At 67.3% G+C, this 56,239-nt stretch carries 58 protein-coding genes (1 of these 58 only partly in view); 25 read left to right on the top strand and 33 right to left on the bottom strand.

The features are described from left to right. The 3 genes in view from alaS to F7R91_RS01865 are tightly spaced (at most 7 nt apart) and all read right to left on the bottom strand, a layout consistent with a single transcriptional unit that may run on beyond the window. Positions 1-1,208, bottom strand: partial view of an alanine--tRNA ligase gene (gene alaS, locus F7R91_RS01875; protein ID WP_150943696.1) — the start only. It extends 1,465 nt beyond the left edge of the window; 1,208 of the gene's 2,673 nt are visible here — the first part of the coding sequence; it begins with the start codon at positions 1,206-1,208; its stop codon lies off the left edge, out of view. Beyond that, positions 1,208-1,564: a hypothetical protein gene (locus F7R91_RS01870; protein WP_150943694.1), complete on the bottom strand. Its 357-nt coding sequence runs from the start codon at positions 1,562-1,564 to the stop codon at positions 1,208-1,210. Before F7R91_RS01870 ends, alaS begins: the two co-directional genes overlap by 1 nt. A 7-nt stretch (positions 1,565-1,571) precedes the next feature. Next, positions 1,572-2,039 (bottom strand): DUF948 domain-containing protein, encoded by a 468-nt coding sequence (locus F7R91_RS01865; RefSeq protein WP_150943692.1) that lies wholly within the window; start codon positions 2,037-2,039, stop codon positions 1,572-1,574. A 154-nt stretch (positions 2,040-2,193) separates the two neighbouring features. Here F7R91_RS01865 and F7R91_RS01860 point away from each other — a divergent pair, with 154 nt between their 5' ends. Beyond that, on the top strand, positions 2,194-4,338 hold the full coding sequence (locus tag F7R91_RS01860) for an ATP-binding protein (RefSeq protein ID WP_150943690.1): 2,145 nt from the start codon (positions 2,194-2,196) through the stop codon (positions 4,336-4,338). On the opposite strand, the gene rpsD is transcribed toward F7R91_RS01860, so the two are convergent. The 5 genes from rpsD to F7R91_RS01835 form a co-directional block, all read right to left on the bottom strand. Then, a complete protein-coding gene (gene rpsD / locus F7R91_RS01855) occupies positions 4,326-4,940 on the bottom strand; it encodes a 30S ribosomal protein S4 (protein ID WP_150943688.1) in 615 nt (204 codons plus the stop codon). The two genes, F7R91_RS01860 and rpsD, sit on opposite strands and share 13 nt — an antisense overlap. 303 nt (positions 4,941-5,243) lie before the next feature. Further along, positions 5,244-6,599: a replication-associated recombination protein A gene (locus F7R91_RS01850; protein WP_150943687.1), complete on the bottom strand. Its 1,356-nt coding sequence runs from the start codon at positions 6,597-6,599 to the stop codon at positions 5,244-5,246. Between the two features lie 43 nt (positions 6,600-6,642). Beyond that, on the bottom strand, positions 6,643-7,299 hold the full coding sequence (locus F7R91_RS01845; protein ID WP_150943684.1) for a vitamin K epoxide reductase family protein: 657 nt from the start codon (positions 7,297-7,299) through the stop codon (positions 6,643-6,645). A gap of 203 nt (positions 7,300-7,502) precedes the next feature. Beyond that, positions 7,503-8,765, bottom strand: a complete 1,263-nt coding sequence (gene hisS, locus F7R91_RS01840; RefSeq protein ID WP_150943682.1) for a histidine--tRNA ligase — start codon at positions 8,763-8,765, stop codon at positions 7,503-7,505. An 11-nt stretch (positions 8,766-8,776) separates the two neighbouring features. Continuing rightward, positions 8,777-9,487 carry an MBL fold metallo-hydrolase gene (locus tag F7R91_RS01835; RefSeq protein WP_150943681.1) on the bottom strand — a complete coding sequence of 237 codons (711 nt, stop codon included), beginning with the start codon at positions 9,485-9,487 and terminating at the stop codon, positions 8,777-8,779. A gap of 180 nt (positions 9,488-9,667) precedes the next feature. On the opposite strand from F7R91_RS01835, the gene F7R91_RS01830 reads away from it, so the two are divergent. Both F7R91_RS01830 and F7R91_RS01825 read left to right on the top strand, forming a co-directional pair. Then, positions 9,668-10,486 (top strand): peptidylprolyl isomerase, encoded by an 819-nt coding sequence (locus F7R91_RS01830; RefSeq protein WP_150943679.1) that lies wholly within the window; start codon positions 9,668-9,670, stop codon positions 10,484-10,486. Between the two features lie 132 nt (positions 10,487-10,618). Beyond that, positions 10,619-11,848 (top strand): DUF349 domain-containing protein, encoded by a 1,230-nt coding sequence (locus F7R91_RS01825; protein ID WP_150943677.1) that lies wholly within the window; start codon positions 10,619-10,621, stop codon positions 11,846-11,848. Positions 11,849-11,961: 113 nt separating this feature from the next. On the opposite strand, the gene F7R91_RS01820 is transcribed toward F7R91_RS01825, so the two are convergent. From F7R91_RS01820 to pgsA, 15 genes are all read right to left on the bottom strand, one after another. Next, positions 11,962-14,499 (bottom strand): RelA/SpoT family protein, encoded by a 2,538-nt coding sequence (locus F7R91_RS01820; protein WP_150943675.1) that lies wholly within the window; start codon positions 14,497-14,499, stop codon positions 11,962-11,964. 205 nt (positions 14,500-14,704) lie between these two features. Continuing rightward, the gene (locus F7R91_RS01810; protein ID WP_150943672.1) at positions 14,705-15,244 is read right to left on the bottom strand and encodes an adenine phosphoribosyltransferase; all 540 of its coding nucleotides are present in this window, start codon (positions 15,242-15,244) and stop codon (positions 14,705-14,707) included. Next, positions 15,241-16,359 carry a protein translocase subunit SecF gene (secF, locus tag F7R91_RS01805; protein WP_150943670.1) on the bottom strand — a complete coding sequence of 373 codons (1,119 nt, stop codon included), beginning with the start codon at positions 16,357-16,359 and terminating at the stop codon, positions 15,241-15,243. The genes F7R91_RS01810 and secF overlap by 4 nt, the downstream gene beginning before the upstream one ends. Position 16,360: 1 nt before the next feature. Further along, the gene (gene secD / locus F7R91_RS01800; RefSeq protein ID WP_150943668.1) at positions 16,361-18,130 is read right to left on the bottom strand and encodes a protein translocase subunit SecD; all 1,770 of its coding nucleotides are present in this window, start codon (positions 18,128-18,130) and stop codon (positions 16,361-16,363) included. 131 nt (positions 18,131-18,261) lie between these two features. Then, complete coding sequence (gene yajC, locus F7R91_RS01795; protein ID WP_150943666.1) at positions 18,262-18,735, bottom strand: preprotein translocase subunit YajC; 474 nt, start codon at positions 18,733-18,735, stop codon at positions 18,262-18,264. Between the two features lie 179 nt (positions 18,736-18,914). Next, complete coding sequence (gene ruvB / locus F7R91_RS01790; protein WP_150943664.1) at positions 18,915-19,985, bottom strand: Holliday junction branch migration DNA helicase RuvB; 1,071 nt, start codon at positions 19,983-19,985, stop codon at positions 18,915-18,917. Positions 19,986-20,006: 21 nt separating this feature from the next. Then, the gene (gene ruvA, locus F7R91_RS01785) at positions 20,007-20,612 is read right to left on the bottom strand and encodes a Holliday junction branch migration protein RuvA (RefSeq protein ID WP_150943662.1); all 606 of its coding nucleotides are present in this window, start codon (positions 20,610-20,612) and stop codon (positions 20,007-20,009) included. Next, on the bottom strand, positions 20,609-21,139 hold the full coding sequence (ruvC, locus tag F7R91_RS01780) for a crossover junction endodeoxyribonuclease RuvC (RefSeq protein WP_150943660.1): 531 nt from the start codon (positions 21,137-21,139) through the stop codon (positions 20,609-20,611). The genes ruvA and ruvC overlap by 4 nt, the downstream gene beginning before the upstream one ends. 138 nt (positions 21,140-21,277) lie before the next feature. After that, positions 21,278-22,030 carry a YebC/PmpR family DNA-binding transcriptional regulator gene (locus F7R91_RS01775; RefSeq protein WP_150943659.1) on the bottom strand — a complete coding sequence of 251 codons (753 nt, stop codon included), beginning with the start codon at positions 22,028-22,030 and terminating at the stop codon, positions 21,278-21,280. Between the two features lie 48 nt (positions 22,031-22,078). Next, a complete protein-coding gene (pdxT, locus tag F7R91_RS01770; protein WP_150943656.1) occupies positions 22,079-22,684 on the bottom strand; it encodes a pyridoxal 5'-phosphate synthase glutaminase subunit PdxT in 606 nt (201 codons plus the stop codon). Positions 22,685-22,704: 20 nt separating this feature from the next. Next, complete coding sequence (pdxS, locus tag F7R91_RS01765) at positions 22,705-23,616, bottom strand: pyridoxal 5'-phosphate synthase lyase subunit PdxS (RefSeq protein WP_150943654.1); 912 nt, start codon at positions 23,614-23,616, stop codon at positions 22,705-22,707. Between the two features lie 125 nt (positions 23,617-23,741). Next, positions 23,742-24,293: a LemA family protein gene (locus F7R91_RS01760; protein ID WP_150943653.1), complete on the bottom strand. Its 552-nt coding sequence runs from the start codon at positions 24,291-24,293 to the stop codon at positions 23,742-23,744. Between the two features lie 65 nt (positions 24,294-24,358). Then, complete coding sequence (locus tag F7R91_RS01755; protein WP_150943651.1) at positions 24,359-25,522, bottom strand: glycosyltransferase family 4 protein; 1,164 nt, start codon at positions 25,520-25,522, stop codon at positions 24,359-24,361. Then, positions 25,519-26,445 carry a phosphatidylinositol mannoside acyltransferase gene (locus tag F7R91_RS01750; RefSeq protein ID WP_150943649.1) on the bottom strand — a complete coding sequence of 309 codons (927 nt, stop codon included), beginning with the start codon at positions 26,443-26,445 and terminating at the stop codon, positions 25,519-25,521. The genes F7R91_RS01755 and F7R91_RS01750 overlap by 4 nt, the downstream gene beginning before the upstream one ends. Then, on the bottom strand, positions 26,442-27,188 hold the full coding sequence (gene pgsA, locus F7R91_RS01745) for a phosphatidylinositol phosphate synthase (RefSeq protein WP_150943953.1): 747 nt from the start codon (positions 27,186-27,188) through the stop codon (positions 26,442-26,444). Before pgsA ends, F7R91_RS01750 begins: the two co-directional genes overlap by 4 nt. A 217-nt stretch (positions 27,189-27,405) precedes the next feature. On the opposite strand from pgsA, the gene F7R91_RS01740 reads away from it, so the two are divergent. Then, positions 27,406-29,604: an elongation factor G-like protein EF-G2 gene (locus F7R91_RS01740; protein ID WP_150943647.1), complete on the top strand. Its 2,199-nt coding sequence runs from the start codon at positions 27,406-27,408 to the stop codon at positions 29,602-29,604. A 183-nt stretch (positions 29,605-29,787) separates the two neighbouring features. Continuing rightward, on the top strand, positions 29,788-31,443 hold the full coding sequence (locus tag F7R91_RS01735) for a cytochrome d ubiquinol oxidase subunit II (RefSeq protein ID WP_150943645.1): 1,656 nt from the start codon (positions 29,788-29,790) through the stop codon (positions 31,441-31,443). Positions 31,444-31,509: 66 nt separating this feature from the next. On the opposite strand, the gene F7R91_RS01730 is transcribed toward F7R91_RS01735, so the two are convergent. Continuing rightward, positions 31,510-32,067, bottom strand: a complete 558-nt coding sequence (locus F7R91_RS01730) for an HIT family protein (protein WP_150943643.1) — start codon at positions 32,065-32,067, stop codon at positions 31,510-31,512. A 66-nt stretch (positions 32,068-32,133) separates the two neighbouring features. Here F7R91_RS01730 and F7R91_RS01725 point away from each other — a divergent pair, with 66 nt between their 5' ends. Then, positions 32,134-32,796 carry a potassium channel family protein gene (locus F7R91_RS01725; RefSeq protein ID WP_150943641.1) on the top strand — a complete coding sequence of 221 codons (663 nt, stop codon included), beginning with the start codon at positions 32,134-32,136 and terminating at the stop codon, positions 32,794-32,796. A 30-nt stretch (positions 32,797-32,826) separates the two neighbouring features. Here F7R91_RS01725 and thrS read toward each other — a convergent pair whose 3' ends face one another. The 3 genes from thrS to F7R91_RS01710 all read right to left on the bottom strand — a co-directional run bounded on the left by thrS (position 32,827) and on the right by F7R91_RS01710 (position 36,690). Continuing rightward, positions 32,827-34,812, bottom strand: coding sequence for a threonine--tRNA ligase (gene thrS / locus F7R91_RS01720; protein ID WP_150943640.1), 1,986 nt, complete (start codon positions 34,810-34,812; stop codon positions 32,827-32,829). 91 nt (positions 34,813-34,903) lie between these two features. Beyond that, the gene (locus F7R91_RS01715; RefSeq protein ID WP_150943637.1) at positions 34,904-36,127 is read right to left on the bottom strand and encodes a hypothetical protein; all 1,224 of its coding nucleotides are present in this window, start codon (positions 36,125-36,127) and stop codon (positions 34,904-34,906) included. Beyond that, a complete protein-coding gene (locus F7R91_RS01710; RefSeq protein ID WP_150943635.1) occupies positions 36,124-36,690 on the bottom strand; it encodes a DUF4365 domain-containing protein in 567 nt (188 codons plus the stop codon). The genes F7R91_RS01715 and F7R91_RS01710 overlap by 4 nt, the downstream gene beginning before the upstream one ends. A 171-nt stretch (positions 36,691-36,861) precedes the next feature. On the opposite strand from F7R91_RS01710, the gene F7R91_RS01705 reads away from it, so the two are divergent. From F7R91_RS01705 to F7R91_RS01695, 3 genes are all read left to right on the top strand, one after another. Beyond that, on the top strand, positions 36,862-37,587 hold the full coding sequence (locus F7R91_RS01705; protein WP_150943633.1) for a 3'-5' exonuclease: 726 nt from the start codon (positions 36,862-36,864) through the stop codon (positions 37,585-37,587). Further along, complete coding sequence (locus tag F7R91_RS01700; protein WP_150943632.1) at positions 37,584-38,060, top strand: helix-turn-helix domain-containing protein; 477 nt, start codon at positions 37,584-37,586, stop codon at positions 38,058-38,060. Before F7R91_RS01705 ends, F7R91_RS01700 begins: the two co-directional genes overlap by 4 nt. Before the next feature lie 143 nt (positions 38,061-38,203). Continuing rightward, positions 38,204-38,569: a hypothetical protein gene (locus tag F7R91_RS01695; RefSeq protein WP_150943630.1), complete on the top strand. Its 366-nt coding sequence runs from the start codon at positions 38,204-38,206 to the stop codon at positions 38,567-38,569. A gap of 50 nt (positions 38,570-38,619) precedes the next feature. Here F7R91_RS01695 and F7R91_RS01690 read toward each other — a convergent pair whose 3' ends face one another. The 4 genes from F7R91_RS01690 to F7R91_RS01675 form a co-directional block, all read right to left on the bottom strand. After that, positions 38,620-39,729 carry a hypothetical protein gene (locus F7R91_RS01690; RefSeq protein WP_150943628.1) on the bottom strand — a complete coding sequence of 370 codons (1,110 nt, stop codon included), beginning with the start codon at positions 39,727-39,729 and terminating at the stop codon, positions 38,620-38,622. Between the two features lie 108 nt (positions 39,730-39,837). Continuing rightward, positions 39,838-40,482, bottom strand: coding sequence for a Cap15 family cyclic dinucleotide receptor domain-containing protein (locus F7R91_RS01685; protein WP_071659442.1), 645 nt, complete (start codon positions 40,480-40,482; stop codon positions 39,838-39,840). Continuing rightward, on the bottom strand, positions 40,482-41,387 hold the full coding sequence (locus F7R91_RS01680) for a nucleotidyltransferase family protein (RefSeq protein WP_150943626.1): 906 nt from the start codon (positions 41,385-41,387) through the stop codon (positions 40,482-40,484). The genes F7R91_RS01685 and F7R91_RS01680 overlap by 1 nt, the downstream gene beginning before the upstream one ends. Before the next feature lie 178 nt (positions 41,388-41,565). Continuing rightward, positions 41,566-42,684, bottom strand: a complete 1,119-nt coding sequence (locus F7R91_RS01675) for a hypothetical protein (RefSeq protein WP_150943624.1) — start codon at positions 42,682-42,684, stop codon at positions 41,566-41,568. Positions 42,685-43,011: 327 nt separating this feature from the next. Between F7R91_RS01675 and F7R91_RS01670 the strand changes: the two genes are divergently transcribed. The 3 genes from F7R91_RS01670 to F7R91_RS01660 all read left to right on the top strand — a co-directional run bounded on the left by F7R91_RS01670 (position 43,012) and on the right by F7R91_RS01660 (position 45,738). Beyond that, the gene (locus tag F7R91_RS01670; RefSeq protein WP_230989777.1) at positions 43,012-43,224 is read left to right on the top strand and encodes a helix-turn-helix domain-containing protein; all 213 of its coding nucleotides are present in this window, start codon (positions 43,012-43,014) and stop codon (positions 43,222-43,224) included. A 7-nt stretch (positions 43,225-43,231) separates the two neighbouring features. Further along, entirely contained in the window at positions 43,232-44,854 is a 1,623-nt protein-coding gene (locus F7R91_RS01665; RefSeq protein ID WP_150943620.1) for a hypothetical protein, read from the top strand. Positions 44,855-44,922: 68 nt separating this feature from the next. Further along, entirely contained in the window at positions 44,923-45,738 is an 816-nt protein-coding gene (locus F7R91_RS01660; protein ID WP_150943618.1) for an alpha/beta hydrolase, read from the top strand. On the opposite strand, the gene F7R91_RS01655 is transcribed toward F7R91_RS01660, so the two are convergent. Continuing rightward, positions 45,735-47,324: a helix-turn-helix domain-containing protein gene (locus tag F7R91_RS01655; protein ID WP_225320491.1), complete on the bottom strand. Its 1,590-nt coding sequence runs from the start codon at positions 47,322-47,324 to the stop codon at positions 45,735-45,737. The genes F7R91_RS01660 and F7R91_RS01655 overlap by 4 nt on opposite strands. Before the next feature lie 189 nt (positions 47,325-47,513). Between F7R91_RS01655 and F7R91_RS01650 the strand changes: the two genes are divergently transcribed. The 3 genes from F7R91_RS01650 to F7R91_RS01640 are packed head-to-tail and all read left to right on the top strand — an operon-like array spanning position 47,514 to position 48,617. Then, a complete protein-coding gene (locus tag F7R91_RS01650) occupies positions 47,514-47,870 on the top strand; it encodes a hypothetical protein (RefSeq protein WP_150943615.1) in 357 nt (118 codons plus the stop codon). Further along, positions 47,867-48,289, top strand: coding sequence for an ATP-binding protein (locus F7R91_RS01645; RefSeq protein ID WP_225320490.1), 423 nt, complete (start codon positions 47,867-47,869; stop codon positions 48,287-48,289). The genes F7R91_RS01650 and F7R91_RS01645 overlap by 4 nt, the downstream gene beginning before the upstream one ends. 4 nt (positions 48,290-48,293) lie before the next feature. Next, a complete protein-coding gene (locus F7R91_RS01640; protein WP_150943611.1) occupies positions 48,294-48,617 on the top strand; it encodes a hypothetical protein in 324 nt (107 codons plus the stop codon). A gap of 36 nt (positions 48,618-48,653) precedes the next feature. On the opposite strand, the gene F7R91_RS01635 is transcribed toward F7R91_RS01640, so the two are convergent. Further along, the gene (locus tag F7R91_RS01635; RefSeq protein WP_150943609.1) at positions 48,654-50,087 is read right to left on the bottom strand and encodes a hypothetical protein; all 1,434 of its coding nucleotides are present in this window, start codon (positions 50,085-50,087) and stop codon (positions 48,654-48,656) included. A 717-nt stretch (positions 50,088-50,804) separates the two neighbouring features. Here F7R91_RS01635 and F7R91_RS01630 point away from each other — a divergent pair. From F7R91_RS01630 to F7R91_RS01595, 10 genes are all read left to right on the top strand, one after another. Then, on the top strand, positions 50,805-51,098 hold the full coding sequence (locus tag F7R91_RS01630; protein WP_150943607.1) for a hypothetical protein: 294 nt from the start codon (positions 50,805-50,807) through the stop codon (positions 51,096-51,098). 10 nt (positions 51,099-51,108) lie between these two features. Beyond that, entirely contained in the window at positions 51,109-51,288 is a 180-nt protein-coding gene (locus F7R91_RS01625) for a hypothetical protein (RefSeq protein ID WP_150943605.1), read from the top strand. After that, a complete protein-coding gene (locus F7R91_RS41800; RefSeq protein WP_191971306.1) occupies positions 51,285-51,440 on the top strand; it encodes a hypothetical protein in 156 nt (51 codons plus the stop codon). Before F7R91_RS01625 ends, F7R91_RS41800 begins: the two co-directional genes overlap by 4 nt. Then, positions 51,437-51,655, top strand: coding sequence for a hypothetical protein (locus F7R91_RS01620; protein WP_150943604.1), 219 nt, complete (start codon positions 51,437-51,439; stop codon positions 51,653-51,655). Before F7R91_RS41800 ends, F7R91_RS01620 begins: the two co-directional genes overlap by 4 nt. Before the next feature lie 114 nt (positions 51,656-51,769). Further along, on the top strand, positions 51,770-52,081 hold the full coding sequence (locus F7R91_RS41795; RefSeq protein ID WP_191971305.1) for a hypothetical protein: 312 nt from the start codon (positions 51,770-51,772) through the stop codon (positions 52,079-52,081). Continuing rightward, a complete protein-coding gene (locus F7R91_RS01610) occupies positions 52,074-52,673 on the top strand; it encodes an MT-A70 family methyltransferase (RefSeq protein WP_150943599.1) in 600 nt (199 codons plus the stop codon). Before F7R91_RS41795 ends, F7R91_RS01610 begins: the two co-directional genes overlap by 8 nt. Beyond that, positions 52,674-52,847: a hypothetical protein gene (locus tag F7R91_RS41790; RefSeq protein ID WP_191971304.1), complete on the top strand. Its 174-nt coding sequence runs from the start codon at positions 52,674-52,676 to the stop codon at positions 52,845-52,847. Next, complete coding sequence (locus tag F7R91_RS01605; RefSeq protein ID WP_225320489.1) at positions 52,844-55,039, top strand: type IV secretory system conjugative DNA transfer family protein; 2,196 nt, start codon at positions 52,844-52,846, stop codon at positions 55,037-55,039. Before F7R91_RS41790 ends, F7R91_RS01605 begins: the two co-directional genes overlap by 4 nt. Before the next feature lie 66 nt (positions 55,040-55,105). Next, positions 55,106-55,342 (top strand): hypothetical protein, encoded by a 237-nt coding sequence (locus F7R91_RS01600; protein ID WP_150943597.1) that lies wholly within the window; start codon positions 55,106-55,108, stop codon positions 55,340-55,342. Then, entirely contained in the window at positions 55,339-56,190 is an 852-nt protein-coding gene (locus F7R91_RS01595; RefSeq protein WP_150943596.1) for a replication-relaxation family protein, read from the top strand. The genes F7R91_RS01600 and F7R91_RS01595 overlap by 4 nt, the downstream gene beginning before the upstream one ends. Positions 56,191-56,239: the final 49 nt, after the last annotated feature.

The raw sequence follows: 56,239 nt of genomic DNA, 5'->3' as shown, positions 1-56,239 counted from the left end.
CCCCAGGTGTCGTGGAGCAGGAAGGCCTTGTCGCCGGCGAGGACCGTGCCGCCGGCGGCCTTGGTGTCGGTGACGGCGGTGTCGAGGATGTTGGTGCCGGCCTTCAGCGTCTTGAGGAAGGCGTTCTCCTCGGCGAGGGCGACCTTCTCGATGCGCTCGCGGTCGATGACGAGTTCGGGGTACTGCTGCCCCATCATCGCGATGACGGTGTCGATCAGGTCCTTGACGACCGGACCGGTGGCGCCGAGCAGGCGCATGTTGCGGATGGCGCGGCGCATGATGCGGCGCAGGACGTATCCGCGGCCCTCGTTGCCGGGGGTCACGCCGTCGCCGATGAGCATCACCGAGGTGCGCATGTGGTCGGTGACCACGCGCAGGGAGACGTCCGAGTCGTGGGCGTCGCCGTAGGCCACGCCGGTCAGCTCGGTGGCCTTCTTGATGACGGCCATGGAGGTGTCGATCTCGTACATGTTCTGCACGCCCTGCAGAATCATGGCGAGCCGCTCCAGGCCGAGGCCCGTGTCGATGTTCTTGCTCGGGAGCTCACCGAGGATCTCGAAGTTGTCCTTGCCGGTGCCCTCGCCGCGCTCGTACTGCATGAAGACGAGGTTCCAGATCTCCACGTACCGCTCGTCGTTGACGGCGGGGCCGCCCTCGACGCCGAACTCGGGGCCGCGGTCGTAGTTGATCTCGGAGCAGGGGCCGCACGGGCCGGGGACGCCCATGGACCAGTAGTTGTCCTTCATGCCGAGGCGCTGGATGCGCTCCTTGGGCACCCCGACGACCTCGTGCCAGATGCGCTCGGCCTCGTCGTCGTCCTGGTAGACGGTGATCCAGAGCTTCTCCGGCTCCAGGCCGTAACCACCCTTGTCCTGGGGGCTGGTGAGCAGCTCCCAGGCGTACGTGATGGCGCCTTCCTTGAAGTAGTCGCCGAAGGAGAAGTTGCCGCACATCTGGAAGAACGTGCCGTGCCGCGTGGTCTTGCCGACCTCTTCGATGTCGGGTGTGCGCACACACTTCTGCACGCTGGTGGCGCGGGCGTAGGGCGCTTTGACCTCACCCAGGAAGTAGGGCTTGAAGGGCACCATGCCGGCCGGAACGAGCAGCAGAGTCGGGTCGTCCGCGATGAGCGACGCCGAAGGGACGACGGTGTGACCGCGCTCCTCGAAGAAGCTCAACCAGCGGCGGCGAATCTCGGCCGACTCCATCAGTGGTCCTCATTCCGGTTGTACGAGTGCGTCGTCCTGTCGGTGCCGACGGACTTCGGGTTGCTGCGGTTCTCGATGGCGGTGTACCGCCGGGGTGCGGGGAGTTCGGGGTCGACGGGGGCGTTGATGCCGAGCGCGTCGCCGAGTTCGGCCTCCCGCTGTGCCATGCCCGCGCGGACGTCGAGGGCGAAGCCCACCGCGCTGTCCTTGAGCCGGTGGCCCGCCTCGATCGCCTTGTTGGCCGCCTGCGCGGCGAGGTTCTCGGGGGTGAGCTGCTTCAGCTTCCGGTTGACCTTGGTGGTGGCCCAGACACCGGCGGCGACGCCCGTGGTGAACCAGAACGTACGGCGGAACATCGCTCGGTCAGTCCCTCTTTCCCGGGTTGTTCCCCCAGTTGTTCCGCTTCCCCCGCCGCTGGGCGGGGACGGTGCGGCCCACGATCACGGTACGCCGGGGCGTCTTGGCGGGCACGTCCTCCCGGCGACCGCCGAGGGCCCGGCGCACGCCGTAGCCGAAGGCGGCGACCTTGACCAGGGGGCCGCCGAAGGTGGAGGCCACGGTGGTGGAGAGCGCGGAGGCGTTCGACGTGACCTCCTGGACGTCCGACGCGATGGCGTCGACCCGGTCGATCTGGGTCTGCGCGGAGCGCACGGCCGCCGAGGCGTCGGCCAGCAGCGGGACGGCCTGGTCGGTCACGTCCGCGACGAGCTTGGTGGTCGCCTTGAGCGTCTGGGCCAGCCTCACCAGGGCGACGGCGAGGAAGGAGACCAGGATCGCCCAGAAGACGGCCACCAGGATCCCGGCCACCTCTCCACCGGACACTGTGTGCACCCGCTCCCTGAAACGTCCTTCAACATCGAAAAAGTCGTGGCACGAGCCTATCGCGCCGGGGATGCCGCTCCGAACCGGATTACCGCCCCGCGCGCAGCCGGTTTGAACGAAGCGATTGTACGGAGTGAATACGGTTGAGTACGCTCCGTGTTCCATGCAAGCTGATCAGTCCGGCGAGGGCCCCGGGGCCGGCAATCTGCCCCTGGAGACCGACGTGTTCGTAGGCCGCTGTGCCGAACTCGCCTCCCTGCGGCAGACGCTCGAGGTGTCCCGGCTGGTGACGGTGACGGGCGTCGGCGGCGTCGGCAAGTCACGGCTGGCGGCCCGGGTGGCCGCTCGGTGCGCTCCGCGGGACGGGGCGTGGCGGGTGGAGCTCTCGCCGGTGCGCGACCCAGCGTTCGTCGACTACGCCGTCGTGGAGGCCCTGGGACTGACGGACCACACCACGCGGCCGCCGCGCGAGACACTGCTCGCGCATCTCGCGGACCAGCGGCTGCTGATGGTCCTGGACGGGGTCGAGCACCTGGTGGACCCATGCGCCGCGCTGGTGAACGACCTGCTGACCCGGTTGCCGGACCTGAGGGTGCTGGCCGTGGGGCGCAGGCCGCTCGCCGTCACCGGGGAGCGCGTGTTCCCGCTCGCGCCCCTCGGCGAGGACGAGGCGGCGCGCCTGCTCGTGGACCGGGCGGCACAGCAGGGTCTGGTCGTGGAGGACGGCCGGGAGGTACGGGCGCTGTGCCGGCGCCTGGACGGAATCCCCCTGGCGGTCGAACTGGCCGCGGGCCGGCTGCGGGCTCTGTCCCCCGCCCAGCTGCTCGACCGGCTGGAGGACCGGTTCCGGCTGCTGACCGGCGGCGGACGGGACGTGCTGCCGCGCCACCGCACGCTGCGCACGGCGATCGGCTGGAGCCATGAGCTGTGCGCGCCCGAGGAGCGGCTGCTGTGGTCGCGGCTGTCGGTGTTCTGCGGGCAGTTCGACCTGGAGGCCGCGGAGTACGTGTGCAGCGGCGGCGGCCTCGACGCGGACGACGTCCTCGACGTCCTTTCCGAGCTGCTCGCCCAGTCCGTGCTGGCCCGCGAGGAGAGCGCTGCGGGCGTGCGCTACCGCATGCTCGACACGGTCCGGGCGTACGGCGCCGAGTGGCTGGAGGCCACCGGGGACGCGGTCCGGCTGCGGTGCCGGCACCGCGACTGGTACGTGGGCCTGGCCACCTGGTGCGAGCTGGAGTGGTTCTCGCCGCGGCAGCAGGAGGTGGCCGCGCGCATCGAGGCCGAACTGCCGAACCTGCGCCGCGCCCTGGACCATTGCCTGACCGAGCCGGACGGGGCGTCGCTGGGCCAGTACCTCGCGGGGTCGCTGTGGTTCTGCTGGGCGGGCTGCGGCCGGCTGTCGGAGGGACGGCACTGGCTGGAGCAGGCCGTGCGGCTGGAGCCCGGGCAGACGGCGGGCGAGCAGTTCCGGCTGAAGGCGCTGTGGGTGCTCGGCTACGTGGCGATCCTGCAGGGCGACACGGTCCCCGCGCTGGCGGCCCTTCAGGAGTGCCGGGAGGAGGCGGAACGGGTCGCGAACGCCACGGCGGTGGCGTACGCCGAACACCGCGCCGGCTGCCTCGCCCTGGTCACGGACGACATGGCCCGCGCGGAGACGCTGCTGCGCTCCGCACTGGAGCGCTACCAGGAGATCGGCGAGCTCAACAGCAATGTGCTGATGGGCCAGGTCGAGCTGGCGATGACCCGGGCGTTCCAGGGCGATCTCCCGGACGCCGTGCGGCTGTCCGAGGACGTCCGCCGGGTGTGCGAGGACCACGGCGAGCGATGGGCGCGCACCTACGCGCTGTATGTGCTGGCCTACGCGGCCTGGAGCGAGGGCGACCCGGTGCGCGCCCGCGAACTGCTGACCGAGTGCCTGAATGCCGCCCACGCCTTTCATGACCTGCTCGGCTCGGTGCTGACGATCGAACTGCTGGCCCTGGTCACGGTGACCGAGGGCGACGCCGCGGAGGCCGCGGTGCTGCAGGGTGCGGCGGCCGCGATGTGGCCCTCGGTGGGTCTGCCGCTGTTCGGGTCCGCGTACTTCCATGCCCCGCACCAGCGGTGCGAGGCCATGGCCCGCGAACAGCTGGGCGACGAGCGGTACGAGGAGTGCGTAGGGCAGGGGGCGCGGCTCGGCCGGGAGGCCGCGGTGTCCCGGGCACTGGGGCAGGCATGCGAAGGCCCGCCGCCCCGGCCGCCCGGAAGGGCGGGGAGACGGCGGGCCGATGCGCAGGTGGTGCTACGCCCCGGGAATCAGCGGGCGTAGTACTCGACGACGAGCTGCTCGTCGCAGATCACCGGGATCTCCTTGCGGTTCGGCTCACGGTCCAGGCGGAACGCCAGGGCCTTGAGGTTCACCTGGAGGTAGCGCGGGGTCTCGCCGTCGGGGGCGAAGCCACCCTCACGGGCGATCGCGAACAGCGTCTTCTCACGGCTGCGCTCGCGCACCGTGACGACGTCGTCGGGACGGACGCGGAAGGACGGCTTGTCGACCTTCTGGCCGTTGACCTCGATGTGGCCGTGGACGACCATCTGGCGGGCCTGGTAGATCGTGCGGGCGATGCCCGAACGCAGGACCAGCGCGTCGAGACGGCGCTCGAGCTCGATGATCAGGGCCTCACCGGTCTTGCCCTGGACCTTGGAGGCACGCTCGTAGGCGCGGACGAGCTGGCGCTCGGACACGTCGTACTGCGCGCGCAGACGCTGCTTCTCGAGCAGACGGACCTTGTAGTCCGAGTTCTGCTTGCGGCCGCGGCCGTGCTCACCCGGCGGGTAGGGACGGGCCTCGAAGTACTTGACGGCCTTCGGGGTCAGCGCGATGCCGAGGGCACGCGACTTCTTGACCTTGGGGCGGGACTGGTTCGCCACTGTCTTTTTCTCTTTCCTGGTTTCCGGCTTGTCAGAGTTGAGGGAGGTCGCATCCGCAGCCGGGGAAACCCGTCGGGTCCGCGTGGGACCTGCCGGGCAGCCGCTCCCCTGGTCTGGGCACATACGTGCAGCACGCGAGTGGCCCACCGACCGTCCCGGGACTCCGGGTGGTGGTGGGCTGCCCGCGACACCTTCGACGGTGCGCGACGCTCCTGGAGCCGATCCGAGGAGGATCGGAGCTCCGGCTGACTGTCCCGTTCTGACTGCACGGGACGCAGCACTTCGGGCAAGTCTACAAGGTGCTCAGGACCGCCTGCGACCGAGGTGCTTCCTGGTCCACTCGACGGCGTCCGCGTACCTCGCCTCGCCGCCGTGGCGGGTGGGTTCGTAGTACTCGCGGTCCTTGAGGGCATCCGGGGCGTACTGCTGGGCGGCGATGCCCTCGGGCAGATCGTGCGGGTACACGTACCCCTGCGCGTGACCGAGTTCGGCCGCGCCCTTGTAGTGGCCGTCGCGCAGATGCGGCGGCACGGGACCCGCCAGTCCCTTGCGTACGTCCTCCATAGCGGCGCCGATCGCCGTCGTCGCGGCGTTGGACTTCGGGGCCAGGGCGAGGGCGATGGTGGCGTGGCTCAGCGTGAGCGCGGCCTCGGGGAAGCCGATCAGGGCGACGGCCTGGGCGGCGGCGACGGCTATGGGCAGGGCGTTCGGATCGGCGAGACCGATGTCCTCGCTCGCGGAGATCATCAGCCGGCGGGCGATGAACCGGGGATCCTCGCCGGCCTCGATCATCCGGGCCAGGTAGTGCAGGGCCGCGTCGACGTCCGAGCCGCGGATGGACTTGATGAGGGCGCTGGCCACGTCGTAGTGCTGGTCGCCGTCGCGGTCGTACTTCACCGCGGCGCGGTCGACCGTCTCCTCCAGCGTCTTCAGCCCGATCTCCGGTTCGCCCTTGTCGAGCGCGGCACCGGCGGCGGCCTCCAGGGCGGTCAGTGCGCGGCGGGCGTCGCCGCCGGCGATCCGCAGCAGATGGCTCGCGGTGTCCTCGGGGAGGGCGACGGCGCTGTCGAGGCCCCGCTCGTCGGTGAGTGCGCGCTGGATGAGGCCGCGCACATCGTCGTCGGTGAGGGGTTCGAGGGTGAGGAGCAGGGAGCGGGACAGCAGGGGGGAGATCACCGAGAAATACGGGTTCTCGGTGGTCGCCGCGATCAGTGTCACCCAGCGGTTCTCGACGGCCGGAAGCAGGGAGTCCTGCTGGGCCTTGCTGAAGCGGTGGATCTCGTCGAGGAAGAGGACGGTCTCCTTGCCGAAGCCGCCCGTGGCGCGGCGGGCACCGTCGATGACCGCGCGGACCTCCTTGACGCCCGCGGTGATCGCCGAGAGCTCCACGAAGCGCTTGTTGGTGGCCTTGGAGACGACATAGGCCAGGGTCGTCTTGCCGGTGCCGGGCGGGCCCCAGAGGATCACCGAGGAAGGTCCGGCCGGGCCGCCCGCGCCCTCGCCGACCAGTCTGCGCAGCGGAGAGCCCGGCTTGAGCAGATGCTGCTGGCCCACGACCTCGTCGAGGGTGCGCGGGCGCATCCGGACCGCCAGGGGGCTGGCGGTCGGGTCCTTCTCCTGGCGTTCTTCTGCCGCGGCGGTGAACAGGTCGGGCTCCACGCTGAAACCCTAAATCACGGCACTGACAATCCCGTCCGGGCTGTCAGCTGGTCCAGAAGTCCCACCAGCGCGTCATGATCAGAACGCCGATCACGCCGATGTGCAGCACCGGCAGCACCCAGGTGAACTCGCCGAAGAAGCTCTTCAGCCAGCGCGGGGCGGGCAGGAAGTCATTGCGGACGTTGAACGACGTCACGTACCAGAACATGATGATCGTCGCGACCCAGGCCAGGGAGCACCACAGGCACAGGGCGCCGATCCGGTACAGGGACTGGTACATCAGCCAGGTGCAGAAGCCCACGCCGAAGAGCGTGCCGAAGTTGAAGGTGAGCCAGTACCAGCGCGGGTAGCGGGCGCGGGCGAGCAGGCTCATGGCGACGCAGATCACGATGCCGTAGGAGACGAGGCCCAGCATCGGGTTGGGGAAGCCGAAGGCGGCGGCCTGCTTGCTCTCCATGACGCTGCCGCAGGAGACGACGGGGTTGAGGCTGCAGCCGGGGGTGAACGTCTTGCCGTCGACCTTGGCTTCCAGCAGCTTGAACTTGTCGATCGTGATGACCCATGAGGCGAGCAGTCCTGCGGCGCCGGTGATCAGCAGCAGCAGGGCGAACGCCAGGCTGCCGCCCGCCGTGCGTGGCTCGGCGGCGGCGCGCTGCGGCTCGGGCTCGGTGGAGACGTCCTTGACTGTCGTCTTGCTCATCACGCCGATTCCGTCACTGGAGAGTTGGACCTTCTTCGGGCTGGGGCCATTGTGCCGCACCCCGGCACGTGTCCACCGTTCGCTGGACATAAGGAGGTACGCAGGACCGTCCCGGAACGTTCGGTTCAGGACAGGGTCTGTCAGCCCGTCCGGCCTGGTAGGGGCGGCGGGGGCGAAAACCCCCGCGCACACCCCGGCACCCCTCAGCCCAGCCTCGCCTCCAGTTCCGCCACGATCTCGTTCACGCCGACCGGCGTCTGCTCGCCCGACCCCATGTCCTTCAGCTGGACCACACCCTCCGCGAGATCCCGCTCACCGGCCACGATCGCAAAACGCGCACCACTGCGGTTGGCGTTCTTCATCGCGCCCTTGAGCCCCTTCGCCCCGTAGGAGAAGTCCGCCGCGATACCCACCTTCCGCAGCTCGGTGACCTTCGTGAACAGCACCCGCCGGGCCTCCTCGCCCAACGGAACCGCGAACACGCTGGTGGTGGCGGGGAGTTCGAGCTCCACACCCTCCGCCTCAAGGGCGAGCACCGTACGGTCGACGCCCAGCGCCCAGCCGACGGACGGCAGCGCGGGGCCGCCGATCATCTCGGACAGGCCGTCGTAGCGGCCGCCACCGCCCACCGCGGACTGGGAGCCCAGCCCGTCGTGGACGAACTCGAAGGTCGTACGGGTGTAGTAGTCGAGGCCGCGGACCAGCTTGGGGTCGTCCTCGAAGGCGACACCCGCCGCGGTGATCAGCTCACGGACCTCCTCGTGGTACGCCTTGCAGGCGTCGCAGAGGTAGTCGCGCAGCAGCGGGGCGTCCCCGAGCTGCTTCTGCACCGACTCGCGCTTGTCGTCCAGGACACGGAGCGGGTTGATCTCCGAGCGGCGCAGCGTGTCCTCGTCGAGGTCCAGGCCGCGCAGGAAGTCCTGAAGCGCGGCCCGGTACACGGGGCGGCACTCGTTGTCGCCCAGGGAGTTGAGCAGGATGCGGAAGGTGCGCAGCCCGAGCGAGTGGTACGCCTGGTCGGCCAGGATGATCAGCTCGGCGTCGAGCGCCGGGTCCTCGGCACCGATCGCCTCCGCGCCGACCTGCGAGAAGTGGCGGTACCGGCCCTTCTGGGGGCGCTCGTAGCGGTAGTACGAGCCCGAGTACCAGAGCTTGACGGGGAGGTTGCCGGCCTTGTGCAGGTTGGCCTCCAGCGCCGCGCGCAGGACGGACGCGGTGCCCTCGGGGCGCAGGGCGAGCTTGTCACCGCCCTTGGTCTCGAAGGCGTACATCTCCTTCGTCACGATGTCCGTCGACTCGCCGACCCCGCGTGCGAAGAGCTCGACGCTCTCGAAGCCGGGCGTCTCGATGTAGCCGTAGCCGGAGTTGCGCAGCGGGGCGGCGATCGCCTCGCGGACCGCGAGGTACTTGGCGCTCTCCGGCGGGATCAGGTCGTACGTGCCTTTGGGTGCCTTGAAGGTGCTCACGAAATGTCTCGTCACATTCCTCGTCGGGGAGCGTCGGCATGCGCTCCCAGGCCGGCGGCCACCTGCCGCAGATACGGGTTGGTGGCGCGTTCCTGGCCGATGGTCGTGTAGTCCTGGTGACCCGGGAGCACCACGGTGGAATCGTCGAGCGGCAGGACCACGCGGGCCAGGGACTCGAGCATGTCCTCCATGGAGCCACCGGGGAAGTCGGTGCGTCCGATGGAGCCGGCGAACAGCAGGTCGCCCGAGAAGAGGATCGGCGGGATGTCCGATCCTTCGGGCAGGCTGAAGGTCACCGACCCCTTGGTATGGCCCGGCGCGTGCGAGACCGTGAGTTCCAGCCCCGCCAGCTCCAGCTGCGCGCCGTCCGTCAGCTCCTTGACGTCGTCCGGCTCCCCCACGGTCAGCTCGCCCAGCAGCGGCATCCCGATGGAACGACCGAGCGCCCTGCCCGGGTCGTTCATCATGTACCGGTCCTCGGGGTGGATCCAGGCAGGTACGTCGTGCGCGCCGCACACCGGGACGACCGAGGCCACATGGTCGATGTGGCCGTGGGTGAGGACGACGGCGACGGGCTTGAGCCGATGCTTCTTCAGCGCTTCCTCGACTCCCTCGGCGGCCTGGTGGCCGGGGTCGATGATCACGCACTCCTCACCGGCGGCGGGGGCGACGAGATAACAGTTCGTCCCCCAGGCCCCGGCGGGGAACCCGGCAATGAGCACGATCGTCCTTCGTTTGTATCGGTACGGGTGGCTTCGAAACGGCTGCGCCTGTGGTCAGAGACTACCGGCGCTGCCGATTCCTCAGCGAACCCATATACGGTACGGGGCACACGCAGGCGGTCTGCTCACAAGCCGCACGCGTCCCAGTCGACGTACGAGACGCATGAGGAGAGAACACCGGTGGTCACCCAGGAACAGCGGAAGCGGCAGCTCGCCCGGGAGAAGTTCTTGCGGCAGCAGCAGCGGCGCACGGCCGCGCGGCGCAAGGCGCGCATGCGCAACTCGGTGATCGCGTCGGTGCTCGGCGTGATCCTGGTCGGCAGTCTGGCGCTGTACACCACCGGGGTCCTCAACGACGACGACAAGGCCGGCACGAGCGCCGAGGCGACGCCGAGCCCTGAGACGCCCAGCAAGGCGCCGGACCCGTGCGAGAAGCCCGCGTCGGGCAAGGTCAAGACGCAGAGCTGGAAGAAGGAGCCGGCGGTCACGATCGACAAGTCGGCGAAGTACACCATGAACCTGGCGACGACGTGCGGTGACATCGGCATCGCCTTGAAGACGTCGGCGGCCCCGCACACCGTCAACTCGTTCAACTTCCTCGCCGGGAAGGGCTACTTCGACCACACCAAGTGCCACCGGCTCACCACCAACGGCATCTATGTGCTGCAGTGCGGCGACCCGACGGGCTCCGGCAGCGGCGGTCCCGGCTACACGATTCCGGACGAGAATCTGAAGGACAAGAGCCTCAAGAACAACGTCTACCCGGCCGGCACGATCGCGATGGCGAACACGGGCCAGGCGCACACCGGCGGCAGCCAGTTCTTCCTCGTGTACCAGGACAGTCAGCTTCCGCCCAGCTACACACCGTTCGGTACCGTTTCCGAATCCGGCATGAAGGTCCTGAAGAAGATCGCCGGCGCGGGCGAGAGCACGGGCCAGGGCGACGGGGCGCCCAATGCAACGGTCGTGATCGACAAGGCAACTGTCACGAAATCCTGACCCCCAACTGCGAAATTTCGGTCGCGCGGGATGCGGACAGGCAACCCGCCGGTCGCCTATGTTGGCCGTGACGAAACTGTGGACGATGCTCGGGGGCGCCGAAGCTCGCCGGCATCATGTGGAGGAGGCGCTGTGAGCAGCGACCCGTGGGGCCGCGTCGACGAGACGGGGACCGTGTACGTGCGTACGGCCGAGGGCGAGCAGGTCGTCGGTTCCTGGCAGGCCGGCTCCCCCGAGGAGGCACTTGCCTACTTCGAGCGCAAGTACGAGGGCCTGGTTGTCGAGATCGGCCTCCTCGAGAAGCGAGTGACGACCACCGACCTGTCGGCGAAGGACGCGCAGGCCGCGATCGACCATATTCGCGAGCAGGTGGACGCCCACCACGCGGTCGGTGACCTGGACGCGCTGCGCAAGCGGCTGGACAAGCTCGTCGCGTCGGTCGAGGCGCGCCGCGAGGAGCGCAGGGCGCAGCGTGCCAAGCAGTCCGACGAGGCGCGGCACGCCAAGGAGGCGCTGGTCACGGAGGCGGAGCAGCTGGCGCAGTCCGACCAGTGGCGGGCGGCCGGTGAGCGGCTGCGTGCTCTCGTGGACAGCTGGAAGGGCCTGCCGCGGCTGGACCGCAAGTCGGACGACGAGCTGTGGCACCGCTTCTCGCACGCGCGCTCGGCGTTCTCCAAGCGCCGCAAGGCGCATTTCGCGTCGCTGGACGCGCAGCGCGAAGAGGCCCGCCGGACCAAGGAGCGCCTGGTCTCCGAGGCCGAGGCGCTGTCCGGTTCGACGGACTGGGGCCCGACGGCGGCCCGCTACCGCGAGCTGATGGCCGAGTGGAAGGCCGCCGGCCGCGCCCAGCGCGAGCACGAGGACGACCTGTGGAACCGCTTCCGCGGCGCCCAGGACATCTTCTTCGCGGCGCGCAGCTCGGTCTTCGCGGAGCGCGACGCGGAGCAGTCCGAGAACCTGAAGCTCAAGGAGGAGCTGGCCGGGGAGGCCGAGAAGCTCCTGCCGGTGACGGATCTGAAGGCGGCCCGTTCCGCGTTCCGCGCGATCAACGAGCGGTGGGAGGCCATCGGCCATGTGCCGCGCGACGCGCGGCCGAAGGTCGAGGGCCGGATGCACGCCGTCGAGCGGGCCATCCAGGAGGCCGAGGAGACCGAGTGGCGCCGGACCAACCCGGAGGCGCTCGCCCGTGCCGAGGGTCTCACCGGGCAGCTCCAGGCCGCGGTGGACAAGCTGAGGGGCCAGATCGAGCAGGCGCGTGCCCAGGGCAACAACGCCAAGGCGGACAAGCTGGAGCGTGAGCTGGAGGGCCGCCAGGCGCTTCTGGACCAGGCGCTGAAGGGTCTGCAGGAGTTCGGCGGCTGAGACCGCAGCCCCGCACGAGCCGGGCATACGACGAGTGGCTCCCGAACCGCTGGAAGGTTCGGGAGCCCCTCGTTGTATGCCCTGGGGCCGATGCTGCGCCGTCTGCTGCGCGGCTATCTGCTGCGCGCGGACGTCACGCGGTAGACGTCGTAGACGCCCTCGACGCCCCTGACCGCCTTCAGGACGTGTCCGAGGTGCTTCGGGTCGCCCATCTCGAAGGTGAAGCGGGAGGTGGCGACGCGATCGCGGGAGGTCTGGACGGCCGCCGAGAGGATGTTGACGTGCTGGTCGGACAGCACCCGTGTGACGTCGGACAGCAGCCGGGAGCGGTCCAGTGCCTCGACCTGGATGGCGACGAGGAAGACCGAGGACTGCGTCGGCGCCCACTCGACCTCGAGGATGCGCTCGGGCTCGCGGGACAGTGACTCGACGTTGACGCAGTCGCTGCGGTGAACCGATACTCCGCTACCGCGTGTGACGAAACCGATGATCGGGTCGCCGGGGACGGGCGTACAGCAGCGGGCCAGCTTGACCCACACGTCGTCGACGCCCTTGACCACGACACCCGGGTCGTTGCTGCTGCGCCGCTTGCGGCCGCGGCCCCGCGCGGGCGGTACCGCCTCGTCGATCTCCTCGGACGCGGCCTCCTCGCCGCCGAGGGCCTGCACCAGCTTCTGCACCACGTTCTGCGCGGCCACATGGCCCTCGCCGATCGCCGCGTAGAGCGAGGAGATGTCCGGGTAGCGCATCTCGTGGGCGAGCGTGACGAGCGAGTCACCGGTGAGGATGCGCTGGATCGGCAGGTTCTGTTTGCGCATCGCGCGCGCGATGGCGTCCTTGCCGTGCTCGATCGCCTCGTCGCGGCGCTCCTTGGAGAACCACGCCCGGATCTTGTTGCGGGCACGCGGCGACTTCACGAAACCGAGCCAGTCGCGGGAGGGGCCCGCGCCGGACGCCTTGGAGGTGAAGACCTCCACCAGGTCGCCGTTGTCCAGGGTGGATTCGAGCGGTACGAGACGGCCGTTGACCCGCGCCCCTATGGTGCGGTGGCCGACCTCGGTGTGGACGGCGTACGCGAAGTCGACGGGGGTCGCCCCCGCCGGGAGCGCTATGACGTCACCCTTCGGTGTGAAGACGAAGACCTCGTTGCGGGAGAGGTCGAAGCGCAGGGACTCCAGGAACTCGCTGGGGTCCTCGGTCTCCTTCTGCCAGTCCAGGAGCTGCCGCAGCCACGCCATGTCGTTGATGGCGTCCTTGTCCTTGCCGGACGCCTTGGGCACGTCCGTGCGGACCTTGGAGACGCCCGCGACGGCCTCCTGCTTGTACTTCCAGTGCGCGGCGATGCCGTACTCCGCGCGGCGGTGCATGTCGAACGTTCGGATCTGGAGTTCGACCGGCTTGCCGTTGGGGCCGATGACCGTCGTGTGCAGCGACTGGTACATGTTGAACTTGGGCATCGCGATGTAGTCCTTGAACCGGCCGGGGACCGGGTTCCATCGCGCGTGCACCGTGCCGAGAGCGGCGTAGCAGTCCCGGACCGTGTCCACGAGGACACGGATGCCCACCAGGTCGTAGATTTCCGCGAAGTCACGGCCGCGAACGATCATCTTCTGGTAGACGCTGTAGTAGTGCTTGGGGCGTCCGGTGACGGTCGCCTTGATGCGGGCCGCGCGCAGATCGGCCTGGACCTCGTCGGTCACTATGGCCAGATACTCGTCACGCTTCGGTGCTCTTTCGGCCACCAGCCGTACGATCTCGTCGTACATCTTGGGGTAGAGAATCGCGAAGGCGAGGTCCTCCAGTTCCCACTTGATCGTGTTCATGCCCAGGCGGTGGGCGAGGGGCGCGTAGATCTCCAGGGTCTCGCGCGCCTTCTTCTCCTGCTTCTCGCGCTTGAGGTAGCGCATGGTGCGCATGTTGTGCAGACGGTCGGCGAGCTTGATGACCAGGACACGCGGGTCCTTGGCCATGGCGACGACCATCTTGCGCACGGTCTCGGCCTGCGCGGCCTCGCCGAACTTGACCTTGTCCAGCTTGGTGACGCCGTCGACGAGCAGGGCGACCTGGTCGCCGAAGTCACGGCGCAGCTGTTCGAGGCCGTACTCGGTGTCCTCGACGGTGTCGTGCAGCAGACCGGCCATCAACGTGGCCGGATCCATGCCCAGTTCGGCGAGGATCGTGGTCACCGCGAGGGGGTGGGTGATGTACGGGTCGCCGCTCTTGCGCTTCTGGCCGCGGTGCCAGCGCTCGGCGACCTGGTAGGCCTTCTCGATCTGACGCAGCGTCGCCGTCTCGATCTTCGGGTCGTTGCTGCGCACTATCCGCAGCAGCGGCTCCAGGACCGGGTTGTACGGGTTGGAGCGCTGGACGCCGAGACGGGCCAGGCGGGCGCGGACACGGTTGGAGGAGCCGGAGCGCGCGGGCTGGCCGGTGTTCGGGCGGACCGCGGGGGGCGTGGGCGTGGGGCGCTCGGGAGGGGCGGGCTTGGGACGTGACTGCTCAGCCGACTTGTCGACGGGCCCGGACTGGGCATGCTCGACCCGCCCGCGGGTGTCGTTCTTCGCGTGCGGCGCGGACGGCGCGGGCTTGGCCGCGGCCGCCGAGGCGGACTCGGGCTTGGCAGCGGTCAGGTGCTGGGCCTCGTCTGGCAAGAGGGCTCCTCGTGCGCGATCCGGGTCCCCCGGTCAGGCTCCGGAGACCCCATGGTAGCGATCCTGGGCCGCAGGATCGCCTTCAGGCCACTGTGAGGGCCGTCTACCGGAGAAACACCAGAGGCGGGCGCCGGATTCCTCCGGGCCCGCCTTCGCGGTGTCCTTGGGGCGTCGTACGCCCTGCTCCGGGCTTTCGCGCGGATGCTCAGAGCCTGAGCAGCGCCTCCAGCGGGGCGCCCGCGAGCGTCGGTTCCAGGCGGGCCCGGCCGCCGAGGAAGCCGAGCTCCATCAGGACGGCGAGGCCCGCGACCTCGGCCCCCGCCCGGCGGATGAGCTGGAGGGACGCCTCGGCGGTGCCGCCGGTGGCGAGGACGTCGTCGACGACCAGAACGCGGTCGTCCGCGCTCAGGTCCTCGGCGTGCACCTCGATCTCGGCGGAGCCGTACTCCAGGTCGTACGCCTGGCCGAGGGTCGCTCCGGGGAGCTTGCCCGCCTTGCGCACCGGGATGAAGCCGAGGCCGGCCCGGACGGCGACCGGGGCGCCGAGGATGAAGCCACGGGCCTCCAGGCCGACGACCTTCGTGGCGCCGGAGCTCTGGGCGATCCCGGCCAGAGCGTCGGTGAGCGCAGTGAAAGCCGCCGGATCCGCGAGGAGCGGGGTGATGTCCTTGAAGAGCACACCCGGCGCCGGATAGTCGGCCACGTCGCGGATACGGCTGAGCAGCAGCTCCTCGATGCCGGTCATCGGCGCTTCCCGGAGGGCCGGCCACGTCCCCGGCTGCGGGAGGCGGGCTGGGTGCGCGGGCCGACGACCGCCGGGGCGCCGTCGTCCGGTTCGTCGTCCAGCGGCTGGGCGACGCGGTCGGTCTCCAGCGGCTCGCCCGTCGCGGCGGCCTGGGCCCGCTTGGCGAGGACGCGCTTCCTGAGCGCCTTCATCTGCGGCTCGCGCTCCTTGAGGTCGGCGACGAGCGGCGTGGCGATGAAGATCGAGGAGTACGCACCGGCCGCGAGGCCGACGAACAGCGACAGCGAGATGTCGTTGAGCATGCCGGCGCCGAGGACGCCGCCGCCGATGAACAGCAGGCCCGCCACCGGCAGCAGCGCGACCGCCGTGGTGTTGATGGACCGCATCAGGGTGCTGTTGATCGAGCGGTTCGCGACATCGCTGTAGGTCCAGCGGGTCTGCTTGGTGATGTCCTTCGTCTGCTCCTTGAGGCTGTCGAAGACGACGACCGTGTCGTAGAGCGAGTAACCGAGGATGGTCAGCAGACCGATCACCGTGCCCGGCGTGACCTCGAAGCCCACGAGGGCATAGATACCGGTGGTGATGGTGATGTCGTGGATCAGGGCGACGAGCGCCGCGAGCGCCATGCGCCACTCGAAGGCGATCGCCAGATAGATCACGACGAGGATCATGAAGATCGCCAGACCCTGCCAGGCCTTGTTGGCGATCTGGTCACCCCAGCTGGGGCCGACCAGGTCGGCGTTGATCTGCTCCGAGTCGACCTTCAGGTCCTTGGAGAGCTCGTCCTTGATGCTGTCGGACTTGTCGGTGTCGATGCCCGCGATCTGGATGCGCAGGCTGCCGTCGCCGAGCTTCTGGACGATCGCGTCGTGGCCGGAGGCCTCCTCCGCGTACGACTCGGTCTGTGCCACCGAGGCGGTCATGTGCTTCGGGGTGGTGAAGACGGCTCCGCCCTGGAACTCGATGCCCATGTTCAGGCCGCGCACCGCGAGGCCGAGGATGGCCGTGATGGTGATCAGGATCGAGATGCCGTACCAGATCTTGCGGTTGCCGACGAAGTCGTAGCCGACCTCGCCACGGTGCAGTCGGGCGCCGAGGTTGCCGAGCTTCGACATCTCACGCCTCCTTCGGGTCGACGGGGGCGTGGGGACGGCGGGTACGGCGCAGAGGAGGCTTGGCGCCCAGTGCCTTCGGGTCGAGGCCGGACCACTTGTGGCCGTTCGCGAAGAACTTCTTGCGGGCCAGGATCGTCATCAGCGGCTTGGTGAAGAGGAAGACCACGACCACGTCGAGCACGGTGGTCAGACCGAGCGTGAACGCGAAGCCCTGGACCTTGCCGACCGTGACGATGAACAGCACCGCGGCGGCGAGGAACGACACGAAGTCGGACACCAGGATGGTGCGCCGGGCGCGCGGCCAGGCCCGCTCGACGGCGGGGCGCAGCGAGCGGCCCTCGCGGATCTCGTCCCGGATGCGTTCGAAGAACACGATGAACGAGTCCGCGGTGATGCCGATCGCGACGATCGCACCGCAGACGGCCGGCAGGTTCAGCGCGAAGCCGATGGTCGGGCCGAGCAGCGCCATGATCACGTACGTGAGGATCGCGGAGACCAGCAGCGAGGGAATGGCGATGACCGACAGGCCGCGGTAGAAGATCAGCAGGTAGAGGACGACCAGTGCGAGGCCGATCGCGCCCGCGATCAGACCGGCGTGCAGCTGCTCACCGCCGAGGGCGGCGGTCACCGTGGTGACGCTGTCCTCCTTGAAGGTCAGCGGCAGGGCGCCGTACGACAGCATGTTGGCGAGGCCCTGGGCCTCCTGCTGGTCGAAGTTGCCGGAGATCTCCGCGTTGCCGCCGGTCAGCGCCTCCCTGACGAACGGGTCGGAGACGACCTCTCCGTCGAGGACGATGGCGAACTGGTTCTGCGGGGACTGGTTCTGGGCCAGCTTGCCGGTGATGTCCGCGAACTTCTTGCCGCCGCTGGACGTGAAGTTCATGGTGACCGTCCAGCCCGCGGCGGTCTGCGTGTCGAAGACGGCCTGGGCCTTCTTGACGTCCGTGCCGTCGACCGCGGCCGGGCCGAGGATGTACTTCTGCCACTGGCCCTGCGAGTTCTGGCCGCAGGCGACGGTGGTGTCGCTGGGCTTGGCGCCCTTGCCGGCGGTGGCGCGGGCGGACTTCTTGGAGCAGTCGAGCGCGGCGTACTGCGCCTGGAGCTTGGCGGCGCCCGCGTCGGCGGCGGAGCTGCCGCTCGCGGACGGGGAGGGGCTCGCGGAGCCGGAGCCGCTCGCGGAGGGCGAGCTGTCGGCCTTCAGGGCGTCGGTGACGGCGCGCCCCTGCGTGGTGGAGGTCGCCGACGGGGTCGCGGAGCCGGAGGGAGACGAGGACGAGGTCGCCTTGTCGGTGGCCTTGTCGGTGGCCTTGCCCGAGGCACTGCTGGAGGCGCTCGGCGAGGGGCTCGCCGTCGCGGGGCCACCGGAGATCTCGGTGGCGATCACCGGGCGGAAGTACAGCTTGGCGGTGGTGCCGACCTGCTGCCGCGCCTCCTTGGAGTTCGTGCCCTTGGGGATGTTGACGATGATGTTCCTGGTGCCCTGGGTCTGAACCTCGGCTTCCGAGACACCGAGACCATTGACACGGCGGTTCATGATGTCGACCGCGGTGTCCATGTTGGTCTTGTTGATCGCGGATTCCTGGCCCGCCTCCGGGACCGCCCGGAGCGTGATGCTCGTACCGCCGGCAAGATCGATGCCGAGGCGCGGAGTGGTGTGTCCGGAGGCGAACATTCCCCCGGTGAGCGCCACGATGGCGATCAGGATCAGGGCCAGCGAGCGCCCCGGCTTGCTGTGGGCGCTCGCGCTCCGGCCCTTTTTAGGTGCTGCCACCTTCTCGTACTCCCTCTCGGGCCGCCGCGCGCCTGGTCTGCGGGCGGGCGGCCATGACATGTGTCGGGATCCCGTGCGAGCTGCGCATGCTCCTGGGCGCGCGGAGCCCGCCCGCGCGCCCCGGAGTGCGGCTACTTCGCGTCGGAGTCGCCGTCGGCCTTCTTCGGCTCGTCGTCCTGCTTCGCCTCGGCCGACTCGTCGGCGGTCTCCTTCTTGCCGAGGTCGACGGACTTGTCGTCGGAGGCGGCGGCAGCGTCGTCGGCGGAGTCGTCGGACTCGGTGAGGGAGGAGGCGTCGTTCGGGACGACGTCGGTGTCGGACTTCAGGTCGTGCTCGATGCCGTGGACGATGCGGTTGTACTCGTCGTCGCTGAGGACGGCACCGATCGCGTTCTTGGCGAAGAGGAGCTCGACGCCCGGCCCGGCGTCGAGGAGGACGGTGTCCTCGTTGACTTCCTTGACCGTCGCGTACATGCCCCCGATGGTGCGGACGCCACTGCCGGGCTGCAATTGGTTCCGCATCTCCGTGGCCTGCTGCTGCTTGCGCTTGGCCGACCGGGTCATCAGGAACATGGCCCCGATGAGCACGATGAACGGGAGGAGCATGCCGATGTTATTCACGGGACGGATTTTCCTTCGCACGACCGCGGAGGTGAGCGGCCTGTTGGATGGGGGTTTGTTTGCCGCCGACAATGGCGGCATCGGCGGAGTCTAAGCGAGTCCACGCGCATGGAACAACGCTCAGCATGGCACCTGGGTTCCTGACCGGGCGAATGCCCTCGCCGTCACGCCCCGAACAGGTCCTGTTGTCCGTTTCCCGTGTGTGACGCGCGGGGCGGAGTGAGACCCAGGTGCGCCCATGCTGCGGGAGTGGCGACGCGCCCGCGCGGGGTGCGGGCCAGCAGCCCCTCCCGCACGAGGAAGGGCTCGGCCACCTCCTCCACGGTCTCGCGCTCCTCCCCCACCGCGACGGCGAGGGTGGACAGGCCGACCGGGCCGCCGCCGAACAGCTTGAGCAGGGCCTCCAGGACGGCCCGGTCGAGGCGGTCGAGGCCGCGGGCGTCGACCTCGTAGACCGCGAGGGCCGCCGCCGCGATGTCCCGGGTGATGAGTCCGTCGGCCTTGACCTGGGCGTAGTCGCGTACGCGGCGCAGCAGACGGTTGGCGATACGGGGCGTGCCGCGGGAGCGGCCGGCGATCTCGGCGGCGCCGTCGGCCTCGATCTCGACGTCGAGCAGGTTCGCGGAGCGGTGGATGACCCGCTCCAGCTCGGTGGGCTCGTAGAACTCCATGTGCGCGGTGAAGCCGAAGCGGTCGCGCAGCGGGGGCGGCAGCAGGCCCGCCCGGGTGGTGGCGCCCACCAGGGTGAACGGGGGCAGTTCGAGGGGGATGGCGGTGGCGCCGGGGCCCTTGCCGACGATCACGTCGACGCGGAAGTCCTCCATCGCCATGTAGAGCATCTCCTCGGCGGGCCGCGACATGCGGTGGATCTCGTCGAGGAAGAGGACCTCGCCCTCCTGGAGCGAGGACAGGATCGCCGCGAGGTCACCGGCGTGCTGGATGGCCGGGCCGCTGGTGATACGGATCGGGGCGCCCATCTCGGCCGCGATGATCATCGAGAGGGTGGTCTTGCCGAGGCCGGGGGCACCGGAGAGCAGGACGTGGTCGGCGGTGGCGCCACGCGCGCGTGCGGCGCGCAGGACCAGGTCGAGCTGTTCGCGGACCTTCTCCTGGCCGATGAACTCGTCCAGGTCCTTGGGCCGCAGCGCGGCCTCGACGGCCTGGTCCTCGCGGTCGGCTGACGCGCCGACGAGCCGCTCGGCGGCGGAGGTGTCGGTCGTGTCGTCCCAGTTCATGTGTGCCTCGGGGGTGGTCGGTCAGCGGGCGCGGTTCAGGGTCTGCAGGGCGGCCTTCAGCAGATGGCCCACCTGGGGCGTGCCGCCGGCCGCCTCCGCCTGGGGGGCCACGGCGGACACGGCCTCGTCGGCCTCGCGGGTCGCGTACCCCAGGCCGATCAGGGCGGCGTGCAGCTGGTCGCGCCAGCCCTGGGTGACCGGGACGCCGACCGCGGGGGCGCCGAGGGGCTCGCCGAGCCGGTCCTTCAGGTCCAGCAGAAGCTTCTGGGCGCCTTTCTTGCCGATGCCGGGGACGGCGGTCAGCGCCTTCTCGTCGCCGGTCGCGACGGCGCGGCGCAGGGCGTCCGGGCTGTGCACCGCCAGCATGGCCTGGGCGAGGCGGGGTCCGACGCCGCTGGCGGTCTGCAGCAGTTCGAAGGTCTGGCGTTCGTCGTCGTCCGCGAAGCCGTAGAGGGTCAGCGAGTCCTCGCGCACCACGAGGGATGTGGCCAGCCTGGTCGGCTGTCCCCTGCGCAGCCCGGAGAGGGTGCCCGGGGTGCACTGGACAGCGATGCCGATCCCGCCCACCTCGACCACGGCGGAGTCCGGGGCGAGGGCGGCGACCGGACCGCTCACGAAGGCGATCATCCCGTACGGCCTTTCGATGTGTGCAGGGCGACCGCCTGCTGGAGTCGGTTCTGGGCAGGGGCGCGCCAGATGTGGCAGATGGCGAGCGCCAGGGCGTCGGCGGCGTCGGCGGGCCTCGGCGGTGCGCTCAGCCGCAGCAGACGGGTCACCATCGCACCGACCTGGGCCTTGTCGGCGCGGCCGCTGCCGGTGACGGCGGCCTTGACCTCGCTGGGGGTGTGCAGGGCGACGGGGATGCCGCGCCGGGCGGCGCAGAGCATGGCGACGGCGCTGGCCTGGGCGGTGCCCATCACGGTCCGTACGTTGTGCTGGCTGAACACCCGTTCCACGGCGACGAATTCGGGCCGGTGCTCGTCCAGCCACGCCTCGATGCCCTGCTCGATGGCGACGAGGCGCCGGCCCAACTCGGCGTCCACCGGCGTCCGTACGACACCGACGCCCAGCATGGTGAGCGGCCGGCCGGGGACCCCCTCGACGACGCCGACTCCGCATCGCGTGAGTCCGGGGTCCACCCCGAGTACGCGCACGCGCTCCCCTCCCTTCGATCGCCTGTTTGTGCAGGCTATCCGGTGCCACCGACAACGGCCGCCAGCGACGCCCGACAACGCGACGGGCCGACGGGTCAAGTCCCGTCGGCCCGTTGAGCCGTACAGCTCGCGGCAGCGTTACGCGTCGACCTTCTCCATGATGTCGTCGCTGACGTCGAAGTTGGCGAAGACGTTCTGCACGTCGTCGCTGTCCTCGAGCGCGTCGATCAGCTTGAAGATCTTCTTGGCGCCGTCCTCGTCCAGCTCGATCTGCATGGTCGGGACGAAGTTGGCCTCGGCGGAGTCGTAGTCGATCCCGGCGTCCTGGAGGGCGGTGCGGACCGCGACCAGGTCGGTGGCCTCGCTGAGCACCTCGAAGGACTCACCGAGGTCGTTGACCTCCTCGGCGCCCGCGTCCAGGACGGCACCGAGGACGTCGTCCTCGCTCAGCTCGCCCTTGGGGACGATGACGACGCCCTTGCGGTTGAAGAGGTACGACACCGAGCCCGGGTCGGCCATGGAGCCGCCGTTGCGGGTCATGGCGACACGGACGTCGGAGGCGGCGCGGTTGCGGTTGTCGGTGAGGCACTCGATGAGCACCGCGACACCGTTGGGGCCGTAGCCCTCGTACATGATCGTCTCGTAGTCGGCGCCGCCCGCCTCGAGACCGCCACCGCGCTTGATCGCGGAGTCGATGTTCTTGTTCGGGACCGACTGCTTCTTGGCCTTCTGGACGGCGTCGTAGAGCGTCGGGTTGCCGTCGAGGTCGACGCCGCCCATGCGCGCCGCGACCTCGATGTTCTTGATGAGCTTCGCGAAGAGCTTGCCGCGCTTGGCGTCGATCACGGCCTTCTTGTGCTTCGTCGTGGCCCATTTAGAGTGGCCGGACATCTGCCTGTCTCCTTCGCGTAACCCATCTCTGTACGAACTCCAGAGATCCTACAAGGACTCCGGTATCCGATCGGCGCGCACCATGTCGACGAACAGGCGGTGCACGCGGTGGTCGCCGGTCAGCTCCGGGTGGAACGACGTGGCCAGCGCGTTGCCCTGGCGGACCGCGACGATATGGCCGTCGTGCTCGGCGAGCACCTCGGCCTCGGCGCCGACGGACTCGACCCAGGGGGCGCGGATGAAGACGCCCTCTACAGGATCACCCTGGACGCCCTTCACGTCGACCGCCGCTTCGAAGGACTCGTTCTGCCGCCCGAAGGCGTTGCGGCGCACGATCATGTCGATGCCGCCGATCGTCTCCTGGCCCGAGCGCGGGTCGAGGATCTTGTCGGCGAGCATGATCATGCCCGCGCAGGTGCCGTAGACGGGCATGCCGCCCCGCACGCGCGCGCGGAGAGGTTCCATAAGGCCGAAGAGGACGGCGAGTTTGGAGATGGTCGTGGACTCGCCGCCGGGGAGGACGAGGCCGTCCACCTCGGCGAGCTCTTCGGGGCGCCGCACCGGCCTGGCCACGGCGTCGGCCGCGGCCAGGGCGATGAGGTGCTCCCGAACGTCGCCCTGGAGCGCCAGGACGCCTATGACAGGAGTGTTCATGGGGTGACTACCAGAGGTCCTTACCAGCCGCGGTTGGCGTAGCGCTCGGCCTCGGGAAGGGTGTCGCAGTTGATGCCGACCATGGCCTCGCCCAGGTTGCGGGACGCCTCCGCGATGATCTTCGGGTCGTCGTAGAAGGTGGTCGCCTTGACGATGGCGGCGGCACGCTTGGCCGGGTCGCCGGACTTGAAGATGCCGGAGCCGACGAAGACGCCCTCGGCGCCGAGCTGGCGCATCAGCGCGGCGTCGGCCGGGGTGGCCACACCGCCGGCGGAGAACAGCACGACCGGCAGCTTGCCGAGCTCGGCGACCTCCTTGACGAGCTCGTACGGGGCGCGCAGCTCCTTGGCGGCGGCGTACAGCTCGTGGTTGTCGAAGCCGCGCAGCCTGGCGATCTCGTTCTTGATCTGACGCAGGTGGCGCACCGCCTCGACGACGTTGCCGGTGCCGGCCTCGCCCTTGGAGCGGATCATCGCGGCGCCCTCGGCGATGCGGCGCAGGGCCTCGCCCAGGTTGGTGGCACCGCAGACGAAGGGGGTGGTGAACGCCCACTTGTCGGAGTGGTTGACCTCGTCGGCCGGGGTGAGGACCTCGGACTCGTCGATGTAGTCGACGCCGAGGGACTGCAGCACCTGGGCCTCGACGAAGTGGCCGATGCGGGACTTGGCCATCACCGGGATGGAGACGGCGCTGATGATGCCCTCGATCATGTCCGGGTCGGACATACGGGCCACGCCGCCGTCCTTGCGGATGTCGGCCGGGACCCGCTCCAGCGCCATGACCGCGACGGCGCCCGCGTCCTCGGCGATCTTCGCCTGCTCCGGCGTGACGACGTCCATGATCACGCCGCCCTTGAGCTGCTCGGCCATGCCGCGCTTCACGCGGGCGGTGCCGGTCTCGGGGGCCTGGTTTTCGGAGAGCGTGCTGGACACGGGTGACCTCACTGGAGTGGGAGAGGAATTCTGCTCGTCGAGGAAACGTGAGGGGACCAGGCCACAGCAAGGGCCAATGGGAAGCCGGTGGATCGTTTTGCGGTCACCGCGTGGTCACCGGGTGTTCAGGCCGCCCGGTCCACCAGTGCCGCCGGCGGCTCGTCGTCCATCTCGAACGCCATCGGGAAGGGCGCGTGTCCCGCCAGCCGGAACCAGCGCACCTTGCGGTGCTCGCGCAGCCTCCGGGCGGCGCCCACAGCGTCGTTGTGGAAGCGCCGGGCCATCGGCACCCGGCGTACCGCCTCGGTCAGCTCCCGGGCGGCGGCCACACCGCCGGGCGCCTCCCGCACCGCCTCCACCTGCTGCGGTTCCGCGAACACCGCCCGCAGCGCCTGGCTCAGCTCGCTCTCGGCGACCTCCCGCTGCTCCTCCTCGGCCTGCCGTGCCGCGTGCGCGGCCTCGTACAGCACGATTGACGCGGCCGGGTCGAGCACCCCCGAAGTGGCCAGTTCCTGGGTCACCGAGGCGCGGCGCAGCAGCTGGGCGTCGAGCGCGGCACGCGTCGCGTCGATACGGGCGTGCAGCCGGTCCAGTCGGCCCGCCGTCCAGCTCAGGTACAGGCCGATCGCGACGAGGACGACTACGGCGACGAGGGTCCAGATGAGGGTTGCGGTCACGGGCGGCAGGCTACAGGTGCGCTCCGCCGGGCCGGCCGGGTGTCAGGGGGAGCCCCGAGAGCCCGTCAGTCCCGCGCCAGCCCCAGTCGCGCCCGCAGTCCCGTCGTCTTCTCGTCCGCCGCCACCGCCGTCGTCCCGTCCGTCACCGTCTCGTACACGGACAGGATGTCCGCGCCGACCGTGGACCAGTCGAACCGCCGGACATGGGCGCTGCCGCGCTCGCGGAGCTCGGCTCGGCGCTCGGGGTCGCCGAGCAGTCGTACGGCGGCCTCGGCGAGCGCGTCCGCGTCCTCGTTGGCGAACAGCTCCCCCGCCGCGCCCTGGTCGAGCACCTGCGCGAACGCGTCCAGGTCGGAGGCGAGGACGGGAGCCCCGGCCGACATCGCCTCGACGAGGATGATCCCGAAGCTCTCGCCGCCGGTGTTGGGTGCCACGTACAGGTCGACGCTGCGCAGCAGACGCGCCTTGTCCTCGTCGCTGACCATGCCGAGGAACTCCACACGCGCGCGCAGTTCCTTCGGCAGGCTCTCGACGGCCTCCTCCTCGTCACCGCGCCCCGCGACCAGCAGCCGCGTCCCCGGGCGTTCGGCGAGGATCTTCGGCAGGGCCCTCATCAGCACGGGCAGGCCCTTGCGGGGCTCGTCGATGCGCCCTATGAAGCCGATTGTGTCGCCCTGCCACTCGGCCTTGGGCTCGGCCTTCGCGAAGAAGTCGACGTCGACACCGTTCGGGATGACCACCGCGTCGCCGCCGAGGTGTTCGACGAGGGTGCGGCGGGCGTACTCGCTCACGGCGATCCGGGCGCTGATCTTCTCCAGGGCCGCCTGGAGGATCGAGTACGCGGCGATCATGGCGCGGGAGCGCGGGTTCGAGGTGTGGAAGGTGGCGACGATCGGGCCCTGTGCGGCCCAGCAGGCCAGCAGTCCGAGCGACGGGGACGTCGGCTCGTGGATGTGGATGACGTCGAACGCGCCGTCGTGCAGCCAGCGCCGCACCCGCGCCGCCGACAGGAAGCCGAAGTTCAGGCGGGCCACCGAGCCGTTGTACGGCACCGGCACCGCGCGGCCCGCCGAGACGACGTACGGCGGGAGCGGGGTGTCGTCGTCGGCGGGCGCGAGGACGGACACCTCGTGCCCGAGCCGGATGAAGTACTCGGCGAGATCGCGGATGTGGAACTGGACGCCGCCCGGCACGTCCCAGGAGTACGGGCAGACGATGCCGATCCTCACGGCTGCTCCTCGTCGGCGACGTCCGCCGGGCGCGGTTCCAGATCGGCGAGCCACAAGCGCTGCAGCATGTGCCAGTCCTCCGGATGGTCGGCGATCCCCGTGGCGAAGGCGTCGGCCAGCGCCTGTGTCATGACAGACGTCTTCTCGGCCCGCGTACCTGTCCGGGGCACCTCGATCGGGGGATGCACCCGGCCCTGCATCACCGGTGAGTCGTCGTACCAGAGCGTGACCGGGAGCAGCAGGGCGCCGGTCTGCTGGGCGAGCAGCGCCGGACCGGCGGGCATCCGGGTCGCCTCGCCGAAGAACTTCACCTCGACGCCGGAGGCGGACAGGTCGCGCTCGGCGACCAGGCAGACCAGGCCGCCGTCGCGCAGCCGTCGCGCCAGCGTGCCGAAGGCGGAGCCGCCGCTGTGCGGCAGGACCTCCATGCCGAGGCCCTCGCGGTAGGCGACGAAACGGTCGTACAGCGTCTCCGGCTTGAGGCGTTCCGCGACAGTCGTGAACGGCGTCTCCAGCTTAGTGGTGACCCAGGCTCCGGCGAGGTCCCAGTTCGCCATGTGCGGCAGCGCGAGGATGACGCCCCGGTCGGAGGCGAGACCGTCGGTGAGGTGGTGGACGTCCTCGGGGTCGAAACCGGCCTTTATGCGCTCGGGGCTCCAGGCGGGGAGCCGGAAGGACTCCATCCAGTAGCGCAGATACGAGCGCATGCCCGCGCGGGAGAGTTCGGCCAGGCGCTCTGCGGTCGCGTCGGGCACCACGCGCGCGTAGTTGCTCTCCAGTCGCAGCACGCCCTTGCCGCGCCGCTTCCACGCGAGGTCGGCGATGCCGCGGCCGAGCCGTACGGCGACCGGCTCGGGCAGCTTTTTCACCGCTCCCCAGCCGACGCCGTACAGCGTGTCCGTCAGCCGCTCCTGGGCGCTCACTTCGCCGCCTCGCTGCCCCGGGAGGCGTTCTGCTGCTTCTCCTGCGCGGCCTCCGCGGCCTCGACCTCGGCGGACTCCCGGCGGACCGTGACCACGCGCTGGATCAGTGTGACGAGGCTGCCCACGGCGACGATCCACAGGGCGACCGGCAGCAGGTACTGGATACCGGGGACGCCGAACTTGTGCAGACCCGCGAAACCGGCCGCGACCAGCGAGACCACCAGCCGCTCGGCGCGCTCGACGAGGCCGTTGACGGCGACGGGCAGGCCGATCGACTCGCCGCGCGCCTTGGTGTACGAGACCACCTGGCCGCTGGCCAGACAGAAGATCGAAACGGCGCACAGGACGTTGTCGTTGCCGTTGCCCGCGTACCAGAGGGCGAAACCGCCGAAGATCGCGCCGTCGGCGACCCGGTCGAGCGTGGAGTCGAGGAAGGCGCCCCAGCGGCTGGAGCGGCCCAGCTGGCGGGCCATGTTGCCGTCGACCAGGTCGGAGAACACGAACAGGGTGATCACGACCGTGCCCCAGAAGAACTCGCCCCGGGGGTAGAAGACCAGCGCGCCCGCGACCACACCGGCGGTGCCGATGAGCGTGACCGCGTCGGGGCTGACGCCCCGCCGGATGAGAAACGCGGCGAACGGTGTGAGGACACGCGTGAAGAATGCACGCGCGTACTTGTTCAGCATGGCCTTCCCGAGGGTCGGTGTGGCCGAGCGGCCCCTGCTGGCCACCGGCGGGCCCATCGTAGTCACGCGCGCGCTCGGGCGGCGGGCGGGATCGTCGGGCCGGTGTCAATGGCCTGACGGCGTACGAGGCACGGCGCGATCACGTCCTTCGTATGGACGCGCCGTGACGGGAGTGGAAAGCTCGAAGGACCGCGGGCGTCACCGGAGCCGCCATCGCACGCGGATCCGTACGTCCGCGCCCACAGCGACCTCACCGTGCACGGGAGGCAGGATCATGGGCGACAAGGCGAACGCACACCCCGGAGCCGCCGGCAGGGCTACGGCGGCCGACCACCCCGCGTCCGTACGGAATGTGGTGCTGGTCGGCCACTCCGGATCGGGCAAGACAACGCTGGTGGAGGCTCTCGCCCTCACGGCGGGAGCGGTGAACCGGGCGGGCCGCGTGGAGGACGGCGGCACCGTCTCCGACTACGACGACATCGAGCACCGGCAGCAACGTTCGGTGCAGCTCTCCCTGGTACCCGTCGAATGGGACGGGATCAAGGTCAATCTTCTCGACACTCCCGGATACGCCGACTTCGTCGGGGAACTCAGGGCCGGTCTGCGAGCGGCGGACGCGGCCCTTTTCGTCGTCTCGGCCTCGGACGGCGTGGACGGCTCGACCCGCATGGTGTGGGAGGAGTGCGCGGCCGTCGGCATGCCGCGGGCGATCGTCGTCACGCACCTGGAGGCCGCGCGGGCGGACTTCGAGGAGATGACGCGGATCTGCGCGGAGACCTTCGGCGGCGACGACCCCGACGCCGTACTGCCGCTGTACCTGCCGCTGCACGGCCCGCAGGGGCCGGACGGGCACGCGCCCGTGACCGGGCTGACCGGGCTGCTGTCGCAGAAGCTGTTCGACTACTCCTCCGGCGAGCGCAAGGAGTCCGAGCCGGGCGAGGACCAGCTGCCGGGGATCGAGGAGGCCCGCAACCGGCTGATCGAGGGGATCATCTCCGAGAGCGAGGACGAGACCCTCATGGACCGCTACCTCGGCGGTGAGCAGGTCGACATCGAGACGCTCGTCGACGATCTGGAGCGGGCCGTCGCGCGCGGTGTCTTCCATCCCGTCCTGGCCGCCGCCCCCGCGGCCGAGGGCGCCCGGCAGGGCCTGGGCACGGTGGAGCTCCTGGAGCTGATCACCGGTGGGTTCCCGACCCCGCTGGAGCACGAGGCACCCCGCGTGACCACGGTCGACGGCAAGCCGCGCGAGCTGAAGACATGCGATCCCGACGGTCCGCTCGTCGCGGAGGTCGTGAAGACGGCGTCCGACCCGTACGTCGGCCGGGTCTCGCTCGTGCGCGTGTTCTCGGGCACCCTGCGCGCCGACGACACGGTGCACGTCTCCGGGCACGGGCTCGCCGACCGCGGACACGAGGACCATGACGTCGACGAACGCATCGGCGCCCTGTGCGCGCCGTTCGGCAAACACCAGCGGACACTCACCCACGCCATCGCCGGGGACATGGCGTGCGTGGCGAAGCTGAACCGCGCGGAGACCGGCGACACGCTCTCGGCCAAGGACGACCCGCTGCTCATGGAGCCTTGGGAGATGCCCGACCCGCTGCTGCCGCTCGCCATCCAGGCGCACAGCAAGGCCGACGAGGACAAGCTCTCCCAGGGCCTCGGCCGGCTGGTCGCCGAGGACCCGACCATGCGGCTCGAACAGAACCAGGACACCCATCAGGTGGTCCTGTGGTGCCTCGGCGAGGCGCATTCCGATGTCGCCCTGGAGCGGCTGCGCACCCGCTACGGCGTCCAGGTCGACGTGGTCCCGCACAAGGTGTCCCTGCGGGAGACGTTCGCGGGCAAGTCCGCAGGGCGCGGCCGGCACGTCAAGCAGTCCGGCGGGCACGGGCAGTACGCCATCTGCGAGATCGAGGTGGAGCCGCTGCCCGGCGGCTCGGGCATCGAGTTCGTGGACAAGGTCGTCGGCGGCGCTGTGCCGCGCCAGTTCATCCCGTCCGTCGAGAAGGGCGTGCGGGCCCAGGCCGCCAAGGGAGTCGCAGCGGGCTATCCGCTCATCGACGTCCGGGTCACGCTGCTGGACGGCAAGGCGCACTCCGTGGACTCCTCGGACGCCGCCTTCCAGACCGCCGGCGCGCTGGCGCTGCGGGAAGCCGCGGCCGAGGTGAAGATCCATCTGCTGGAGCCGGTGGCCGAGGTGTCGGTGCTGGTCGGCGACGAGTACGTGGGCGCCGTGATGAGCGACCTGTCCGGGCGGCGCGGCCGGGTGCTCGGCACCGAGCAGACCAGCGGCGGCCGCACACTGGTGCGGGCCGAGGTGCCGGAGATCGAGATCGGCCGGTACGCCGTCGACCTGCGCTCCCTCTCGCACGGCACCGCGCGCTTCAACCGCTCGTACGCCCGGCACGAACCGATGCCGCCGCAGATCGCCGAAAGGATCCGTGAAGAGGCGCGCGCCGCCTCGTAGTTGGCGCCGGGCGCCCCCAAGTGGCGTTTGTGTGACGCTCTCCTCCCTGTGGGCGGGCGGCTTGAGCCGTCCGCCCACGGGCTGTCAGCGCCTGCGGATACGCTGATGACTTGATCAACAGGTGTGCCAGGCACGGAAGTCGGGAAAGCCGCAGAGCGAGAGCAGCGGCGATCGGGGGCGGGAATGACCGTTGAGAGCGGTTACGCGGACATCTTCGGTCCGCAGGTGCCGCGCACGGGCGACGAGGGGCAGACGGCGACGTTCGCGCTGGCCTCGGCGGCCTACCGGGACAATCCGGTGGAAGAGATCCTCAAGGCCAACAGCGAATGGCACCAGTCCGCCGTCAGCAGCGGGAAGATAGCCCTCTTCAGGCCGAACCTCGGCGAGGCCTTCTCCCGGGCCGTGGTCGACCGGATGCTGGGCGCCGGCCGCAAGCCGCTGATCCAGTCGTTCGGCACCGAGCCGCAGGCCGTCGTCGAGCACTGTCTCGCGGCCAACCGCATCCGCCGGGAGCGTGACAACTGGCTGTCCGCGGTCATGGTGCTGTGCGGTCTGCTGTTCCTGCCGGGGCTCGTGGTGTGGCTGCTGGTGTTCCAGATCCGCACCACCATCGCCAAGCGGGAGGACAAGCGGGCGGGTGCGCTGGCCACCACGCTGCTCGTCGCGGCGGGCGCCCTCGCCGTGATCTTCCTGATCCGCATGCCGTTCACGGGTTTCTGGGCCTGGTACGCGCGAGCGGCCGTGATCGCTCCGGTGGTGGGCTGGTTCTGGGCCAAGCAGATCTGTGAGCGCACGGCGAGGGATCTGCGGGAGCGCTGGGACAGCCTGCTCTCCGGCAGCAGCGTCGGGGCCAAGGTTCCCGAGGCGGTACCGAGCAGCCCCGGCGAGACCGCGGCCGAGGCGCTGCGCCAGTCCCTCGCCAAGCTGAGCGCCGAGCAGCAGTCCAACTCCGTGTTCTACGCCGGCCCCAAGGGCGTGCTCGGGATGGGCACCCGCTGGGGCAGCTGGCAGCTCGCCGAGGACCTGGTGCCGGCCGACGCCGACCGGGAGATCCACCCCTTCCGCAGCTGGGACGTCATACGGTCGGTCCACGACCAGCTGCGCATGCTGGAGCGCGGCCCGCTGAACACCGGCGGCTTCCCGAAGCCGTCGATACGCCACTGGGTCGTCACACCGATCGGCGAGAACGCCAAGGCGGTGTCACGTCCCGAGGGCACGGACGTGGACGCCTACCAGGTCAAGTCGCACGCCATACAGGACATCTGCAACAAGCAGCAGTTCGGCGCCGGCGACCGGCACTACCTGGGCGTCCAGTGGACCCTGTGGGACGGGCAGCTGGTCATCACCATGATGATCACGGTGACCGTGCTGCACGAGACACTGCGCATCGAGGTCACCGGGCATGCGCTCGGGCCGGTGCACTCCCTGTTCACCTCGAAGCCGGAGGCCAAGGAGAAGCAGGTCCAGAAGTCGGTGAAGTTCTGGGAGACCCGGACGGTGAAGCTCCCGCTGGTCGACGCCGACGAGGTGGTCCGCCTGGCGGCCCGTGCTCCGCTGACCTGGTATCCCCCGCTGCTGAACTGGCTCGGCGGCACGCTGTCGCTGCCCGAGCCGTTCGGACTGAGGCACGCGTGGGCGGACAAGCCGTGGCGGCACCGCTTCATGGCCGACGACGCGCTGCGCGCCGCCACACCGGTGCTGCGCGTGGTGCACGCGGCGGCGATCCGGGTGCTGGCGGAGAACGGTGTGGAGACGGAGAAGTTCGGCACCCGCTCGGCGTTCCTCAGCACGGCGGTGCAGGACACGTCACCCAGGAAGGCAGACGTCTACGACGCGTAGGCTGCCGGTGCGATGCGTAGGCTGCCGGTGCTGCAGCGCTGCCCACGGTTGCGGCGCTGCACACCACTACGCCGGCCAGGCCTCCGCCAGCATCTTCCGGGTGTCCGCCAGCAGCTGCGGCAGCACCTTTGTGTGGCCGACCACCGGCATGAAGTTCGTGTCGCCGCCCCAGCGCGGGACGACGTGCTGGTGGAGGTGGGCTGCGATGCCGGCGCCGGCCACCGTGCCCTGGTTCATGCCGATGTTGAAACCGTGCGCGCCGGAGGCGGTGCGCAGGGCCGTCATGGCCTGCTTGGTCAGCTCGGCGAGCTCGGTGGTCTCCGCGGCGGTGAGGTCCGTGTAGTCGGCCACGTGCCGGTAGGGCACGACCATCAGATGGCCGCCGTTGTACGGGTACAGGTTGAGCACCGCGTACACCTGCTCCCCGCGCCGGATGATCAGCCCGTCCTCGTCCGACTTGGCCGGGATGGAGCAGAAGGGGCAGCCGTCGTCGGCACCCGGGCCGGTGGGCTTGCCCTCGCCCTGGATGTAGGCCATCCGGTGGGGCGTCCACAGGCGCTGGAACGCGTCCTGCGTCCCCACTCCCAGCTGCTGCTCCGGCTCACTCGTCATGCTGTGCAGCATATGGCGTCGCCCGTTCGCGGCGTGTCGCCGGGGTTGCGGGAAAGGCGTCCCGGCCAAGCTGGGCCGATGGACGACGACAACCGCACGGCCCGCTGGGAGCGGCGGGCGGGCACCCCGCTCGCGGTGGCCTCGCTGCTCTTTCTCGCCTCGTACGCCGTGGGGGTTCTCGGAGAGGACCTGCCCGGGCCGGTGCGGGATCTGAGTCGGGCCGTGCTGTACGGGTCCTGGGCGCTGTTCATCGTGGACTACGCGGTGCGCTGGCGGCTGAGCGGCGAGGGGCCGGGGTTCGTCCACCGGCACTGGCTGGACTCGGTGGTCGTGGTGCTGCCCCTGCTGCGGCCGGTGCGCATCGTGCGGGTCTACGACGCCATGCAGGCCCGCCGCCCGGGGGAACCCCGGATGACCCTGCAGGCGCGGGTGATGCTGTACGCGGGCCTGTCGTCCTCGCTGCTCGGTCTGTCCGCCGCCCTTGCCGAGTACCACTACGAGCACAACGCGCCGGGCGCCTCGATCCGGACGTTCGGCGACGCGCTGTGGTGGTCGGTCGCCACGCTGTCGACGGTCGGCTACGGCGATGTCGTCCCCGTGACCGTGATCGGGCGGCTGATCGCGGTGGTCCTGATGGGCTGTGGCCTCGCCCTGCTGGGTGCGGTGACGGGTTCGTTCTCGTCGTATCTGATGCAGCGGTTCGCACGTGCCGGGGACGACCTTGGGCCCCGGGGGAAGTGAACTCCCCGGGGGCCCCGCGTCACGTACGCGTCAGACCTGCGCCCGCTCCTCCACGACCTTCACGATCTTCGCGATGGCCTCGTCGAACGGGATGCCGTTCTCCTGCGAGCCGTCGCGGTAGCGGAAGGACACCGAGCCGTTCGACATGTCCTCGTCGCCCGCGATGACCATGAAGGGCACCTTCTGCTTCTGGGCGTTGCGGATCTTCTTCTGCATACGGTCGGAGGAGGAGTCCACCTCGATGCGCAGCCCCTTCTTCTTGGCCGCGGCGGCGAACTTCTCCAGGTACCCGACGTGCCCGTCACCGATCGGGATGCCGACCGCCTGGACCGGGGCCAGCCAGGCCGGGAACGCACCCGCGTAGTGCTCGAGGAGCACCGCGAAGAACCGCTCGATCGAGCCGAACAGGGCCCGGTGGATCATGACCGGACGCTGCTTGGAGCCGTCGGGGCCGGTGTACTCCAGCTCGAAGCGCTCCGGCAGGTTGAAGTCCAGCTGGATCGTCGACATCTGCCAGGTGCGGCCGATGGCGTCCTTGGTCTGGACGGAGATCTTCGGGCCGTAGAAGGCGGCGCCGCCCGGGTCGGGAACGAGCGGGAGGCCCTGCTTCTCGGCGACCTCGCGCAGCGTCTCGGTCGCCTCCTCCCAGACGTCGTCGGAGCCGACGAACTTCTCCGGGTCCTTGGTGGACAGCTCCAGGTAGAAGTCGGTCAGGCCGTAGTCGCGCAGCAGGCCGAGGACGAAGGTGAGCGTCTTGTCGAGCTCGTCGGCCATCTGCTCGCGTGTGCAGTAGATGTGCGCGTCGTCCTGCGTGAAGCCGCGGGCGCGGGTCAGGCCGTGCACGACGCCCGACTTCTCGTACCGGTACACGGTCCCGAACTCGAAGAGACGCAGCGGCAGTTCGCGGTAGGAGCGGCCGCGCGCGTCGAAGATCAGGTTGTGCATCGGGCAGTTCATGGGCTTGAGGTAGTAGTCCACGCCCTCGTCGAGCTGCATGGGCGGGTACATGCCCTCGGCGTACCAGTCGAGGTGGCCCGAGGTCTCGAAGAGCTTCCCCTTGGTGGCGTGCGGGGTGTAGACGAACTCGTAGCCCTCTTCCTCGTGGCGGCGCCGCGAGTAGTCCTCCATGACCCGGCGGACGATGCCGCCCTTGGGGTGGAAGACGGCGAGTCCGGAGCCGATCTGCTCCGGGACGGAGAACAGGTCGAGCTCGGAGCCCAGCTTGCGGTGGTCGCGCTTCTCGGCCTCGGCGAGGAAGTCGAGGTGCGCCTTCAGCTCCTCCTTGGACGGCCAGGCGGTGCCGTAGATGCGCTGGAGCATGGGGTTCTTCTCGCTGCCGCGCCAGTAGGCGGCCGCGTTGCGCATCAGCTTGAACGCCGGGATGTTCCGGGTGGTGGGCAGGTGGGGACCACGGCAGAGGTCCTTCCAGCACAGCTCGCCGGTCTTGGCGTCCAGGTTGTCGTAGATCGTCAGCTCGCCGGCACCGACCTCGACGTCCGCGCCGTCGGCGCTGTCGTCGACGGCGGCCGAGCCCTTGAGACCGATCAGCTCCAGCTTGTACGGCTCGGCCGCCAGTTCCTCGCGGGCCGCCTCGTCGGTCACCACGCGGCGCGAGAAACGCTGGCCGCGCTTCTGGATCTCCTGCATCTTCTTCTCGACGGCCTTGAGATCCTCGGGAGTGAACGGCTTCTCGACGTCGAAGTCGTAGTAGAAGCCGTCCCTGACCGGCGGGCCGATGCCCAGCTTGGCCTCGGGGAAGAGCTCCTGCACGGCCTGGGCCATGACGTGCGCGGTGGAGTGGCGCAGGATGTTCAGACCGTCCTCGGAGGAGATCTCGACTCCCTCGACGGTCTCACCGTCCCGCACCGCGTACGCAAGGTCCTTGAGCTCGCCGCCCACGCGCGCGGCGATCACCGAGCGCTCGCCGGCGAACAGTTCGGCGGCCGTGGTGCCCGTCGTCACCGTGCGCTCTTCCCGCTCGGAATCGCGTTGGATGATCACACGGACGTCTGACACCGGTCTCTCCTGACTGAAGGTGGGTGCGGCGCCATACCGGGAGCGCGCGCATGACTGGGATCGTACCGACCCGGGGCCGCCCACCGCGAAATCAATCCCCGCCGAAGGCCTCCTCGAAGAAGGCGGTGATCTCCGCGGTCTCCTGGAGCGACTTCATCAGCCGGTCCCGCTCCGCCTCGTCCACCTGCACGGGTACGACCCCGCCGGCACCGGTCAGCCGCCGGAAGCCGCCCCGGCTCTCCAGCCTGCCGTGCACGCGTACCGGCAGCCCGACGAGGTGCGCATGTCCGGCGATGCGGTACGCCTCCTCGTCCAGGGTCAGCCGCACGAAGGGGACCTCGGCACCGGCCAGCACCCGCAGCCGTACGGCGCCGTCGCCGCGCGGCCCCGACCTGCGCATCCGGGTCACCGTCCCGGTGATCCTGACCGGCACGGAGGGTTCGGCGCGCAGATAGCGGGCCCCGGCCTCGCGCAGGACGGGCAGGTCTCCGGGCGAGAACTCGACGGGGTCGGCGCCCGCGCAGTCGCCGGGTACGCCGGCGGCGGGGGCCCACTGGACGGCGATCCGGGCGCCCTCGGTGCCGCGGACCAGCGTGATCAGCCCCTCGGTGAGCTCGCGGCTGACGCCGGCCTCGACGGCGCCGTCGAAGGCGTCCATGCCACCGGTGGCCCGCTGGTAGTCGATGGCCTCGCGTGCCGCGTGCAGGGCCTGGTGAAGGCGCACGGCGAGCGGTCGTCCCGTGGCGACGGGCACGAATGCGGTGAGCCGCTGACCGCCGGCCCCGGAGCCCACCAGGACGCTGTCCAGCGACGCGGCGGCGGGCCTGCGGTGCCGAGCGCCGTGGTAGCCGGCACGCGCGCGTGTGGCGAGCGCCGCGGCGAGGAGGGTCTGCCGGGCGGCGGTGCGCAGCTGGTCCTCGGCGGTCCAGGACGCGGTGTCGGCCGGTCCGGGCGGAATGTCGCGCCACCAGCGGATCTCGTCGCTGGGCACGGACAGGCCGACGAGTACCTCGTGAGCGGAGGGCGTACCGCTGCGGGCCAGCGCGAGCAGGGCCTCGCCGAGCAGGTCCTCGCTGTCGGGGAAGGCGCGGCTCTCGGGCACGAGCAGGCTCGTCCCGGCGCCCGCCGGTCCGGGCGGGGTCCAGCGTCCGTACCGTCCGGCCGCACCCCCGCGCCGCTGCCAGCCGTGCCGCAGCAGCAGGGCGGCGAGGACGGCGGGGTCGACCTGGCCGGGCTCGGGGGGACGGTTCCAGTGGGCCTCGTCGGGGTGCGGCCTGACCGGTCGCACGGGCTCGCCGAGGGGGCGGTGGGTCATGGTCTGCCTCCCGTCCCGGCCCGCGTCATGATCTCGCAGAGCGCACGGTCGTCGAAGATGCGTGAGGTCGGTATCCGCACGGTGGTCCTGGTCCGGCCGGTGACCGGGTGACCGGCGAGGTTGATCCAGTAGCAGCAGTGCCTGAGGTCGAGCCGGTCGTGGCTGGCGCGCAGCCAGTCGTCCTGGGACCGCGGGACGAGCATCACGACGAGGATCTTGTGCACCGAGACCGGGGTGCGGGCGAGCTTGCGCAGGTGGTCGTTGTCGAGCGTGAAGGAGAAGAACCGGCCGGGCGGGTTCGGCGGGATCTGGTACGTGCACTTCAGCTGGACCTTGATGGTCACCTCGTCGTCGACGGTGTGCCCGGGCGCGCTGTGGCTGACGTGCCAGTCGATGCCGTTGTCCGGAAAGGGCTGGGACAGCGAGCAGCCGGCGGCCGCAGCGACCGCGTGCAGATAGCCCACCTGCAGTGTCTCCATGCACGCGGTGGTGGCGAGTGTGCCGCGATGGGGTGCCGTCCGCTCGGGCAGCAGCCCGCCCCGCTCGGGCTGCGCTATGGCCATGACCAACTGCCTTCCAAAGCCGGAAGTTTCCTTGCTGTGCGGGCCGCTGAACTGCAAAGACCCGTACTCCTGTTGTGTCCTTCCGGCGTACGGCGCAAACAGCCCGGGTATCACCAAACGGGCAGAAGACGGTGCGTCAGCTGCCGTGGGTGAACGAGGAGTTGTGTAGGTATGACGTGCTGGTACGAAGGCCCTCTGGCCGCGTTCGACACGGAGACCACGGGCGTGGACGTCGAGACCGACCGGATTGTGTCGGCCGCAGTCGTCGTCCAGGACACCCCGGGCAGCCGCCCGCGGGTGAGCCGGTGGCTGGTGAACCCGGGTGTGCCGGTGCCCGAAGCGGCGACGGCGGTGCACGGGCTGACGGAGGAGCATCTGCAGCGCAACGGCCGCTGGCCGGCGCCGGTGATGCACGAGATAGCCGAGGAACTGGCCGAACAGGCCGCCGCGGGCCGCCCGTTGGTGGTGATGAACGCGCCGTTCGATCTGACGCTCCTGGACCGCGAGCTGCGCCGGCATCGCGCCACGTCGCTGAACCGCTGGTTCGAGGCGACACCGCTGCTGGTGCTCGATCCGCGGGTCCTCGACAAACATCTGGACCGCTACCGCAAGGGCCGCCGCACCCTCACCGACCTGTGCGAGCACTACGGGGTCACGCTGGACGGCGCGCACGACGCGGGCGCCGACGCACTGGCCGCGCTGGACGTCGTACGGGCGGTGGGGCGCCGTTTCGCGGCCCGGCTGGAGCGGCTGTCCCCCGCCGAGCTGCACACCCTGCAGGCGGTGTGGCACGCGGCGCAGGCGCGGGGCCTGCAGGCCTGGTTCGCGCGCAGCGGAACGGAGGAGGCGGTGGACCCGGCGTGGCCGCTGCGTCCGGATCTTCCCGCGGCGGCATGAAGAAGGCCGGCCCGCCTGCGGCGGACCGGCCTTTCCCGGTGGGCGACGGTGGACCCCACTGGAACACAAAAGCCCAGCTCCAGTACCTCCGGCACGTCCTCGGCACGATGCCAGGGCCTGAAGTTCCACCAGTTAAGCGGAAGCCGAAGCCAACACGTCGCGCCGTCAAGCGACTCAAGCCTGCGCAAGTCGAGGAGCTGGTCGAGGCGTACAAGGCAGGAGCCACAACCTACCAACTCGCCGACCGCTTCGGCATCAAGCGGCAGACGGTGAGCGACATCCTCAAACGCAACGGCGTTACACCCCGCTGGCGTCGGCTCACCGAGGCAAACGTCGACGAAGCCGAGCGGCTGTACGCCACAGGCCTATCAACAGCCCGTGTTGCCGACCGTCTGAAGGTCGACCCTGAAACAGTACGCCTGCGCCTACGCAAGCGCGGTGTGCAGATGCGCGACCCGCACGAGCGCCGGTAGGTACAAGGTTTGCCGGTCACGCCAGCCCCATCTGTCGTCACTTGACAGATGGGGCTGGCTATTTCTTTCCAATTATGGACGAGACCTTACGCTCGGATAGCTATAAATAGAAAGCAGCAACCCTAAACGGAAGGAGTTTCAAAATGAGCGAACACCACCCAGATGCACAACCGCCGGTACCAGCGGCAGAAGAGGAACGCAAGGTCGTGGTCTTTGCCGTAAGAATTGATCCCACCCTGCGTGAGCAGATCGAGGGCCTACGCGGCATAACTGGGCACAGCGTGAACGACGTTGGCGTGGAAGCCCTCAACGACTGGGTCGCGAAGACCCTCACCGACGAGACGGTCCAGCAAAAAGCCATGGCAGAGTTAGATGCTGAGGAGAAGCGGCTCCAAGACCGGCGAGCCGCTATTGCGGGCATCCTCGGGCAGACAGCTACGGCGACCGATGCACCTGAAGCCCCAGCCGACGGCAGTAACAGACGCGGAAAGGCACGACCGCAGTCGTAAAAGTGGAGCGACCATGGCAGCTATCGCTGGAGTCCTGCCCAACGTCTTCGCTACACGCCCCCAGCCCACTCGTTCAAAGCGTTGGCTGTCTCCTGAATGCATGTGTCGAGCAACCCGCCCAGCCCCTCGAAGTCGTACGCAGGAAAATATTGAGGCCCAAGACCAAAGACCGGCTGCCCTAGGTCCACCCGCGCAGTATCAGCACTAGGCAGCAGGTTGTAGTGCATCAAGGTGTTTCGAAAATGCCGCACGGAACGGTCCGTGATAACGCGGCCAGCGGGCGCAGCCAGGATATTTTCGATCACTGCGGTTGACGCCGAAGACAGCGGATAGCGAGCGTCATCCTTGAGAAGTGCGAGACTCTGCAACACCGCGTACACGGTGATGTACCGAATCTTGAACACAGTGTACTCAAGGTTGAGAACGTCAGCACCGGCCGTGATGACCTTGTCGATGAAGTTCATCATTACCTGGAAGTCTGTCAAGACACCATTGAGCGCCTCGGTTGTGCTGCCGTTGAAAGCCCGTGGGTAATAGCCCGAAGCCCGCACGTCCTTCCGCTTCACGAAGTTCCCTGAAAGATGACGGACGAAGGTATCGCCACCGGTCGCATCGAGACGGGCGCCAAGCCGGTAGAAACATCGACCGACCTGCTCATTGGTGCCGCGCACATACGCACCATCATCGTTGCGAAAAATCCTTTCATGCTCGATTCCAAGATGGAAGGCAGCAGAATGAGAAGTCGCGAGAAGAGTGCCTCCGTAGGTGAAGAGCCCCAGATCCTTCTCCCACCGACGAGCAGGCGGGAACCATGTGTTCCCAAGGAAATGCGCGGAATGCTTGTCCAGGATGTCTTTCTTGAAGAACTCCAACTGCCCCTCAATACCTCGTTGGGTATCCTCGAAGAGCTTGAGACTGTGCCTCGCGCGCGCACTCACTGCGGCAGCGTCTGCGGAGAACTCATCGAACACCGACGGGTCAATCACCTGCGGCTTCCCCTTCACCTCGTGAATGATCAGCGAGAAGTAAGGGGCCATACACAACGGCACGACGCCAAACAGGTTCGAATCATTGGCGTTCTGAAGGTCACGAAACAAGCGGCCCATGTAGTCGGCGTCACTCACGATACCAGCCTTGATGACGTCATCGTTTACGGACACATGGCCTCCTTGGTGTTCGGATTGAAATTATCCTCTTTCCCAACACCAGTCGCAACCCATTTATGAACTGTACATTCACGGCCATAGTGCATCACGCTCGTGCCGCACTCACCTTTTACCTACGAATGGACTCGCATGGTTAAAGCTATCAGCGGCAAGAGCAGAACCGGAACTTCCGTAACGCTCAGGCGACCATTCAGTAAAACGCAATTCGCCATCCGTTCGTCGATCAGTAAAATACGCCCCTTCGAGGCCCTCACCGGGCTGCGAACCGATGTACACCTCAGCTGCGCCCTTGTGTCGCTCACTACGGTCACGCACACCGGGGCGAGGAGTATTGACATATTGCCAACTCAGTCGCCACCGACCGTCAGGATCAGGGATGAGTTTGGCATGCTCCGAGATTGACTTCGACTCCCCAGTGAAAAGCGTGACAGTCCACTTAGACGCCGACTGCGAGACGTAGACAACCGTGGGAATTGGAGGCACGTTAGTACCATCCGGGCGAACGTAAGAAGAGACGAGTTCGCCACGCCATGTCCCGGCAATCAATGGTACGCCCGTGAAGTACCTCACCAGTTTCCACTTCCAGATGAAGCGCTCCCACAAAGCAAACACCAGCACAGCGAGCGTTCCGGCGATCGAATAGATGCGCAACGGCGTTTGAGAGAGGCCTTGGCCGGCGAGTAGCGCCAGCGCCAATCCGACAAGCGCCGCAATGCCGATCCCTACTCGAACCTTGATTCCTTCCATCAGTTCAGCCCCAGGTTCCGCCACGCTTTGAGTGCAAGTTCGTGAGCATCTTCCATAGACCACTTCTGTCCAGGACCGAACAACGGCTTGATGCCGTTCGGCTCATGCCAGTCTTTCGCAGAGCCTCCAGGCTTAGTCTGATTCCAGATGTAGCCAATGACGGCACTGATGTCATCGGTCAGCGGCGTCAGACCTCCATGGTTAAAGTGCCCGTCCGGCGTGCAGTACACAAGACATTCCATGAAGTAACTCGGCAGCGCATCAATCTGCCCAGCTGCAACCAGGTCGTTTTCCACTCGCTTGAGAATACGGACCATTTGCTTGTAGCGCGTACCCGTACGGTTGTTCTTGGCAACGCCATTGTCATACTGCTGCTGAGGGTAGTTAATAACCCACTCGCCGTTTGTGCGCCACGTCTTCGTGCCTTCGCGGTATGCCACTTTCCCAAGGGTGTCGTAATGGTAGTAGCGGTAACGGAAGGACGGCACCACATCCGCCTTAACTCGCCCGCCATTCTCGGCAATCTCGATAGCCGTGGTACCGGACGTGTCGCAGTCACTTCCGTACGCATGGCGCATAGCTTTTTCAAGTTCAGACCGGAAACCTGGACCATCGAAATGCTTGATGGCCACCGAACCGTGAATCTTGTCAGCCTCACACAAAGCACTATCGTCGTAGTAGAAGAATCCCTCGTGAATCACGGCGATATCGACATCACTGTCAGTTCGCACGTTGGTGTTGTTCTTGTAGGACCCCTTGGGCAGGAAGCTGGTACGGATGTCGTTGAAGCCGCTCCATCCGTTGACCGCATTGCGCACCATGCGCTCGGCTCGTTCCTGTTTATCCTGTTCGGTATTGCTGGACGGCGCCTTGTAGCGCGTCAGCTTGTCTTCCAGTGCTGTCATAGCCAACCCCTGTTCTTACATTTACTGCATGTCGCGAGCTGCCTCATACGCCACAGCCCCACGATCTTCGTACCCTGCACCTCGACACGCTAGCCGGTGACACTGACAATCCCTCACGCTCCGTCAGGCTCGGGGCAGACAAAGGGAGTAGAGCACCCACACTTCTGGCCGAACGTGATCACTTCTGTCGACTGGTGACCGTGCGCATCTCCCGCTCCAGCACCCACACGAACGCCACGCCGCCCTTGGGGAACGTCCAGCCCTCGTAAGCGACTTCAACGCTCGGTGACGGATCGGACGCGGCGAGCTGTGTGTACCGCGGCTGACGTGGACCAGAGAGGTAGTCCAAGACGTTCATGTAGCGGATACCGCAATCGCCGTACCAGAGTTCAGCCCGGAAGTCCTTGGTCGGCTGGGCAAGGTCGAGGTGCAGGACGTGCCCGTGCTGCTGGACGAGCACGCGGTAGGTGTACGAGACGGTGACCGACTCCCCGGCCTTCACGTCGCCTCCGAGGCCCACGGTGAAGACCTGGCCCTCCTTGCGGACACTGCGACGGATCTTCTGCGGCTTGCCGTTCACGGCAACCTGCACCAGCTCGAAGACCTCGGGCGACGCAGCGTCATGACCGTCTATGGGTTCGAAGTACCACGTAGCCGTGGACGACGGGTCGGTCAGCAACTCCCGGTACGCGTCCAGGTCGGAGACACAGGAGAAGCGCAGCAGCGGACTCGTTGGCACGAAGCGGTACTCCCACCGGATGGTGGCAACGAACATCGCGCCTCGGCCCTCCGCCGGCCCCTTGGCCCAGGGCGCGAGCGCTACGGCGACGTGGGCGTCCTCCCAGCGCTCTTTGGCCCCAACGATCTGTTCCCGAAGGTCTTGATAGGCATCGGCGGCCAATCGCTTGTCACCGAGCCGGATGGACAGGCAGTTCTCGACGATGCGATCCAGGGTCTTCGTGGACGCCACGTTCGTCAGAGACTCCGACGCGAAGGCGAAGCCGTCGACCACCGCGTCCCGGATGGCTGGTGCCTCTTCGGAGAGCACCTTGCGGAGACGCTGGTTGGCCCGGACCTCGGCGTCGGCCTGGTCGATGTACTCGAAGAAGATGGCGATGAGGCCGGTGGTGAAGAGGGCCGAGCCGACCTCCATCACGGGAAGTGCGTCAAGCCAGGCGCCAGCGGGGCTGCCGCTCGCCCAGTGGGCCAGGAGCATGAGGGCTATACCGACCACCGTGACGACGGTGGCGAGCAGGGCGAGTTTGGTCTGGTAGAGGCGCTCTAGCGGACTTGCCATATACAAGATCAAGTATAACAAAAGCCCAGTTCAGGGCAATGCCGAACATGCGAAGACCCCGGACCGCAGAGGGTGCGAGCCGGGGTCTTCTGGGGGCGCGGGGCTATCAGCCGCCGGTACCGCCACCACCACCGTTGCCGTGCAGCATGACCACCACCTCCTCCGCTTCCCGAGGGTGCCTGCAAGAGGCAGCATAGGACACATAGTCATGGGATGCAGGAGCTTGGGATACATAGTCTCTGGATCTTGAGGCTTGGGACATATGAGCTAGGGCCTGCCATGGCAAAACAGCCCATCTCAGACGCAGCAGAGACGTTCGGTGCGCGGGTGCGCGCCCGCAGGAACGAACTCGGCAAGAGCCAAGAACGCCTCGCCGACGACAGCGGTATGCACTGGACGTTCATCGGGCAGGTCGAGCGCGGCCAGCGCAACGTGAGCCTGCACAACATCCTGAAGTTGGCCGAGGCGCTCGGGGTGGACGCGGCGGAGCTGGTGCGGGGGCTGAGGGCGCCGGGCGAGGCCGGGAACAGTAAGGGCTGAGGGCGGCATGAAGAACAGGGTCGACTGGACCGACGAGCGGCTCGGATCCAACGTCTACGAAGACATGGTCTCCGTCCTCATCAGCCGACTCCATCCGCAGGCGCAGCGCATCGACGGAGCGGGGGGAGACAAAGGCCGTGACGTCCAGGTACCGCTCCCCACAGGCCTGGAAATCTTCGAACTCAAGAGCTTTACCGGGCGCCTTGACGAGAGGTCCGGCAGAAGACGGCAAGTTTCCGACTCGCTCAGAAATGCGGCCAAGCACAACCCCGTGGCTTGGTACCTCGTGGTGCCCATCAATCACACCGATGGCGAACTCGCCTGGTTCAACGATCTGACTGCCAAGTATCCGTTCCCGTGCGTCTGGCGTGGGAAGGATTGGCTCGACAACCAGATGGCCTCCCACCCGGAGCTGCCACGCTATTACCTAGAGGGCAGCAACGACGAGATCGTCAGCATGATGCGGGAGATCAATCAAGAGCAAGCCGCCCTCACCCGAGGTGTTACTGATCTCGTAGACCGTGTGCGCACACTCAAGGATCGCCTCAACTCGCTCGATCCGCACTATGAGTTCAGCTTCAGCGTCCAGCCCAACGGCTCCGTCAACGTCACAACTCATCCCCGATACCCCGGCGCCGAGAAGGACCGTCCCATTCAGGTCGGTGGTGTGTTTAGCTTCCCCGACACTGAGGACGGGAAGCAGGCCGCACAGGCGCTTCAGGACAGTTTCGATTATGGGACAGCCACTGTCGTTTCCAGCGAGTTCGTGAAGAACTTTTCCATCGACGCACCGGCCGATTTTGGTGGAAACTTCGATGGTGGTGAACTCCGCGTCGGCGGCGCCATAGACAACACGCCGCTAGCAGATGCACGGTTTGCCCTCCGCATTCGGGACGCTCAAGGTGTTGTCAAGGCCCACCTCCCGCTCGAAGCTAAAGAACGGACATCGGGCAGGAGAGGCATCGAGCTGAAGCTCGAAGACCTCGGTGGCGTGGCGAAGGTTGTAACGCGGTTCGACGTGTCCACACATCAGGCCAAAATCAACTATTCGTTCCACATGCCCGAGCGCAGCTTGCCCTGCATCCTGTTGCCAGTCGTTCGCTTTCTAGCAGAGGCGAAAGAGGGCCGTGGCGCAACCTTGGTGCTTAACGGTAAGGAAATCGGTCCGCCAATGGATCTACCTGCCTCGACCCCAAACGTTGAGGAGTCACTTAAACTTCTTCGTGTCCTCGACGACATTCAGCGTCTCAGCGGCGTGTACTTCCCGATCCCCCAGTCCCTGACCGATGAAGAATTTGAGTCGATCAAAGAAGTCCACCGGTACCTAACCAGCGAGACGAACATCGAGCGATGGGATTACGTGTCTTTCACGATCCCGCGGGCAAGTTTGGATAGCCCCGAGCTTCAGCAGCTCCAACAGGGTGACAGTGTCGCCAACCTCGTTCTAAGGAATGAAATCGTCCTTCGCTTGGGTGAGGATGTCTTCAACCTTGGATGCCTCAACAGGACGTACGCTTCGGCAAAACTGGAATCGCTGACCGCTGTTGCCGGTGACTCTGGCGCTGAAGATGCAGTTGCTGTGAAAATCGTGCCGGGTGACGACACGTCTGCCTCGGTTTCTCTTATGTAGCCGTACCACTCCCGAAGCAGTGGTCGCCCTCTGTCGGCCGTCGGACCGACCGCTCTACGCTTTCCACCATGCCAACTACAGACGTGAGCGTCCGCACCCTCGACGGTCTCCACCTGGCCGGCACGCTGGTGACGCCGGAGCAGCCGACCTCCCGAGCCGTGGTGCTTGTCCATGGCGGAGGTGTCACCCGGGAAGAGGGCGGGTTCTTCACGCGGCTCGCGGCTGGACTAGCTGAAGCCGGTGTGGCCTCACTGCGCTTCGACCTCCGCGGCCATGGACAGAGCGAGGGTCGTCAGGAAGAGCTCACCCTCTCAAGCATCCTGAACGACATCCGCGCCACGCTGACCTACCTCCGTGAGGCAACCGGTGCGAGCGAGCTGTCCTTGCTCGGCACAAGCTTCACCGGGGGCGTGTGCGCCTACTACGCCGCCAAACAGTCACAGGAGATCACGCGGCTGGTGCTGTTCAACCCGCAGCTCAACTACAAGCGGCGCACCATCGACAACCGGCCGTTCTGGGTAGACGACCATCTCACCGACGAAGCCGCCGCCCAGTTGACGGCCCAGGGCTATCTGTCGCACTCGCCGACGCTCAAGCACGGGCGGGCCATCTACAACGAGGTGTTCTGGCTGCGTCCCCATGAGGCACTCGGCGAGGTCCAGGCTCCGACGCTCATCGTGCATGGCACCAAGGACACATTCGTGCCGATCGAGGCATCGCGGGCCGCAGTGCCACTGTTCCAAGCACCCTGCCGACTGGTCGAGATCGAGGGCGCACAGCACGGCTTCGCCGTCCACGACGACCCTCAGTACCTCGACCCCCAGAGCCAGGAATGGCAGGCGTTCGTCATCCGCACGACGGCCGACTGGCTGGTCGAACCCTAGGCCCGCAGCGCTTCACGCAGCTCGCGGGGGCCGGGCCGCGTCGCCCAGGGCTGGAGCGTAGTCATGGCCCGGGTCAGCTCCCGCTTGGTCCGCAGTGAGTTGGTGGCGTCGGACAGCGCTACGGCAGCCAGACCAACGCTCGCGGCGTCATCCGGTTGTCCAGCCAGCGCCAGGGAGCAGGCGCGCCGAGCTAGGAAATAGCCCTGGTCACGGCGAGACAGGGCCTCACCTTCCAAGACTGTGCCGTACAGGTCGGAGGCCCGTGCTGGCTGTCCTGCCTCGATGTAGCAACTGGCCGTCTGGAGGGTCAGGTTGGCGCGGTTGTAGTGCGGGCTAAGGTGCGGGGCAGTGTCGTCGCTCGCCCCCTCGTGCTGCGTAAGCAACTGGTGAGCCTCGCCCAATGCGCGTTCTACGTGGTCCATCGGGTCACCGAGCATGGCGAACCCCCGGGCTTGTTGCTGGGCGACTTCTGCCTGCACCTTGAGCGGCAACTGCCAGTGCGCTTGGCGTGCTGCTTCGGCGAGCGTCAGCACCCGGACTGCGTCGCGTTCGTCGTAGGCCATCTGGCTCTTCTTCAGGAGTACGTAACCCTGCATCGCTGGGTCGTTGGCTTCCTGTGCCCACTCCATGGCGCGGTCGTACCAACGTCCGGCCTGGAGCGGCTGATTCACGTCGCGATACAGCCAACCAGCAAACTCGGCACCATCCGAGCCAATGGCCAGCAACTCCCGGCGAACCGCCGGCCGGACGTCGCGGGCATGTTCCTCGATGGCACCAAGCAAGCCGAGCATGACCGGCAGCGTCCTCTTCGGCCCGAGAGAACCGTCGTCCGACTTACAGGCCGTGATCTGGCGACGCAGGTATTCGACGACCGGGCCGTCTATGTAGCGACGGGCATCATCGAGGGCGGCAGCAACGTGCTGAACTTCTTCCAGCCCGAGACCTGGGAGCGCCGCGGCGGCGATGCCGCCTTTGAGCACGGCGCGGCGGTTGAGCGGAGACATGGCCCCTGGTTCCTTGGCGCTGTCGGGCTGGTCGAGCAGGCTGCCGAGGCCGCTTTCCGCCAAGGTACGGGCGTCGACCGGCACCATGACCGAGTGCCCGCCCACGACAACCGGCAGCAACAACCCGCCTTGAGCGTCGCTTTGTGTCGACTCCGGCGGCGCGACTGCTACCCGATTCGGGGCCTGGTGCTCGGCTCTCGGCAACTTGAACCACAGTAGGTCTGCCGGAACCCGGAGGCTATGCGCCCATTGCATGAGCTTCCCGAGGTCCTGCGGGGCCGCGCCGTTCTCGATCCGGCTGAGCTGAGCCTGGGTCAACCCCAGCCAGTCGGCGACGACTTCCTGACTGAGCACCCGCCCGTGGTGAGGGTGTGTTCGGTAGGCATAGAGCACCTTGCCCATGTGCCAGGTGTCGAGGGCTTCGCGCATCCGTTCGTCGTCCCAGAAAGCGCCGGGTACGGCGGGCGGCCTCGCCACGGCAGCGGCCTGGCGCTTGCGCTGGCAGGCGTGGCACTGGGCACCGGCGTTATCCCGGGCCAGGCGGGTACCACAGGCGCAGTAGCGGGCTGGGGGCGTTGCCATGGCGTACTCCGTACCGGCCTGGTTGCAGGGGGTGGCCAGCCCCAGGGTAGAGGGGCCATAGCCGCCTCGGCATGTCTATACGTCAGATACATAAGTGCCCATGTAGTGCTGGCCTGACATGGGCCAATGGGCCTCCGCCACCGTCGGTTTGCACGCCCCGCCGACGAGGCCACCAGGAGGCCATCCCCCGTGACCACCGAAACACGCCCGATGCTGTTCGGCTACCTCCGGGTGTTACCCGACATGAACATTGACAGCGTTGTCCAAACCCACCGCCTGTTGGCCGAGTTCGCGAAAGACCGGGGCTTCGTACTCGGCAACGTGTTCGTCGAGACCAAGTGGCGGCAACTCACGTCATGGGTGGCGATGACCAACCGCTGTCGGCGCGATGGCGTCCGCAACGTGGCCGTGCCGTCGACCGAGCACCTCAGCACGGTTGCTCCCCTGGCCGACATCATGTGCGAGGAGATCGAGGGCGACATTGGTGGACGACTGTGGGTCGTGATGCCAACTCCAGCGCCGGCCGAACAGGAGGCACGGCCGTGAACGCCACCTCCTACACAAGTGAGCTGGAGCTTGCCGCCCAGGTCGAATCCGTGCGATGGGCACGAAGCCATACCCGCGACGTGCTACATGCCTGGCAGCTCCCAGGCGAGCACATTGATACAGCGCAGTTGGTCGTTTCAGAACTCGTCACGAATGCCGTGCGGCATGACTCCGGGCAGCGGAACTCGACCGACGAACCGCGTGTCACGCTGACGCTGCACTGCGAACCCGCCCAGCTCATCGTGCTCGTGGGTGACGGCAACCCGAACCCACCCGTAAGCAACGGTGCCGTGCCGCTCGCCGCTGAAGGCGGAAGAGGACTGTTCATCGTGGAGGCCGTGTCGAAGGAGTGGAGCTACTACTTCCCACCGACCGGCGGCAAGGTTGTGTGGTGCATCCTCGCACTCGGGTCGGAGTGAAGCGGTGACACGAGTCGAGAGAGAACCCGCCTACGGCTACTTGCGTGTCCTCGATCTGCCAGAGGATGAAGTCGAGGTACTCGAAAAACAGCTCCACGAGTACGCCAATGCGCACAACCTCGTGCTGCTCGACGTACGCAAGGAGCGGTACCGGCTGCTGCGGCCCGGCGAGCTTGCTGCATGGCTCATTGAGCGGGAGGTGCAGCACCTGATCGTTCCGTCAGCGGAGCATGTCACCACGCACCCGATTGCACGGATGCTGTTCTGTCAGGCCGTATACCTTGATGCAGGGGCTGAGTTGCATGAGGCGTGCGGGGAGACTGATTGAGGATGCCTACTGCATTCTCAATCAGCGAGGTAGGAGCTACTCGTCACACAAGGGCGACTGGCCCAACGCTAGCGAGTAGTCTCCTTGTGGGACATAGACCTGTTCGTAGTCGCACCGGTTGCCGGTGACTCGAAACGGCTTACCGCCGTTGTCGACGGTGACAGTCTTGTCCTGGCCTGTCAGGTTGTAGGTGAACTCCAGCGTGAACTCAACGTAGTACTTGAGTGAGGCGGCCTGGATTACGAAGACTCTTTTCCCATTCGTCTCTTCACCAATGGGAAACGTCTCCAGCTCAAACAAGGGTCTGCCGGGTGTCGGGCTGGCCATGGTCTCGTCTGAGTAGATGAGCTCGCGGGCCACAGGAGCCTGTTTGTCTAGATCGATAGAGGCTCGGATTGTCCGGTTGCCACCTTGGCCTTGCGTACCGATCAGGAACAAAGTTCCGTTCAGGGGCTCCTGTTTCTTCGAGATGATCGGCTTAATGTCAACGATCTCAAGGCCTTCCGGCCCAGCCACCGTGACACGGATTGTCATTTCCTCGTGATTCACCCCCTCGCGTCGCAAGAAATCTTTGACAGCCGAGCTATCGGTGGCGGCTCCAGGAGTGGCGAAAAGGCGCTTCATTTCGGCACCCGGTTTGAAGTTCCCAGGAACTACCGTCATGTTGCCTTCATCTTTGAGCCTGACCGCGCTGGCGCTGATTGTGACGCTGCTTTGGTTCGTATCGTCGGCACTACTTCCGCCTGGATGCGAGGCATAGAAGACTGCTACTCCGATGCCAAGCACACCTCCAGCCGCCAACCCGAGAAAAGCGCGGCGAGATGGTTCCTTCTTCGGCTCAGGAGGCGGAACGATAGTTGATTCTTCTGACTGTTCGTTGTGCTGCGCCGTATGCGAATCTGACGAGGTTAGCGATTCGGCAGGTCGGCTCTGGCCTGTTTCACCATCCGCCCCAGACTCAGAGCATTCCTCCGCGCTTGATGCGTGTGGTGCCTGAGATAGTTTCTCCAAGTGGTCATTGAGGGCATGTTGGAAAGCCCGCAGGTACTTAGGAGCATTGGTACGAACCTGACGGTCTCCAATACCATTCAGAGTCCAACTACCTGCCAATAGCTGCCGAGCCTCCATACTGGCAACAGGTTGTCTACTCTCCTGGCTTGGCTTAACACGAACATTCCCTGGATCGACAGTCAACAACCCCAGAAGCGCGCTAGCAGCAAGGATACTTTCAGCCGTCTTATCGTCTGGATTTTCTAGACGTTGCAAATATGCATGATCGACGACCTTCAGCATCTCTTTTCGAAGGACTCGCGCTTTATTGAAAATGGATGCAGTGGCTCCAATGAGCGTTGCCGGAAGCAAGCTAAGCAGTCCTGAGCATTTTTCTAGCAGATCCGCTGATGCCACGCTCTCGACGAGCTGTTCGAGCTCGGCAAAGCAGCGGTCGCTGAGGTCTTCCAGTTGCGCCACCCCACACCCCCATCACGCGGTACTACCGGCGGGAGATAGTAGCGCATAACGCTAGAGCTTGCAAAACGGTCAAAAATGTTCTTAAATAGAACGCATTGCTTGATTAATGCAAGGATTGAAGATGGAACAAAGTGGGCCAATAAAACGGGCGCGTGACGCATTTCAGGAATTCGTTCATCAATATTCAACCGATAGGCGCAGAGAGGATGCGCTATACGATAGATACTTGTCAGAGTATTTAGCCGCCTGGGTTGAGGCTGGCGATGGCGTCACAAGAACTGGCGCCAGTTACGAGTTTTTCCTTCGCGTGGCTATTGATATTGCCGATGCCGTCATGCAAGGAGAAGTTGACCTAAACTACATTGGCACGAGTCCCAGCTCGTCATATGAGCGTCAAATTATCGGAATCCACAGCCCTGATTACAATAACGGAGAAATCTTAGACAGAGCGCAGTACGAGATAGTTGTTTACAATCATAGAGACGATCCGCCTAGCAGCATAACTTAGCCCGCCTCATGTCCGAGGCGGGTTCTTTCATGTCTCCGCGCAGTCCGGCTCCGTCGACTGTAGTGCTTCCAATCTGCTTCCAACCGCAGGTCAGAGTGCTTCCAGAAGATTTCCACTCCACTTCCGGTCAACCCACGCCGCTGCCTGCAAAGTTGGGCCTGCCAAACGCTCCACCAGAGAGCGACAGCACAACAGAGAGGACAGCGACCGTGAAGTCTTCACGAGCGGTCGGGCTGTACGGAGGCCGTGGCATCAGCCCGGCAGCCCGTACCGTCCGCACCATTCAGGGTGTCGAGGACGACACTTACGTGAACCGTGCCGTTATGCACGCCAAGGCCGTCACCGCCGAGCACGCGATCGGTGAGGTCTCGTACCTGCACGCCATCGGGGCGCAGTACAAGGCCGCCAACCCGGAGGCTGCGGCAGCCATCGATCTCATCATCGGGACGACGGTTACGGGCATTGCCCGTTCGGTCTCCATCTTCAATGCGGAGATCGACTGACATGCGACTCATGCTCGATCTGCTTGGCGTGTTCGCCGGCGTCTTTGCCGGACGCGCCTGGCAGTACTACCTCGACGCTCCGCAGATGCGGGTGAGTCGTCGCATGCACATGGCCCGTGAGGACATCGCAAGTCAGGTTCACCGGGCCGAAGAACAGATGCGCCGCGCCGCCTACCGGGGGCGCATGTGAGCGGCCTGGAAATTCTCGGGGTCGTCGTTGCCGCCTACGGCATCGGGCGCATCCGGCAATGGCAGAAGAACCGCAACGCCGTCAAGGCAGCCGAGGGCCTACGGCACATCATCGACGCCATGCGTAATCACGGGAAAGGAACCAAGGAGTGACAACCATTCCGCAGACGGCGGTCGCTGTACCGCTGGAACTCCTCAAGTCCAAGACCATCACGGTCTTGGTGGACTCATTCCAAGCAGCGTTCACGGCAACGTATGACGAAGAGCGCGGCCTGAAAGAGCAGGCCCGGCGCCGGCTGCTGGCCGAGCTTCGCGGGCCGAATGAGTTCGCCAACTCGACGGCCCACGAGGAGTACAGGCCCTCGTGATTCCTGGGTCAGGGTGGGAGACACGAGCGCTTCGTGCGCTCGTGCTTCTCCTGGTCGCTGCGTACTGCGTTCGGTGGGCGTACGAGTTGGTACGCCCGGTCGTGCCGTTCCTCATTGGCGGAGCTGTGGTGGTTGCGGTGGTATCCGCCGTCCTGGCTGTTCGCCAACGGCGACGCTGGTAATGACGGCCAGATCACGGCCGCCCTCGTACAAAACTACAACGACGTTCTGACATCCCAACCCGCGCGCAAAACGAGCATTCCAACAGGTCTGACCACCCGTGTATTCGCTCGAAGCTTCGGGCGAACATTCGAGCGAATCAAGGATTTTCAAGAGGATCGCTATGTTCTAAATGTATACATAGCTCTGGGGGCAATCTGCCGACCGGAGCGCAAAGGAAAGGAGGGAACAAAAGCGCGTGATTGAAAATGCAACAACAAAACAGGGGGTCCCCGCCCGCTTCCGCACCATTCTGGCGGACCCACCATGGGATCACCAGCAACGCGGGACAAAAGGCGCCGAGCGGCACTACAGGCTCATGAGCTTGGACCGCATCAAGGGGATGCCGGTCGCCGATCTGGCGGAAGAAAACAGTCATTTGTGGCTTTGGGTCACAAATGCCAGCCTCCGTGACGGCTACGACGTGGCCGAGGCTTGGGGGTTCCAGCCCCGCTCGATCTTGACCTGGGTGAAGTTCCGTCTCGGCTTGGGCAGCACGCTCCGAAACGCTTCCGAGCATGTGCTGTTCTGTACACGCGGCGTGGCTCCAGTTAAGTACAAATCCCAACCGACCTGGTTCAACGCGCCAGTTCAGGATCACTCTGTCAAGCCCGACGAGCAGTATGCGCTCATCGAGCGACTGTCGGACGGACCATACTTGGAGCTATTTGCCCGCAGACGGCCACCAAGTACGCGAGGCTGGTGGATCTGGGGCAATGAGGTCGATTCTGACCTGATCATCCCTGGCTACCCCGTGCCCAGCGATCACCGGCATGCCCCCAGCGAAAGGGGGCGGTAGGTGGCCGCACGACGAACCAAAACCGCGCGTCCCGAACGCCGGTTCTTCGTCGAGGGTGTTCGGCGAGAACCAGTGGACACCCGCAAGCTCGCCAAGGCTCTCCTCGCGATGGTCCTGGCCGAGCAACAGCGGATCACCGAAACCGATGCTTCCCACGAGGAGAGCGCCGGGTGACGGATGCCGTTACGGGTAACGGGCTGCTGTTCGCCCGCCTGCATCTGCCACGGCCTCTCGACGCCGACGCCATGCTCAACACCTTGGGCCGGCTGGCCGCAGATCGGCAAACGTCGCAGCTGGTATGGGAAGTCCGCGCCGAGGGCGACCACATCCGCCACCTGGTCGGAGGCCGCCCCGTGGATATAACGCGGCTTGCCCGGCTGCTTGGGCACTTTCTGCCAGGCAGCCAGTTGGACGACGCACCGCAGCACACTCCGGCTCGTCCCTCTGTGCAGTCAGCAGGTCGGTTGCGAGTGCGCCCCTCATACCTTCCGTTGAGCATGGATACCCCGGAGACCGTCTCCCGGGCGGTGCTCTCGGCCCTGGCCGTGCCGCTCGCGGAAGGCGAAGCGCTCGTCGTGCAAGTTGTGCTTGGTCCCCGCATCTTGCCTGGCGTGTTGCCCGCAGAGTTCCCGGACCCCAGCCTGCCGCCCGCGCGGCTGCTACTGACCGGCAGTCGCCCAGCGGGGGCAGAGCTTCGGACTCGGCTACGGAAGCGTGTCGAGCACCCCGGCTTTATGACCACGGTCCGCGTTGGTGCGACTGCCAGCACGCGCAAGCGACGAACCACGCTGCTTATGGGCCTGCTCTCCGGCCTGACCGTGGCGCAGGGGCCGGGCACCCGAATACGGCTGGTCCACGACAGCGCCGCACGGCTCAACGAGGGGCGTCAGCCGTGGCTGTGGCCGCTTCGCTTGTCGGTGCCGGAATTGGCCGGGCTGCTGGCGTTTCCCCTCGGGGACGAGGAACTGCCGGGGTTGCCACCGCTACATCCGAAGCCGCTCCGGGTCGCCGCGCATGTCCACCAAGGCGAGCGGGTCTTTGCCCGCAGCGCGGCCCCCGGCGACGACCAACGGTCAGTCGGTATCGCGCCCACCGACCAAACATTCCACGGAGTCGCGTACGGGCCGAGCGGGTCCGGGAAGACGAATGTCTTGCTCCACCTGATCTTGGCGGATATAGCTGCTGGCCGCCCGGTGGTTGTCCTTGATCCAAAACGGCAGCTCATCGACTCGATCATGGCGCGGGTGCCTGCCGACCAAGTCGACCGCATCGTGGAGCTGAACCCGGGGGACACTTCGCCAGTTGGGTTCAACGTGCTGGACGTGGGCCACCGTGACCCGGACGTAGTCGTTGACGGCATCCTGGCCGTCTTCGCCTCGGTCTTCGCCGATGGATTCGGCCCCAGGACTGCTGACATTTTCAGCTCGGGCCTCCGCACCTTGGCCCGCGGGAGCCTTCCGAACGCTCCGGCGACCCTGACGGATTTGCCCCGGCTGTTCACCGACCCGGCATTCCGTCGCCCGTACGTCGGCCGGGTGCAAGATGACCTCGCACTGGCCGGGTTCTGGGCCGCGTGGGACGAGCAAGGCCCCGCCGCCCAAGCGACAGTCCTGGCAGCCCCCATGAACAAACTACGACAATTCCTGCTGCGGCCGGCGGTAGTGCGGATGCTGGATCAGCGGTCGGGGCGGTTCCGGCTGCGGGATGTCTTCAAGGCCAACAAGGTCGTACTCGTGCCCCTCAACGAGGGCCTGGTGGGACCTGGAGTGGCTTCACTTTTGGGCAGCCTGGTCATCGCGGAGGTCTGGCAGGCCGTCCAGGAGCGAGCCGGTGAACCGAACGCGCATCTGCGACCGGGCACGGTGTACGTAGACGAGGCCCCAAGATTCGTGCACCTGCCGACTTCGCTGGCGGATGCTTTGGCCATTTCGCGGAGTTTGTCCGTAGGGTGGTTTTTGGCCGCGCAGTTCCGCAGCCAGTTCCCGCCGGAACTGCGCACAGCTGTGGATATCAACGCGCGGAGCAAGGTTGTGTTCGCGACCGAAGCCGACGACGCCCGCGACCTGGCGACCAAGCTGGCCCCGGAGTTGGAGCCTGCGGACTTCATGAGCCTGCCGCGCTTCCACGCTTACGCGAATCTTGTCGCGAACGGTGCGCCGTCCGGCTGGGGGCTGGTGCGCACCCTGCCGCCACCGCCGGTCATCGCTGACCCTGAAGCGGTGCGTGCAGTCGCCCGCGCCAATTACGCACCCGCACAAGTCGCCCCGGCGCAGGCAGTCACGGCTACCCGCGAACCGGCAACAACGCCCGACGCTGACCCGCCGCAAATTGGCCGCAAACGCCGAGCGAAGCCAGCCGACGAATAGCCGTGGATCGCGAATAGCGCCCTGGGCTGTACCCCTGTCTTCGCCCCTCTGTTCGCTGCTCTTTCCATGACGGAGATCTTCCGCGCGTTCGTGCAGGACAGCCCCGGTCGGTTGGCCAAGCGCGGGAGGGGAATCGACTGCATCTCCAGCACTCAAATCCGCATCCCCGGCCAGGGCTTGCCCGGCGAACAGCAAACCGGCCAACGAACCATCTTTCCGCGCATCCAGAGAGAGACGGCGTTCCTTCCGGAACGGCCGCCGTGCGCAAAAACCCTAGTTTTAAAAGAAGGGAGAAAAGAATGAAGAACAATGACATCGCCAGTTTGCTTGAACTGCTTTCTGACCGCGATCTAGCCATCCTCGAATCATTGCGCGTACATCGCGCACTGACCACCATCCTTATCCGGCGTCTGCACTTCCCGATCAGCAATGAACCCCACGAAGCGGGGAACGGAAGAAGCCACGCGACCGAAATGGCTGCTGCCGTGGCCACGATCCGTGTCTTGACTCGGCTGGAGTCCCACCGCCTGATTGCCCGCCTGCATCGGCGGATCGGGGGTGTGCGTGCCGGGAGCACCGGCATCGTGTGGCAGCTCGGTGCAAGCGGTGAACGCCTGCTGCGTGCCCGCCATGGCGACGCGGCCCGCCGCCGCTACAGCGAGCCGTCACCCGCGTTCATCGCTCACACGTTGGCTGCCGCCGACCTGGCCATCCAGCTCCAAGAGTTAGCCCGGCGGGGCGTGATCGAGCTGCTGCGCCTCGAAGCCGAGCCGGAGTGCTGGCGGACGTTTCTATCAGCGCACGGTGCACGAGCCTGGCTCAAGCCCGATCTGTTCGCGATCACGGCGGCCGGGGACTACGAGAACCATGTGTTCATCGAGGCCGACAACGCCACCGAACACATGCCGGTCATCGTGCGCAAGGCGCTCCAGTACCAGCAGTACGCCGCAACCGGCATCCACCAACAGGAACACGGGCTGTTCCCGATCGTGGCGTGGGTGGTGCCCGATGCCAGACGGCAAGCAGCCATCCGGGTAGCACTGGAAAGCGAGCCAAAGTTGCGGGACCTTGTGGCCGCCAGAATGTTCCAGGTGGTGACGACCGAGGAATTTCCGGGGTTTATCGGCGGCACTGGCCAGGCCAGCCCATAAACAGGCTTGTCCTGCCAAAATGGCCTTCGGTAATTGGCCATAACGGAGT

Origin of the sequence: Streptomyces luteolifulvus, assembly GCF_008806595.1 — a bacterium.
GTDB lineage: Bacteria > Actinomycetota > Actinomycetes > Streptomycetales > Streptomycetaceae > Streptomyces > Streptomyces luteolifulvus.
Note: the sequence above shows the minus strand (reverse complement) of the source record. Positions and strands in the feature narration are given on the sequence as shown.

What these genes read in the sequence shown, in the direction of transcription:
- F7R91_RS01870 (WP_150943694.1), bottom strand. Translation starts at nt 1,564, where the DNA reads ATGTTCCGCCGTACGTTCTGGTTCACCACGGGCGTCGCCGCCGGTGTC.
- F7R91_RS01775 (WP_150943659.1), bottom strand. Translation starts at nt 22,030, where the DNA reads ATGTCCGGCCACTCTAAATGGGCCACGACGAAGCACAAGAAGGCCGTG.
- pdxT (WP_150943656.1), bottom strand. Translation starts at nt 22,684, where the DNA reads ATGAACACTCCTGTCATAGGCGTCCTGGCGCTCCAGGGCGACGTTCGG.
- F7R91_RS01655 (WP_225320491.1), bottom strand. Translation starts at nt 47,324, where the DNA reads ATGGCAACGCCCCCAGCCCGCTACTGCGCCTGTGGTACCCGCCTGGCC.
- ruvB (WP_150943664.1), bottom strand. Translation starts at nt 19,985, where the DNA reads ATGAACTGGGACGACACGACCGACACCTCCGCCGCCGAGCGGCTCGTC.
- F7R91_RS01705 (WP_150943633.1), top strand. Translation starts at nt 36,862, where the DNA reads ATGACGTGCTGGTACGAAGGCCCTCTGGCCGCGTTCGACACGGAGACC.
- F7R91_RS01740 (WP_150943647.1), top strand. Translation starts at nt 27,406, where the DNA reads ATGGGCGACAAGGCGAACGCACACCCCGGAGCCGCCGGCAGGGCTACG.
- F7R91_RS01595 (WP_150943596.1), top strand. Translation starts at nt 55,339, where the DNA reads ATGAAGAACAATGACATCGCCAGTTTGCTTGAACTGCTTTCTGACCGC.
- F7R91_RS01695 (WP_150943630.1), top strand. Translation starts at nt 38,204, where the DNA reads ATGAGCGAACACCACCCAGATGCACAACCGCCGGTACCAGCGGCAGAA.
- F7R91_RS01660 (WP_150943618.1), top strand. Translation starts at nt 44,923, where the DNA reads ATGCCAACTACAGACGTGAGCGTCCGCACCCTCGACGGTCTCCACCTG.
- F7R91_RS01715 (WP_150943637.1), bottom strand. Translation starts at nt 36,127, where the DNA reads ATGACCCACCGCCCCCTCGGCGAGCCCGTGCGACCGGTCAGGCCGCAC.
- F7R91_RS01725 (WP_150943641.1), top strand. Translation starts at nt 32,134, where the DNA reads ATGGACGACGACAACCGCACGGCCCGCTGGGAGCGGCGGGCGGGCACC.
- F7R91_RS01860 (WP_150943690.1), top strand. Translation starts at nt 2,194, where the DNA reads ATGCAAGCTGATCAGTCCGGCGAGGGCCCCGGGGCCGGCAATCTGCCC.
- yajC (WP_150943666.1), bottom strand. Translation starts at nt 18,735, where the DNA reads ATGCTCCTCCCGTTCATCGTGCTCATCGGGGCCATGTTCCTGATGACC.
- F7R91_RS01680 (WP_150943626.1), bottom strand. Translation starts at nt 41,387, where the DNA reads ATGACAGCACTGGAAGACAAGCTGACGCGCTACAAGGCGCCGTCCAGC.
- F7R91_RS01730 (WP_150943643.1), bottom strand. Translation starts at nt 32,067, where the DNA reads ATGCTGCACAGCATGACGAGTGAGCCGGAGCAGCAGCTGGGAGTGGGG.
- pgsA (WP_150943953.1), bottom strand. Translation starts at nt 27,188, where the DNA reads ATGGGCCCGCCGGTGGCCAGCAGGGGCCGCTCGGCCACACCGACCCTC.
- F7R91_RS01700 (WP_150943632.1), top strand. Translation starts at nt 37,584, where the DNA reads ATGAAGAAGGCCGGCCCGCCTGCGGCGGACCGGCCTTTCCCGGTGGGC.
- ruvA (WP_150943662.1), bottom strand. Translation starts at nt 20,612, where the DNA reads ATGATCGCCTTCGTGAGCGGTCCGGTCGCCGCCCTCGCCCCGGACTCC.
- F7R91_RS01625 (WP_150943605.1), top strand. Translation starts at nt 51,109, where the DNA reads ATGCTCGATCTGCTTGGCGTGTTCGCCGGCGTCTTTGCCGGACGCGCC.
- F7R91_RS01600 (WP_150943597.1), top strand. Translation starts at nt 55,106, where the DNA reads ATGACGGAGATCTTCCGCGCGTTCGTGCAGGACAGCCCCGGTCGGTTG.
- F7R91_RS01685 (WP_071659442.1), bottom strand. Translation starts at nt 40,482, where the DNA reads ATGGAAGGAATCAAGGTTCGAGTAGGGATCGGCATTGCGGCGCTTGTC.
- F7R91_RS01665 (WP_150943620.1), top strand. Translation starts at nt 43,232, where the DNA reads ATGAAGAACAGGGTCGACTGGACCGACGAGCGGCTCGGATCCAACGTC.
- secF (WP_150943670.1), bottom strand. Translation starts at nt 16,359, where the DNA reads ATGTCGAAGCTCGGCAACCTCGGCGCCCGACTGCACCGTGGCGAGGTC.
- F7R91_RS01845 (WP_150943684.1), bottom strand. Translation starts at nt 7,299, where the DNA reads ATGAGCAAGACGACAGTCAAGGACGTCTCCACCGAGCCCGAGCCGCAG.
- F7R91_RS01810 (WP_150943672.1), bottom strand. Translation starts at nt 15,244, where the DNA reads ATGACCGGCATCGAGGAGCTGCTGCTCAGCCGTATCCGCGACGTGGCC.
- F7R91_RS01710 (WP_150943635.1), bottom strand. Translation starts at nt 36,690, where the DNA reads ATGGCCATAGCGCAGCCCGAGCGGGGCGGGCTGCTGCCCGAGCGGACG.
- F7R91_RS01735 (WP_150943645.1), top strand. Translation starts at nt 29,788, where the DNA reads ATGACCGTTGAGAGCGGTTACGCGGACATCTTCGGTCCGCAGGTGCCG.
- F7R91_RS01675 (WP_150943624.1), bottom strand. Translation starts at nt 42,684, where the DNA reads ATGGCAAGTCCGCTAGAGCGCCTCTACCAGACCAAACTCGCCCTGCTC.